Raw genomic sequence first — 57,182 nt, forward strand, 5'->3', positions numbered from 1 at the left:
GGCCGCCGGGATGAACAAGCATAACTTCAGGTATCCCGTTTTTGACCCGGTACAGCAGTATACCCGCACTTTTTTTCATAACAGGAAGATAACAATTTTGGTACCGGAAGCCGCCCGCAAAAAAAGGGAACAACATCAAATGATGTGTTCCCTTTACCGGCATTAAAATCAATTTAAGCTTAATTATGATCTGCCGCCCCGCGGAGCCCGGCTGTGTTGTACGCTCCTTTGCGGTGCGCTTGCCGGACGCGCGCTGCGGTTTATTTGTCCTCCCTGCGGCCTGCTGATGCTTGAACTGCGGTCGAACTGGCGCTGGGGCCTTTCTGAAGCTGCGCTCCGGTTGATCTCACGCCTTGGCGCGGGAGCCGTTGAGCGGTCGTACTGTCGCTGCGGAGAGCTGCCGCGGTCGAACTGGCGCGAGGGCGTAGTCCTGTCGGCATTCGTATTGCGGTCGAACTGCCTTGAAGGCGAAGTTCTGTCCACATTCGTATTACGGTCGTACTGGCGTGAAGGTGTAGTCCTGTCTACGTTCGTATTGCGGTCGAACTGGCGGGAAGGCGAAGTTCTGTCCACATTCGTATTGCGGTCGTACTGGCGTGAAGGCGAAGTTCGGTCCACGTTCGTATTACGGTCGTACTGGCGTGACGGTGTAGTCCTGTCCACGTTCGTATTGCGGTCAAACTGGCGCGGTGTGCTGCGGTTCATGCTCGTACGGTCGAACTGGCGGGGGCGGGTGCTGCGGTAGTTGGTGCGGTAGTTATTTACCACCACGCGGTTCCTGCTATATACACTCGCAGATGTTACCCGCATCGGGCGGTAGATGCGCGGCGCCCGCACTACGCGGTGCGTGTGCACAACTACATACCTCGGGCGGTAACGGTAGCAGATCGGCTCGTAAACGTGCCATGCAAGCGGCCTCCAGGGATCCCACCACACGGGATAATGATACCACCTCCAGGGAGATACCCAAACGGTGTAATACGGTGCAAACACAAAACGCACCGATGGCCAGAACCACACATTCACCACCAATCCTGAAGGTGCAAAAGCGGCATTAGGCCCGTGCGCATTGCCGGCGAAGGCTACGTCATCAAAAGTTTCGCCATTAAAAGCGGTTTCATCTTCGAGCGAAGGCTCCACGATCTTCGATACGCCGTAAATGTCCTCATCCCCCACGATCTGTATCACCGCGCGGTTATCTCCGGTCTTCTCCAGTTCTATCACGGCAACGTCCTGGCTTTCTGAAGCCGATACCAAGGCCTGCAATACAAAAAGCTGCACATCTCCGTCTTTTTTATTGATAACGCGGATATAATCGATATCCCCGTCGTTGTTCAAATCCAGGTTATTTACGCCATTCTCTTTTGTATTCAGCATTTTCTCGAATTCTCCGGGATTATCGGCCTTTTTGAACATCTCCAGCGCGCCTTCAAGGCTGAAGTTGTCCCCGGGCAATCCCGTCCCGTCCTGTGCCTGTACGCCCGTTGTCAGCGCCAGGCTGAACAGAACGGCTGGCAATGAATGTAATATTCTCATACAATAGGCTGTTGTTACCTATATAAGACGACTAAAGGAGGGAAAAGTTTACACGGTAGTTTATTGTAGGAATGTTAAAGTTTTCACCAATATTTATTTTTCATTCATGTACTATGCACATTATCAACAGATAGATGTAAAAACAGCGGCCAGCTCAATAATTCGTTTGAGCCGGCCGCTGCGGGATTCATTGCTGCGGGGTTATTTCCAGGCGTTCTCGTATGCCGCGGTGATCAGATCCTCCGGGGCGCCGTCTAAATTATTCTCAATGGAATTGGTATTCCATGCCACCTGTACATTGTTGGGAAAGTGCATGATCACCGTATGAGTGCCGCGGTAAAGCGCATCACGCGATGTGCCGCCCTTCCAGTAGTAGTTGCCGTGCCGTCCTTTGATGCCGGCGTCAAATCCCATAAGCTTATTTTTCATGCGTTGCAGCATGGCCGGGGATACAATTTTATAAGCCTCCGCTGCCATCAATGTGCTGGCTATCTCCGTGGGGTTGACGTACCAGTTTCCCGTTCCGGCCCATTTATAGCCATTATAGAACGTTACACCCAGCAAAGAAGGGTCGGAAAAATTATAATACAATGTCGCGTTACGGTCAGGAGGGTTTTCTTTATACGTAACCGGCCCGTTCTGATTCCAGTCGCCCGGTTCAATTTTACTCCAATCCGGTACGCCGGCGGCTTTGAAGATATGCTGACGCACATAGCTGCGGTAGAATTGCGCCAGTTCGTCTTCAATCACTTCATCCGGTTTTCCTTCATACACACCCTTCCCGTTTACGATAGCGGAAAGCAATATCCGGCAAAGCAGGTAATTGGCAGCGTTGTGGTCGTAATAAACATCACTATCTCCAAAACCCGTTGTATGCGTCTGCATACACGAGCGCAAAGACAAAAATCCCGAGCCTACATATTTAAGCCCTGATTTGTGCATCAGCAGGTGCGCAAAGGTGATCTTCCTGTTTGCATAAGGAATGTTCCATGATCCGGGTAAAAATTCCCAGATATAGGCGTTCTCATTCAGCCCTTTGTTTTCCAGCGCTTTTAATATGGCAAGCGCGGTGAGGGTTTGGGTGCCGGTGGATGTTTCCTGGCGGGTAGTTTGCAGGTAGGGCAGCTCCGCATCCTTGCCCCTGCGCGCCAGACCGCCATGGCCTTCCTCTGCGATCTTGCCGTCTTTGGCAATGGCAAAAGCATAGCCTACGGTTTTTCCTTCAAAGCTTTTCTTCAGGTTCTGGGAAAATAGCGCCACGTCAAATCCCGCGTCAGGGATGTCGTTGTCTGGTTTTTCACAGCCTGCCAGCAGAATGCCGGCCAGCCCCAGGATAACTCCCGTGTTGTTAAGTAAAGTTTTCATTTCGGTAATATTGAGGTTTTATGCCCCAAAGATGCAGCGGGCGGGAAGATGGCAGGGGCTTGTTTTAACGGATACAGGCATCGGGTTAACGAAAGAGGGGAATTGACGGTATCCGGATTGCAATGGTTAATCTCTTCCCAATAAGATATCCACCATTTTTTTGTGGTTATTGATGAAATGCTAAGATGTTTTATAGTTCTCCGTATAGCTGGTGCACTTTATGCCTGCGGCTTCCGGCCCGTCACCGCCCTTCTCCCAGCCAGCTTTCCAGGATGGCGGCCTGCAATGCATCTGGATTTTGTATGCGGATTATTTTATGGTCGGAGCCCATTGCAAGACCTGCATAGGCAAGATATTTCTGATAGTTGATCTCTTTGGTGGTGTAGATATAATCAAACAGCTGGTCCATCCTGCTGCCTGCTGTGCTTTCAATGACGGCCCGCAGTTCCTGTTCGGTGAACCCTCTTTGTTTTTGCTGGTAAAATTCCCGGTACAACCTTCGCATAACATCATCCAGGGATCTTTGGTTCTTCGTGGCATGGCGTATCGCGAAATCGAACAACATTCCTACCACAGGGCCTTTGTCGTAGTAAGAGATCGTTTTGACCACGGTGTCGGCGGTCCGGCCAAAAGGGCCGTCGCGCCAGGTTTCATAACTGGCTTCCGCCAGCGACTGGTACAGCTTGCCTGTTTTGGTTTCAAAAGCGGTGATATTCGACCGGATGTTGTTGAAAAGGTCTTCTTCTGTTGAAAGGCCTGCACGCCTAAGGATAAGGTATTCGTAGTAGACGGTCAGCCCCTCCGAAACCCACAGCATTTTCGTTCTGCTGCCATTATCGTAATCAAAGGGTCCCAGCTCAATGGGGCGTATGCGTTTCACATTATAATGATGAAAATATTCATGCGCGATAAAATTCAATAAACGCAGGCGTTCTTTCGGGGAACTTAAACCGGCGCCGTTGAAACTGATGGTCGTGGAATTGGCATGCTCAATGCCGCCTGCGCCGGGGCCAATGGCAATGAATACATATTGCCTGTAGGGAATATGCCCGATGATGGCGGACGCGGTTTCGACGATCTTTTTCAGATCGCTCATGAATTGTACTTTATCGAAATCGCCGGGCCTGTACCCGATGAACCGGTGTGGAATACCGGATACGGTAAAAGCGGGAAGCTCTTCCAGGTTGCCGATCAGCAGGGGACTGTCGTAGAGCGCATCATAGTCGGGCGCTGTGTATGTATAGGGTTCGCCCGCAACGGTATCCAGCCCGGTGGCCACGTCTTTCCATGCTGTAAAGGGTTTGACCACCACCTGCACCGGCTGCTGCAATTTGCCTGCGGGATGCAGGAAAACGCCCGCCGGTGAAATGTAGCCGCGGGTGTCGTCCAGGTAAGGCGTGGCAACGAAGGCTCTTTTTGTTCTGATGATGTAGGAAATGGTCAACGTGGCGGCATTATTGCTTTGAACCCGCCAGGTGTTGCCGCTGGTTTTTTCCCAGGCAAGCGGCCGGGCGTTTCCGTCGGTCACCGAAAAGCTGTCGAGGTTATTGGCAAAATCAAGCCGTTGGTAATAACCCGGCGTCCATACCGGCATTTTGAAATCCTGATTCTTTCCTTTCAGGCCATGGCATTGCATGACTACCCGGAAATAATGCGCGGCCGGGTTGTCCATGGAAACGGTGAAGGCGATGGGCTGCGCCGCAGCAGCGAGGGATAACAGGAGGCAGAGCGTTGCCAGGTATATTGTTTTTGTCATAAGATGTGAATACTGCGATTGAGATTTTGGACAAGGAGGGCAGCTTACGTCGCTGCAAATTCATTTTAGCATTGAACTATACTAAAATACGAAAATTACCGTGTACATATCCGTCAACGCAGGGCCTGCGCAAAAAGGAACTCCCGGTTCTGCCCGGAAGTTCCTTTTTATCCTGGAGTTGAAATGCAGCAGTAGGGGCTATTGCAGCGGACTGGCAGGCTGATCCCCGATCTCGGTAACGGAAAATGGTTCCTGAGCCCTGCTCAGGGTGCCGGTGGCCGTGTTCCGGATGATCACCACCCTGATCCTGTGGTGCCAGGATTGGGTGGAGGGAGCACCGTCCTGGTCTTTCCGGAGCAGGATGCCGCCCACCTTGACCTCCGCGGTTACCCGTATATTCCTCTCCGTGTAATACGGCACAATTCCCCAGCCGCCGCCAAAGTCGGAGGTGGTAACGTATATGAGAATAGTGCTGTTGGCCAGCACGTCGGTTGTGAGCACATTGGGCGCTGCAATATTGAGGTAGAGGTAAGTGCCGGCTGCGGTCCAGGTCAGGGTGGAAATATCTTTTTCATACACCCGCACATTGGCATTGCCCTGCGTGCCTTGCGGGCCCTGTGGTCCCTGGGGGCCTTGCGGTCCTTGTGTTCCTTCGGGGCCGGCGGGGCCTTCTTTGCTGCAGCCGGCAAACAATAGCGGGAAGACCAGGAGTAACAGCATTACATGTTTCATAACATCAGTTTTTAAAAAGATGAGGCGGAGCACCTCACCGGGGTTAGAAAAAAGTATCGTAAGATGTGCTCAAAATTAGACCGGCCGCGGGGAGGCGGCAAGCGTATTAATACGGTTTCCGGGCAGGGATTAATACTTGCTCCGTAAGAATTGAAAAATCGTTCATGTAAAATGCCCGGGCAATTGTGCCGCATTTTATTATCTTGGAGTGCGCCCTTATTTCATTACAATTGGCTAACATTTAAAATAATTCCACGAAACATGCGCCTGAGAAACATTTCCCTATTCGTCATTCTTTTATTGCTGCTGGTACCGTCGCTTACCCGTGCCCAGGATATACAGGTCATCAAAAAACGGGTAGTGGCCGATTTGATGGAGCCCCCCATCAATAAGAACTCCATTACTCAACTGGTACGGTCCATTCAGCCCGGCGGAACCTGGCCTGGTATTAACTATCAGGATATTTCCCGCACCGGCTTCCAGCACAAAGACCATTTGGAGAACATGCTGACGCTGGCCAGGGCGTACAAAAAGCCAGGTTCTCCCTTCTTCGGCGACCCTTCAGTAAAAAAGGCCTTCTCTGCTGCGCTGGATTTCTGGCTGGCTAATGATTTCAGGTGTGATAACTGGTGGTGGAATGAAATGGGCACGCCCAACCTGATGATCAATACTTTGCTGGTGATGGACAGCAGTCTTACGGAAAAGCAGCGGGTGGAAGGGCTGCGGATCGCCCGGAGGGCAAACCTCGAAACCTTTGGCGCACGCCCCGGCGGCGACCTTATGCCCATTGCGGGTATGCTGGGAAAACAGGCGCTGTTCACCAACAACCCGGATACCCTGCAGCGGGTTATCCGTGTAATGGCTTCGGAGATCAAGATCAGCACCGGCCGGGGGCTGAAGCCGGATATGAGCTTTCACCACCGCACGGATAATGTGATCTCCACGCTTACCTATGGCAGTAACTTTGCAGCTTCCTTCGCCTACTGGGCGTCCAGGATACGCGGCACGCAGTTCTCTTTCCCCGAAGCATCCATCACGCTGCTGGTCGATTATTTCCTGGATGGCATCTGCCAGTCGCTCGTATACGCCACCTACCCAGACCCCGGCGCCATGAACCGCGATATCAGCCGGAGGAACGCATTGGAGAAAGAAGACGTGGCCCTGCCGCAAAACCTGCTGGCTGCTACGGATTACCGGGCACCAGAGCTGGAAACCGTTATCCGCGCCCGAAAAGGGGAAATAAAATATAACCGCACATGCGACCGCTATTTCCGGTATTCGCATTATTATACCCATCAGCGCCCCGGGTATTATGCATCTGCACGCATGCATTCCGCACGGGCCAACAATATGGAAGAGCCGCACAACGAAGAAGGCATTCTGAACCATCACTATGGCGATGGTTCGTTTTTTATCTCCCGTACCGGCCATGAGTATTTTAATATTTTCCCCGTATGGGACTGGCAGAAGATACCGGGTGCCACCATCCTGCAGAAAGCGGAGATGCCCCACTGGCGGCGGCTGGCGAGAAAAGGACGGGCTGATTTTTCAGGCGCTGTAAGCGATGGCGTATACGGTGTGGCGGGATTTGATTTTGCCAGTGTGCACGATCCGCTCAAAGCGCATAAAGCATGGTTCTTTTTTGATAAGGAAATAGTATGCCTTGGCGCGGGTATTCATGCAGACACAGCTTTGCCGGTGCTGACCACGCTGAACCAATGTCTGCTGAACAAGCAGGTGACCGTAGGATCGGATAACAAGGCCATCACGCTGAAAACAGGCATGCATGTGCTGCCGGCCGTGTCCTGGGTGTACCACGACAGCGTGGCTTACATCTTACCGCAGCCCACCGGTATAAATCTCAGCAATGGGGAAGCCACCGGCAACTGGCGGCGGATCAACCACCAGGCATGGGCAACTGAAGAAACGGTAAAGGAGAATGTATTTTCCCTTTGGCTGGATCATGGGGTACAACCTGGGAATGCAGGTTATGCCTGGATCGTAGTGCCGGGAACAGATGCTGCCTCAGCCGCAGCCTATAGCAAAAAAGCCCCGGTGAAAATTCTTTCAAATACCGCGGAGCTGCAGGCTGTGCAACATACCGGCCTGCATAGAACGGGCATTGTTTTTTACAAAGCAGGATCCGTCAGGATCAATGATAAGCTGACACTCGCTTCCACAGCGCCCTGCATAGTGATGGTAAAAGCGGAAGGGTCAACCGTTGATACGATAGCGGTGGCAGACCCCACGCAAAAATTGAGTTCACTGCAATTAAAGGTGAATGAACGCACGATAGACGTGACGTTGCCTGCGGGAACTGAAGCCGGGAGTACCGTCGTTGTACGGTAAGATTGCTCCGGGTTACGGCAGCAACGTATGCGCTTCAGGGTTATGTTTCAGCACTTTGTCCATTAGCCGGTAGGCTTCAAGCCGCTGGGCCGGCGGAAAGTCATGCGCCGCATCGGGGTAGCTTGCCTGTAAATGTTGCGGCATGCCAAACAGGGAATATACCGGGGCTACATCTGCCATCCCTTCTTTTACGCCTTTTACGTCAAAATTGCCGTCGTTCACAGGCGAGTTGGAGAAAAAAGGCCGCGGTGCGAGGGTGGCGATCACTTCATCAAAATCGAACGGCATGCGTTGCTGGTCCAGCCCGTATTTTTCACGCAACAATGGCATGTAGCGGGTTTGCGCCCATGGGCCCAGCCGCCCGCCGTAACGTTTTGAGGCCTCTTCCCCGATATTGTAATAGCTGAACTTCGTCCAGCCGCAACTGGCCACGATCACTTTAATGCGCCTGTCGAAGGCGGCTGCGAACATCGCGTTATGGCCGCCGAGGGAATGACCGATCACCCCGATGCGCGCGGAGTCCACATTTTCCATGGACTGCAGCAGGTCGATGCAGCGCAGGTGGTTGAAGATGGCTTTCATGGTGCCGGAAGCGTAGCGGTCCTGCTCAAAATTATAATCCTTCATATCTCCAAAGCTGGGGTAATCGGGCGCGATCACGACATATCCCCTGTCTGCCAGCTCTTCCGCATAGGCCCTGTTTGCCTTGCCGCCGTTTTCGTTCGTGATGGACTTTTTCCCGAGCGGGCTGGTTCCATGCAATGCCAGCACGGCGGCGTGTTTTCCCTTTCGCAGGGGAACGAACAGGAAAGCGGGCACCGGTTCGTTTTCCGCGGCCATAAAAGTGATCTCATAACGGATATGATTGCGTTGTTGCAGGCTGTCTTTGATATTCACCTGTAAAGGCCCTGCCGGGTCGCGGCCGGGCAGAGGCCCCATGGCCAGCTGCATGCGGTCCAGGATCTGTTGCCGTTTTATTTCCCAGTGGGTGATTGTTTGCACCTTTTTTATGCGCCCGTCAGCATCGCTGTATGTCAGGAGCCGGGAGCCGGTTGTTTGTGCATGCAGTGCAATACCGGAGAGCAGGAGGGCGGCGAAGAGGATCGGGGAACGCCGGCGGATATTACTACTTATCATATTAACAAGATAATAAATCAGGAAGGGAAAGCTGTAGCTTTTACAAATAATTTTATTACCTTATTTGACAAATCAGGTCCCGTATGATAAAGAAGAACAGTATTCTATTGATGGCATCGGTGTTGCTGTCGGTTACCCTTTGCTCGCTTTCGCTGCCGCAGCAGCATGAAAAGGCAAAGAATTTAAAAGTGCTCCCCAAAAACATCAGCCATGAAGAGCTCGATAATGTGATGAAAGGATTCAAGGAAGCGCTGGGGGTGAAATGTAGTTTTTGCCACGATCCCCGCAAAGATGATCCCAAGAAACTGGACTTTGCCAGCGACGACAACGATCACAAAAAGATAGCCCGCGATATGATGCGCATGACCCAACGGATCAACAAAAAATATTTCAAAGGCCAGACGGCGGAAGCTGTGACCTGCTACACCTGCCACCGTGGCCACGACGAGCCGCTGACCAGCCCGCAGGCAGCGAAATAATTTGCAGGTAAAAAAACGGCTTTAAGATTTTGCTTAAAGCCGTTTTCTTTTCAGTTATTCAGAACAGCGTTCCTTCTTCACGGACCTGCCAGCTGCCTTCAGCGATCTCTTCATCCAGTTCGCGATCGTCCCAGCCGCAGTAGCCGATAAATATTTTGATGTCTTTTTTATCGAGAATGCCGGTATTGATATATTTCAGGGCTTCGCGGAAGTCGCCTCCCAGGTGAATGCCATCCGCCACCGGCGTGCCTCCCGGTATCAGATCGGCACGGCGGTGCACAAAGTAAAGATGCTCCTGGTCCACCGGCCCCCCATGATACAAGGGGAAAGGAATTCCCTTCTTAAATTCTTCCAGCTCATTTAATCTTCTTGGAAACCTTTTGTTGATCACAAAGCCCATGGCCCCTTTGTCATTGTACTCAGTAATGAATATCACTGATTTTTCAAAAAAGGTATCGTCCAGGAGAGAAGTGCTTGTCAGAAAGATGCCCGGTTTCATATGCCAAAGGTAATTAAGTTATCGATCCGGCTTTCGCGCCTCCCTGATCTTTTCCACCAGTATTACAAACCCGGTGCCGAGCGTATAGGCTATGATATCCGCCCAGGTAAAGTAATTGCCCAGTACAATATTCGCTAACCGGGAATGCCCGAGCCCGAGATGCTTCACCATGTTCAGGTATTGAAGGCCTTCCACCAGGCAGGAGAATGCCAGCACGGCCAGCGCTACAGGCACAACCGGCGCCTGGAGAAAGCTGCGCACAAAACAATAGATGAGTATCACCACCAGGAAGTCGCCCGCATAAGGCCGTATGAAATCATCGTGGAGGTAGGCGGCGATCAATACTTCAGTAACGAACAGCAGGATCGTAAGGGTGAAGTACCACCGGTTAAAACGCAGTTTCATGGCGGGAAGATAAGCAAAGTTTTATCACACGGCAGGATGCCGCAGGTTGCATTCCTCTGCCGGAATACCTATTTTTATCCATACGCGTCTTACAGGAAGGCGATAAAATTATGATGCAATCAGCCGCAGAGAAAAACGGGAAACTTGCCGGCCTGGACCACCTGAGGGCCCTGGCCATCATCACGGTGCTGTTATACCACTACCGCATGTTCCAGCATCCCCGTTGGCTGGATGATGTGATGGGCTTCGGCTGGAGTGGTGTGGACCTTTTTTTCGTGCTGAGCGGATACCTCATTTCTTCCCAGTTGTTTGCAGCAATGGCGGCGCGGAAGCAGGTGTCGCTGCCGGAATTCTTCATCAAACGTTTTTTCAGGATCATACCGGCATACCTGGTGGTGCTGGCTATTTATTTCCTGGTCCCGGCCTTCCATGAAAAGGAGGCGCTGCCGCCGCTTTGGAAGTTCCTGACCTTTACGCAGAACATTGGGTTCGACATTAAGAATTTAGGCACGTTTTCACATGTCTGGTCGTTATGCGTGGAAGAACATTTTTACCTGCTGTTCCCGCTAGTGCTGATAACCATGATATATTTCCGTGCTGAAAAACGTGGAGCCATGTTGCTGCTGGCCGTTTTCATCTTGGGTGTGGTGGCGCGGCTGCTGAGCTGGTACCTCCTGATTGCTCCTGACGCGGGCAATTCCGGCTTTGGCATCACCTGGTACCGGCACATGTATTACCCCACCTGGAACCGGCTGGATGGCCTGCTGGCAGGCGTTTCCATCGCAGCGTTGTTCGTTTTCCGGCCGGTGATAAAAGAGAAGATCACCCGGCACGGCAACAAAATAGCAGTATCGGGCCTGGCGGTTTTAACAGGCGCCTGGTTCCTGTGTGAAGACCAGAGAAGTTTTTATGCTTCCATCGCGGGTTTCCCGCTGGTATCCGCCGGGTATGGTTTGCTGGTAGTGGCGGCTGTGAGCCCGGGCAGCGTACTTTACAAATACAGCAGCCGTTTCACCGCGCTGATCGCGAAATTGTCATTCGGACTATACCTTGTACATAAAGGCGTTATTCACATTGCGCAGCCGCTGCTGATAAAAACAGGCATCGAACCGAAAGGCAGCCTGATGCTCCTGTTATGTTTTACTGTAGCGGTATTGGCGGCGCTTGTGCTGAATAAGATCGTGGAAGAACCTTTCCTGAGGCTGCGGCAGCGGGTATTGGAGCGGCGGAGGAAGAAACATGCCGTACTGAAGAAAGGAGTGTCCGGGCAGGAAAAACAAATTGCATAATAGCGGAAACAGCAGATCTCTATTCCGCCGGACGTATTCAGGTCTTCCTTTTTTTAACAAGATGCGTAATACCTTCCCCTATCATTTTTTCCAACAGGTCGTATCCGCCATTGGCTTTGCTGTGAGCACTTTCCCTTTCCTGAAGGGTAACAGGAACAGCCCAGTATAAATTGACGTGGTCGCCTTCCATGTCCGGCAACGGGATCTCAGGGCCGTTGTAGAGCGCCGAGGACAGAATAAAGCTGTCATATCCCTCCGGAAGGCCGGAAGAGCTGATGGTATGGCCTTCTCCCATCCAGCTGAGATTCCGCCAGGGGCTGTCTGCCATACCGGAAAGCGCCTGCGCCATGCTCATGATCTCCGGGTCGGTAAAATCCTTTTTGCTGACGGCGAGGCCCAGCTCCATCCTTCTGAAGCCTGGAGCCTGGTCATTGTACAGGAATTCCACCCAGGGCATCGGCCGTATGCTTACGCCCAGGCTGAGAAAATAGACCACGTCTTCTTTCTCGAACCTTGCCAGCGCCATCGGGGGCCATTGTTGCTGATCTATGGCGTAGTATTGCTGTACACGGCCAAATTGTGCTTCATATGATTGCAGGAGCTGCTGCTGCATGGCAGACCAGGGATTGTTGTTTTCATCGCTCCATTTATCCCAGAACCGGGATGTTTTTTGAAGACGTTCGTAAAGTGCACCGGCATCTTTTAGCGGGAAAAGGATGTTGTCGACAGGAGCGGTACAATCAAGTGCGTAACATACAAGTTGCTCAGCTGAAAGACTCCAGCCGGGAATAACGCCGATAGCCTCGTTTTGGTAAAAGACCGCCCCGCCATCGTCTTCTTCGCTCCACATCATGCTCAAGTGCTCTGCCTGTAAAGGTTCACGGCCCAGGGGATGGTTGCAGTAAGGGGTTTCCAGCATGGGGGCCATTCCTTTTTCCATGGCAGCGTAATCGCGTTCGCCCGGGGCGGGTTGCAGGTTTCGGAGCCAGCATGCCCGCATGCCATAACGATCGGAGAATTGTTCTGCCGGGTAAATATAAAAATAGGCAGTGCGTTCATCCTGTTCCACTACGGCAATTAAGGTGCCCCGGTTATTCGGCTGCTCCAGTAATATTTCTGTTTTGTTCATCTGGCGGTATGATTGTTCTTTGATGAAGCTATTATTTTAAGCTGGAATTCCTTAATATTTTCACCGTTACATGCAACTGCCCGATATGCCGCATGGTATGCTCCGCCGCATGCACCAGCAGCCCGATCACCGTGGTGGGGATCTGTTTCCTGCCTACGCCGCGGAAACCGGTGAGCGTGGATTCATCCGTTTGGGAGAGTTGTTGCAGCGCGCGGTCCGTTTGTTCCCGGAAACGGGCGAGCAATTGTGTAATGGTAAGGTCCGGGCGGGGAGTGACGTTTTCAAGCCGCAATAATTCCAGTTGCTCCGCCGTGAGAGCCTCGCCGCGGGCGTAGGTGAACAGGCGGTCTATTACGCCGGAAAGATGTTGCAGGTGAAATCCGGGGGAGGCGGCACCGGCGGGTTTTTCCCACAGCAGCGCTTCATCAAGGTCCTGCATCATGGATTCGAGTTCTTCCCTGGCCTGCAGTAAGGCATGGGCTACGGGCTGCAAAAGAGGAGGGATGCCGTCTACCGGGCCGCGCTGCCACACTTCGGGCGCTGAAGATGCTGCCATTTTTTTGCTGTTAATTTAACGACTATTCTTCACCTGCTCAAAATAATACACGCCCTTCTTGTTGGACGTGATCACGTCTTTCAGCCCATCCCCGTTCAGGTCCGTTACCACGAAGCGGTTGCCCACGCCGGAATTGTTGTCGATCTGATGCGGTATCCAGGAAGGCGTTTTGCCGGGTTTGTACTCAAACCAATACAATACGGCCGGTTCAAACGCGCCGGGGTCCTTGCCGTTGTGCGCGAAATAACGTTTGCCGGTGATAAGGTCGGGGTGGCCGTCATTGTTGATATCTTCAAAGGCCATGGCATGGGTTTGGGAGAACTGTTTGCTGATCTCATGCGTCGTGAAGCCCTGGGCCTGCTGCTCGTGCCACCAGATGCCGTAGTTATGCGCGGAAGAGCTTACCACATCCATATCCCCGTCGCCGTCCGCATCCAGTACGAACATGTTGGCGCATTCTTTCCCGAGCTCGGCCGGGTGAAAGGTCCATTCAGGCTGTGTTACATCGGCAGGCGATTCCCACCAGCCGGTGTGGATGATGACGTCGTTCCGGCCATCTTTGTTCATATCGCCCCAGCCCAGGCCATGAGTGTACTTATGCGTCCCTCTCTCACTGTGACTGCTGATGATGGTCTTGGTCCACTGGGATTCGCCTTTCCCCGAAGGCGGTTTCAGCCAGATCACCTGCTTCGCTTCGGAATCGTTGCAGATGATATCTTCTTCGCCATCAAGATCCACGTCCACCAGTATGGGCGTTTCGTTTCCTGCATTTTCCAGGATGGTGTGCGATTGCCAGGGCTGGTCCTTCCCCTGTGGGTTTTCGTACCATGCGCAAACGGCGCCCGGCTGGTCGAAACGGATAAGGTCCTGCCAGCCATCGCTGTTCACATCCATGCAAAAATTCAGGAAAGTGGTGCTGTAGCCGGGCACGGGGTTCAGCGTGTCCGCATGAATACGGTGCGGCTTCCAGGAAGGCGCTTCAAACCAGTAAACGCCGGCCAGGATGTCCGTTTTACCATCCCTGTTCACGTCGGCGGTTGCAGCACCTTCTGAAATGAAAACGGGGTGAACGGTATGTTTCTTAAAGCTGACCTGGGCTTTCACAGCCACGGCCGGTATCAACAGGCTGGCGAAGATGGTTGCGCATGTCTTCATAAATGGAATTTTAACCTTCAATTAAAATAGGCAATAAAGCCCGGCTTTAATACAAAAAGCGGAAAAATTCCCGCTCCCGCAACCCGCTCCATCCTGCCGCAGGGATATTAACGGCAACCCTGGAATGAAAAAAGGACTGTTCAACGAACAGTCCTTTTATTTTTTAGTAATCCGATTTGATAATGACGATCTTGACGTCCAGCGGCGCGGTTACCCGCACAGGCGCAGTGCCGGAGGCGTTCTGCGCGTCAAGGTAAAGTTTGCCGGGACTGTAGGAATACAAATAAGAAACGCCCTGGAATACCTGCGGCAGCGGTTCCCAGATATTGGAACCAAATGAAATGTACACCTCAATGGCGTCCAGTTCCACCGTCTGCGCATCCAGCTCCGGGATGTCCAGCGTAGCCTGGTAGGAATTGTTACCGGTGTTCAGCGTCCACATATTCGTTGCAACGTTCCCGATGATCGTCTGGTTCGGAATAACCACTTCGTTTGTTTCCTTCGTGCAGGAGCTGAACAGTACAGCGCCTAAAAAAAGGAATGGCAGCATAAATGTTTTCATGTTGATCGGGTTGAATACAACTGTAAATACCAAAGGCTATGCCAATCAGCATAGCCTTCGATGTGAAAAAGGATGAGCGGCGGGCATGCCCGGTTTAATAATGACGATTTTAACTGTCATTACAGCGCCGGCTTTACCGCCTTATATCATCTATGGTTCCTTTGTCGAACAGTTCTTTCAGTTGGCTTTTAGCGAGCACTTCCGGTTCCGGGTCATATTCTTTGTTCAGCAGCCCGGAAAGGCCGCTGCGTTTATTGCTTTCGTACATGTTGTGCAGGATGTGCACGCTGTCGCCTTCCACGCGGGATACTTTATAAAGCGTGAAGCTGGACGGGCCCTGCTTTACTTCGTAAACATCACCCGGCTGCGGGGTTAATATCATTTTGGCGTTCGCCGCGGCAGACTGCCGGGCGGCAAATATGCCCCAGCTAACCAGCAGCAGGAATATGGCCAGCCCGGAGAAGGTCCAGATGGGCGTTTTGGAGCGGGTGCGCAGGTTGTCGTAAGAAAGCTTCAGGTCCTGCGGCATTTCTTTTGGCTTCAGCGTTTGTTTGCAATGCGAGCAGTTGGAACCGCCGGTTTTACCGATGGGAAAGGCGGGTATCCAGAAAACGTGTGCATATTTTTGATAGACAAATACCTGGACGGAAAGCATCGTTCCGCAATGGGAACATTTGGAGCCAAGGTCTTCATTACCGATGGGAGTTGTTCTCCAGCCGTAGATGATCATAGAATATGGGATTTTAAGGGTTTAATGGTAGAACGAAGATAAAAATTAATTATGATCCTTCCACCGGCTTTAAAATTCCCTTAAAATATTGGCAATCAGTGTTATGACATTAATTCCTGTATCCTGTGCTGCCCCGTAACAACGTCCGCCTTCAGGTCGCTGAGCAGGGAATAGAGGCCGAAATAGGTACGGTTGATGTACAGGCTGTGCCTGCTGCCCCTGGCTACTTTCGATTCGCGCACTTCTTTCAGGTTATAAACGTAGTCCATATAAGCGTATATCTCGTTGAAGTAAGCCTCGTTACCAAAATCGAAACGTTCTACCGTAAAGGGGTAGGTGGTAAGACCGATCATTTTCTGGAAGAGACCGGAGAAGAACACGATCTCTTTTTCGGTATCGCTCGGGTGGATCATTTCCAGGTTGGTATAGATCTCCCTGCGGCGTGCATCGTCCTGCAGCACTTCTTTATCGGTGAGCAGGAAATAATTCACGTAAAAATCTTCAGGAATTTCTTTCACGCAGCCGAAATCGAATATGCCCACGGTACCGTCCTCACGCAGCAGGAAGTTGCCGGGATGCGGGTCCGCATGGACTTTACGCAGCTTATGCACCTGGAACTGGTAGAAGTCCCACAGCGCCTGCCCGATACGGTTCCGTACCTCCTGGCTGGGATTGGTTTCCAGGAATTCCTTCAGGTGTTTGCCCTGCAGCCAGTCCATGGTAATGATCCGGTCCGACGACATGTCCGGGTAATAAGCAGGGAATACCAGGTTGGGGATGTGCGCGCATTGCTGTGACAGTTCCTGCGACCTGTTCAGTTCCAGCTTGTAATCCGTTTCTTCCAGCAGCTTGGTTTCGATCTCGTCAAAGTATTTGTCCATATCCACCTCGTTCATGCCTACGATGCGCACGGCGAAGGGTTTTACGATCCTCAGGTCCGACTTCACGCTGCTGGCCACGCCGGGGTACTGGATCTTCACGGCCAGCTGCCTGCCGTCTTTTTCCGCCCTGTGCACCTGCCCGATGGATGCGGCGTTGCAGGCTTTCAGGTCGAATTTGTCGTACAGCTGCGCGGGGGATTTGCCGAGCGTTTTCACGAAGGTGTTCACCACCAGCGGGCCTGATAAGGGGGGAGCGCTGTATTGGCTCATGGCGAAACGTTCGGTGTATGCCTTGGGAAGCATGCCCCTGTCCATACTCAGCATCTGCGCTACTTTCAGGGCGCTTCCTTTCAGGTTGCTCAGTGTTTCGTAGATATCGTCCGCGTTTTCCTGGTGCAGGGCTTCCTTGGTAATGGAAGGGTCCATCAGTTTACGCGTGTAGTGTTTGATGTAATTGGTGCCCACCTTAAGCCCTGTCGTCACAAAACGCCCTGCTCTTTCCACTTTGCCGGTGGGAATATTGGTCTGTTCTTTCATTTGTTCATTTTGTCTTTTCAAAGGCCAAATGGAACCTTCGGTTTCATTCGCTGTTGGGTTACTTCCTGGTCAATATAAACTTCCCGAAATCCAGCAGGCTGTCCAGCGTATTGGAATGCATCAGCTGGAAGCTGAGGTTCACGGCCTTTTCGATGGCGGCGTCCGTCATTTCGAAGTTTATGCTGCTGTCTTCAATCCAGTATTTCAGCACGAACAGCGCCTGCACCCAGAAACCGTGCACGTATTTATCGGAAATGTATTTGCGTTCCTTGATCTCCGTGGTGGTATATCCTTCCCTGATCAGGCCCGCCGCGTAGTCGTAGAAAGCTTTTTTGAAAGTATTCAGCTGGCCCAGCTGGCTGAGCGGCAGGCGCGAACGGTCTGCCTGCTGCAGGATATAACTCCGGTCTTCCTTCAGCTTCTGCACCCACAGGAAATAAAAAGCGAGGAGCTTTTCCTGCGCATTGTATTGCTGGTAGGTTTCGTCCGTTTTCAGCTGGTTCAGCGTGCGCTGGAACACATCCAGCCAGATGTCTTCCTCCACAGCCTCGAATGTGCTGTAATGTTCATAAAAGGAAGATTCGGGGAGGTCGAGTATTTTACAAAGCGCATATACGGATACGGGCTTTTTGCCGTTCTCCAGCCAGTAGCGCTTGTAAGCTTCGCGGATAGTCTGTTTTTCCATATGAAAAATCGTTTTAACGATGAATGTTCGGAGCGGGTCAGGGATACTTTTACAAATTTACGGACGCAATGAACACGGGCCGTAAAACGGCTGAAAATACTTTTTGACGGTAAGTTGAAATGCTGTTCAGTAGAGGGTTACAGCTGATATGTTAAATATTTCCCAACGGAATTATTGCGTATATTCGGCATGACAAAAATCATGTTTATGCCGCAATATTTTAAAGGGCTGAGAACAGCCATTTACCGCGTTACCGATATTCAAAAAGGGAAGGAGTGGTATGCAAAGGCTTTTGGCACCGAACCGTATTTTGACGAGCCTTTTTATGTGGGGTTCGAAATAGGCGGGTATGAGCTTGGCGTGCAGCCGGTAGAAGGCAGTGACGGGCATCCCGGCCAGGGCGGGGTGGAAACGTTGTGGGGAGTGGATGATATCGATGAAGTGTACAACCACCTGCTGTCTCTCGGCGCAACGCCGCATCAGCCGCCGATGGAAGTGGGCGGCCCGTTGAAAGTAGCCGTGGTGAAAGATCTCTGGGGAAACCTGCTGGGATTGATATATAACCCCTTATTCAACCCGAAAGCCTAAAAAAGGAAAGGAGCTGACCCCGCAAAAGATCAGCTCCTTTTCCCGGAATTCCTTTAGTGCGCCGCCGCCACGTTCTCAGGCGGCGTAACGGCCGCGCTGGTTTTCTCGGCGGATATCTGCCTGTTCAGCAAAGTGATCATGATCGTGGTGATGATCAGCGCGCCCACGATCACAAAACCCAGCGTATCGTAATGTTCCAGGTAACCGGTGCCGGTTTTGTGAATGATCTGCCCGGCCAGCACGGAAGCAAGCCCGCCCGCCAGCTGCTGGATGGACGCGTTGATGCTCATGAAAGCGCCACGGTCCTGCATGGAAGGCATGGAGGTCATGATAGCGTTCACCGGTATCATCCTGCCAAATACCCCGATCATCATAATGGAATTGATAATGATAGCCAGCCACAGCGGCGTGATGCCCCTGTGCGTCAGGATCACCACCATCACGAGCGTGAGCAGGCTGGCGGCATAGAACACGTTCACCCTGCCAAGCTTGTCCGTAAACCGGCCGATGAAAGGCGCTGAAACCAGGTTGGCCAGGCCTACAGCCATAAACAGGAAGGTGATCTGCTCCGGATGGATGCCCATGTTGTGAATGGAAAATGCATTCCCGAAGGGCATCAGCATGTAGCCGCCCGTAGCCATCAGCACCATGGTGCCGAAAGCGAGGAAGTACCGGCGGTTACGGAGCGTATCCCAGAGGTGTTTGAAAGCGTTTTTCTCTGTTCTTTTCGTGAGGTGTTCGGTAATTGGCCTCATGTACACCGCAATCAGGATGCCCATCAGTGTGCCCAGCACGCCGATCATCCAGAAGGGCGCATGCCATTCGAAGCGGATGGCCAGTTCCCAGCCCACGGGGATGCCCACGATCTGGCTGAGGGCGAACGCCATCTGGATAAAGCCCATCACGCGGCCCCGTGTTTCAGGCATGAAAAGGTCCGCCACGATGGCCATGCCGATGGCGCTGATCACGCCGCCGAACAGGCCGGTCACAATGCGGGCGGCCAGCAGCATCTGGTAATTGGGCGCGAGGGCGCAGAGGTAAGTGCCGAGAATGAAGCCGGTGTAGAACAGGAGCAACATCTTTTTACGGTCGAACTTGTCCGCAAAGCCCGCGGCCAGCACGCCGGAAATGCCCGCGCTGAAAGCGTAGCCGGACACGACCAGGCCGAACTGGGCGGCGGAGATGTCCCACTTCCGCATGAGTATTTCGCTCAGCGGGTTGAGCACCATGAAGTCGAGTATAACGGTGAATTGCAGTAATGCCAGGATGGCTATGACAAAGACCTGGTACCGGGTGAAGATCCTTTCTTTAGGAGCGTTGATGGTGTCCATAAAATGTTTTCGTAGTGTGTGTTGAACCGTGATGAGGTCAGCCGGGAAGCTCTTCGCAGAAGAAACCTTCGCGGCTGATGAGTTGAATGATCGTTTCAGGCGCCACCTGCATGGATTCGATGCGGAGCACCTTGTCGGTATCTTCGCGGTCTACATTCCATTTCAGTACGCCGGGCTCTTTTTCCAGCACCGGGCCAATCTGCCGCAGGTCTTTCTTGAAGCGGATATTGGTGCGGAATACCAGTACTTCGCGGCCTGTCGCGGTTAAATACGCTGTGTTCATGATCATAAGCATTTAGCCAGGTTAAATAATGCGGTGTTTTACGGTTTGAGCGCTTTTAATACAAGCTGAAACGCCTGCTCCATGTTTTCTTCGGTAAAAGTGTATTTCTTGTGGCCGAAGGTCGTTTCCTGCGTATGAAATTTGATGAGCTGGTACAATGGCGCAAAAGCCACAGCCCAGTACACTTCAAAAGGCAGCGGTATCAGCTCTTTCCTTTCTACTGCACCGTGATAAAATTTACCCATCACCTCCTTGAAAGTCAGGTACATACGCCCGGCCACTTTATCGTAAAGATGGGAATAGCGCATTTTTTCAATGAACTCCACGTCCAGCGGGTTGTTCAGGAAATACCTGGCCCTGTTCTGCCATTGTTTCCGCAAGCCTTCCTCGAAGCTCATGTCGGGACTGAACCCGTCCAGGCTTTCTTTGAGCAATTTGTCGGATACGCGGAGCGTGACCTGTACGATCAGGTCTTCCCGGTCCTTGAAATAAATGTAAATGGTAGCGGGAGACACGCCGGCCGCTTTGGCCAGCTTGTTCACCCCGAACCCGTCCAGCCCTTCCTTTACGATCATTTCCACGGCCTTGTGGTGAAGCAGGCAGATCTTGTTTTCGTCTCTTGCACGCATTGTCCTGCAAATATAAGTGAGCGTTCGCTTACTTAAAAAAATTATTTTCCGCTGGATAAAAAAACGGGGCAGTTCCCTCAGAAACTGCCCCGGTGCTTTGCGCCAATCTGTAAGTTTTCCCCGGAAGGGGCGTTCATGGCAGGGCGGGCCTTACCCTGTGCGGCCGCGGGAACGGTACTTCCGGGGAGGTGAACAACACTGTAAGGCTGTATCCAGGCTGCCCGGCATGCGCGCCAGCCAAAGCTTCCGCCGGCGAAAGCCTTCGCCAGCGCGGCAGGGGCCGGGAACAGCCTGTTCTCATCATGATACCAGCGGCGGCTTCCGCCGGCCACCGGGAATGGTACGGTAACCCTGCGCATATGCAAAGCCGTTCATTCCCCGCGGCAGCCGCGTACGGGAACATGATGATATCTCACCCGCGGCAGGTTAAAAAATGATGCCGGTGATGTCTTGGAAACTGGTACGGACGCACGTTTTTTCCAACCGTCAGGTGAAAAGATGACAATAAAAATGATGATTAAATAAAAAGAAGGGAAGCCTTACAGGGAGGATGGAATATTGCGCTCACCCCGGTGTACCGGTATTGGCTGGGAAGCATGCCGGGAACAGGATGGGAGGGAAGCAGCGTGGGCTTGAGCAGTACTTCTGTAGTGACAGGAACATAATCCTGCATCTTCAGTTCCTGCGGTTTCGCCTGCATATGCCGGTTCCCCGAATGATCGTCGCCAAACGATGCAGCCAGATGACGGATACATTCGCAATCCACCGCGAGATCGCCGCGGTTCACAACGTAAGCCGTAACCATACATTGCACGTACCCGCTGAGGCGGGCGGCAAACTGCATGCTGAGAGCTGCAAAAAGACATATGGCAATTAAAGGGCGCAAAGCATAGTAAATATAGTAAAAATATCGAAAGTGTGTACCCGTTTTTCCCGATTGCGTATAATTTTTTCCCGATCCGAGTTGCGGGGCCGCTCCCTCTTTCGGACTTTTGCAGGGTAAGTTTAAACGGCCAATGAAGAAAATCGTAGGGAAAGTGCATCTGTGGCTCGGACTGACGTCCGGGCTGGTGGTATTTATCATCAGCGTAACCGGCTGCCTGCTGGCTTTTGAGTGGGAAATACGGAGCCTCTTCAGCCGTGACTACTTCCATATTACCCCACAAGCCAATGTACAGCCCCTGCCGCCTACTGTGCTCAAAGAGATCGCCGAAAAACAATTCCCCGGCATTGCCGCCAACGGCATCAACTATGGCGGGAAGGACTACAGCACCGTGGTGCAGTTCTACGGTGGCGACCCCGAATATTATTACCAGGTATTCCTGAACCCCTACACCGGCGAAGTACTGAAGGTCTGGGATTCGAAGGAAGACTTTTTCCGCATCATACTCGAAGGCCACTTTTACCTCTGGCTGCCGCATCATATCGGTCAGCCTGTTGTAGCATACGCCACCCTCATTTTCTTTGTCATGCTCGTAACCGGAATGGTGCTCTGGTGGCCGAAGAACAAGGCCGCACGCAAGCAGCGTTTTTCCATCAAATGGGATGCGAAGTGGCGCCGCCTCAATTACGACCTGCATAATGTGCTGGGTTTCTATGCCATGATAGTGGCGCTGGTGCTGGTGATAACAGGGCTGGTATGGGGCTTTGAATGGTGGAGCAATTCCCTTTATTATGTGACCACCGGCGGTAAGTCGCTCAGCGACGCGGTATACCCCGTGTCTGACACTACCGCGCAGCAACGGCCGTATACATTGCAGCAGGCTACAGACCTGGCCTGGCAGAAAGTGCGCCAAAAGGCCCCTGCGGGCACGGGCATGTCCGTTTATTTCGGCGAAGGCACACAGGGTACCATCAGTGTTTCCATCAACCACCGGCCCGGTACTTATTATAAAACAGATAATTACCAGTTTGACCAATACACGCTTCAACCCCTGGAAGCTAAGGGCGTATACGCCGGCAAATACGAAGACAAAGGCGCCGGCGATAAGTTCCGCCGCATGAACTACGACGTGCATACCGGCGCCGTATGGGGCCTGGCGGGAAAGATCCTGATGTTCTGCGCCAGCCTGATATGCGCCAGCCTGCCCGTTACCGGCGTATATATCTGGTGGGGGCGCAGGAAAAAGAAACCCGTGGCCCAGAAGAAAAAGCTGCAGCAGAAGGTGGCCGTGGCTTCCTGATCTTCTCTTTTTCCCGCTAAAAGAATTCCCGAAAAAACGCAGTATGTTTATTGCATGAAAACTACAGCGGCTTACTGGCGGGATACATTGCAACTGACCAAACATGTTGAAGGAGGTTCTTTCCGGGAAACCTACCGCGCGGCGGCAATAATGGAGCCTGCCGGCTTTTCAGGCCCCAGGAACGCTTCCACGGGCATTTATTTCCTGCTGGAAGACGGTGATTTTTCCGCTTTTCACCGCATTTCTTCCGATGAAATGTGGCATTTTTACGATGGCATTACCCTGCATATTTACGAGATCACCGCGGAAGGATTGCTGAAGGTGCACCGGCTTGGCCGCAATTACAGCCAGGGCGAGCAATTGCAGCTGGTGATCCCGGCGGGCAGCTGGTTTGCTTCCTGCGTGGAGGAAACGGGCGGCTTTGCGCTGGTGGGATGCACGGTGGCGCCGGGTTTCGATTTTGCAGACTTTGAACTGGCAGGAAGAGCGGAACTGTCTGAATTGTACCCGCAGCACGCCGGGCTGATCGCGTTGCTGACAAGATCGTGATGAGCGATTTCATTAATTTGTTCTACATTTATACAAAACACCGAACCCAATGGCAAAATCTGATCTAATGAAGGATCTGGGCCCTATCTCGCAGCGCACTATGGCCGATGTAGTGGAAAAAGAACTGCGGGAATACCTCAAAAAGAAATTGTTTAAACCCGGAGATGCCCTTCCATCCGAACTGGAGCTGGCCGACGCGCTGGGCGTGAGCCGCAACGTTGTCCGCGAAGCCCTCAGCCGCCTGCGTATGCTGGGAATGATAGAAACGAAGAAGCGCCGCGGCATGATACTTTCCACTCCTGATATACTCGGATCTTTCGAACGTGTGCTGGACCCGCTGATCATAGACGACAGCACGCTCCAGGATATATTCGAGCTGCGCCTCACCCTCGAAATGGGGCTGGCGGATATACTCTACCTGCGCAAAAAGAAAAAGGACATCGCCGAGCTGGAAGCCATTGCCAAAAGCCAGGACCCTGGCGGAAAAGGACTGACCTTCCGCATTAACAACGAGATCGCTTTCCATGGCAAAATATACCAGATGACGGGCAACGAGACCCTCATGCGTTTCCAGAACATGCTGCTGCCCATATTCGGGTATGTGATCAGTCTTGAAAAGGTGCCGCAGATCGGCAAAGTGTCGCACGTGGACCTGGTGAATATCCTCAAAGACGGCAGCAAAGAGGAATTCAGGCAGGGAATGCACGAGCACCTGAAGCCGCATTTCAACAAGCTGAAATAGTGCAGGGGAGGGCTTTCTGGCGGGTATAGCCCCGCCAGGAGCATGCTTTCTTTTACGCCGTTTATCGCTTCCTGTTCTTTTGTTCCGTTTCAATAATCCCATCTTTCTTTCGTTACTTCCGCTGAAACACGCTCCTTAACCTATTGTTACATTTTTATCCCTGAAAGCTTCCCCGGAGTATCAGTCTTTTTTTCCCCATAAACCAACGTTGCCCTGCAAAGCCGTCATTGCGAGGAGCAGCGGGGGATTTTGTGCAGGAGGCGCGACGAAGCAATCTCCCAATATTGTATTGGTCATCCTCATTCAATGCAGGAGATTGCTTCGTCGCCCCACCCGCTTTAGCCCTGCTGCTCCTCGCAATGACGGCTTCGCCCCTTTGCTCCCCGCAACGACGGCCTTTTTTCCGTAGCGGTTTAAACAAGCGGATAATCGTCTATTATTAAATCTTCCGCCCCACAAAAAAATTCTTTGAAGATTGGAATATTTTCCCCTATTTTTGATTTATGTAGGACATATATACAAGTCAACTTAGCAATCAATTTTAGTAGCAATTAAATTCCATTACTGTCTAAACAGTGATTAGTTATGAACCTGATCCAATCTATCTCTAAGCTATGGAGGCTGACTATCATCGTCTCCATCATCCTGCTTCCGCACTTCGCAGGCGCGCAAACCGCCACTGTTAAAGGTAAAGTGACGGACTCCACCGGCCGGGCCATCGAATTTGCCAGCGTCCAGGTAAAAGGCACCACCAAGGGCGCCTTTACGGCCGCAGACGGCAGCTTCAGCATTGCCGCGCCGGCCGACGCCGTGCTGCTCGTATCCAGCATGGGATTTGTTTCCAAAGAAATCGCCCTCAACGGGCAGACTTCCGTGAATGTGCAGCTCAGCTCTGCCAACCGCACCCTCGAAGACGTGGTGGTGGTAGGGTATATGCAGCAGTCGCGCACTAAAACCTCCGCTTCCATCTCGAAACTAAACGCGGCGGAATTGAAGAACACTTCCAATCCCAACCCGGTGCAGGCTATGCAGGGTAAGATCGCCGGGGTGTCTCTCCCCATTTCTTCCGGCCAGCCGGGCGCAGGGGCCGCCAACATTATCATCCGCGGGGGTACCAAGCTGAACGTATATGGCACCAGCCAGGGCAATTCCGGCGGCACTGTATCGACTGTAGACAGGGGGAGTAACGTATTGTTCGTCATAGATGGCGTATTCCGCAATTCTATGAACGACGTGAACCCGGACAACATTGAGTCCATCCAGGTGATGAAAGATGCGGCTTCTACCGCCATCTATGGCGCCCGTGGCGCTAACGGCGTAGTGGTGATCAAAACAAAAACAGGAAAATTAGGTTCGAAAATGAACCTGTCCATCAACCACCGCGTTACCTGGGAAACCAAATCCCGCGATTATAAATATCTGAACGCCACCGATTACCTCCGGCTTGCCCGCACTACAGTACAGAATACGGATGACCTTCTTCCGAAGGATAATATGCTGAACAACGGCGGTTTTTCCGCGGGAACCCGTGTATATACTGCCCCCGGCCAGTACGGTAAAAACGTGAACCTCACAGCTCTGTACGACAATATCGTGGCCGTGGAAGGCCAGGCGTATGTAGACAATCTCCTCGCCAAAGGATGGATGGTGATGGAAGATCCTATCAATCCCGGTACCAAGCTGCTTTATGCGGATAATGACTATGAAAACCTGATCTGGAACACCGGTCTTACCAACAACACGAATGTTGCCGTGAATGGCGGCACCGAAAAGGCAAACTATAATGTATCCCTGGGATATACGGATCAGGCGGGCATCTTCGTGGGCACGAAATATAAACGTTACGATGTGCTGGGCAACTTTGGTTTCCAGGCTACAGATAACTTCAAGATAGATGCATCTGTCAATTACCAGAACGTGCTGCCCAATTACGTGGAAAGTTTCACCAACGAGCTTACCCGTGGCACACGCCTCACGCCGCTGATCCGTATTATGAAGGACGACGGCAATCCTGCTTTGGGCGAGCTGTGGTCTGCCCGTAACCGCCTGCATACCATAAAATACGACGATGTGCGCTCCAACACGGAACGCCTCGTGTCCCGCCTCGCAGGCGACTGGACCATTATCAAGGGTCTTCACTACAGGCCTTCCATCTCCTACCTGTTGCAGGACTACCGTTATATGTTCATGCGTAAGAAAACACCGGCAGACGAGATTCAGCCTTCCACGCAGCGCCAGAAGAATGAAAATACCGACAGCTACCGGCAGCTGATGATAGACCAGGTGCTGCAATATGATTTCTCTCTTCAGAACCGTCATAATTTCACGATCCTGGGAGGCTTCAATTACACCAGGGAAACCAACAGCAAGGTGAGCATCGGATCGCAGCGCGCCGCCAACGATTACATTTATACGATCGACGAACCGCCGATGACCTCTATAGACGGAATACCCGTCACCAACGTAACGGCCTTCGGCACAGAGCTGCTGGAAGACCGCTCCGCCAGCTTTTTCGGGCAGGTGAACTACGATTATGATTCTAAGTATATCGTAGGTGCTACCCTGCGTTACGATGGTTTCTCCAACTTTGCGCCGGGTAATAAATATGCATACTTCCCTTCCGTGTCCGCAGCATGGAATATTCACCACGAAAAATTCTGGCATGTAAAGCCGGTAAGCTCTCTCAAGCTGCGCGCCAGCTGGGGCGTGGCGGGAGACAACAGTCTGCTTCTCACGGACACTTACGGCGGATATTCAGGGGTGAATTACGGACTGGGCTCCGGCATCGTGCGCAGCAACCTGAGCAACCCGAACCTGAAATGGGAAAGCACAAGGTCCCTGGACGTTGCCATAGAAGCGGGCTTTTTTGAGAACCGCATCAACCTTACGGTGGACTGGTATAATAAGCTCACCAGGGACAGGCTGGCAAGCATGCCGCTGCCTTCGGAAGCGCCTTTCCCGACCATCGTATACAACAACGGCACATTGCAGAACAGTGGCTGGGAAGTGGAGATCGGGGGAACGGTGCTCAGGAAGGGCGATTTCACCTGGACCACCAATTTCTCCTTCGCTTATAATAAACAGATGATCAAGTCGCTGCCTGACAATGGCCGCGAGAAGAACCGCCAGAACGGAGCGCCCGTGTGGGACCCCGTACAGGGCAAGGAAGTGGAAGTAGGCGGTTACGCCGAGGGCGAAAGACCGTTCGGGCTTTGGGCCTACAAAGTGGAAGGCGTGTTCTCCACGAACGAAGAAGCGGATAAATGGAACCAGACGCATAAAGACATGATGTCTTCTCCCGAAGGCCAGAAAGTAGGCAAACGCGCGGGCGATTTCATCTTCTCGGATCTGAACGAAGATGGCCTGATAGACACCAGGGACCTGGTATTTATGGGCTACCGCACGCCGGACAAGATCGGCGGCTGGCAGAACAGCTTCAGCTACAAAGGCATTTCGCTCAGGGTGTCGCTGGACTACGCCATGGGCCATATGATCAGCAACGGCGCGCTTGCGCGTTCGCTGGGCCAGGGCCGCGCTTTCAACGAGGGCGCTCCCGAGCAGGCGCTGGGGCCGGACATCTGGCAGAAGTCAGGCGACGTAGGCAAAAAATATGCGCGCTTCTCCTTTGCGGACTATGATTTCGGGCAGCGTAACTACCTCCGCAACACTCCCTTAGGCGTAAACAACAGCTATTCTTCCGACGTATCCGCCATGATCGAGAAAGGCGATTTCCTGGCCGTGCGGGAGATCACCCTCAGCTACGACCTGCCTGCCGTATGGATGCGCAGGATCGGGTCCAGCGGCATGAACGTATTTGCCAGCGTATTCAACGTGGGATATCTCACGAAATACTCCGGCATAAATCCTGAGAACTACACCGGCTTCGATGCGATCGGCTACCCGAGGCCCAGGCAGTTCTCACTCGGCGCAACACTCCGGTTCTGATCGAAAAAATTATTGTTATGAAACCGAGCATGTTATTGCGAGGTTCCGTCCGACAAAAAACATCAAAATATTAACGGATGAAAAAGATATTCCCATATATACTCGGCATATTGATCCTCACCAGCTGCGATTCGCTGCTGGAAGTGAAACCGCAGTCCTCCATCACGGAAGCGGTCTATTGGCAGGATGAAGGCGATTTTGAGCCTTATCTTACCGGCATCTACCCTTTCATGCGCCATTTTGCCAACAACGTAACATATGGTACGGAAAGGAGCGAGGAGCTGGTTTCCGCGCTGAACTCCCGCTTTACCGCGGCATGGTCACATAACATCTCGCCCAGCTCCGGCGCACTGGATTACGCGAACTGGTACAGGGCCATCGGGCATTGCAACCTGCTGCTGGAAAAGATCCAGGGTTTTGAATTCGCTTCCAATCCTGACCTGAAAAAAAGAATACTGGCTGAAACCTATAGCCTGCGGGCATATTTTTATTTCCACCTCACCCGCGTCATTGGCGATGCGCCGCTGATGCTGGAAGCCGTGACCGATACTGAAGTACCGCTATTAGCCCGCTCTCCCGCGCCCGAGGTGATCCGACAGATCACTGCGGACCTGGATGCAGCCATCGCGCAGTTCAAAGCCATCAGCGGCTTTACGCCCGCTATGATCCCGTCTAAATACCGTTTCTCCTACGCTTCCGCGCAGGCGCTGAAAGCGGACGTGAAACTCTGGAGCGCCAAGGTGCTCGGAGGCGGCAATGCGGACCTGAACGCCGCCATCGAAGCCATCGGTGAAGTGGAAAAATCCGGCGCAACGCTGACGCCGGACTTTAAGAACGCGGCCAATTCACGCGCGGCTAACAATCCTGAAGTATTGCTGGCGGCATTTTTCCTGAGAGACGAATCCACCGCCGCGGTAGGCGGCGTGCCGGCTACTACGCATATGTGCGTGAATGCATTCCCTAATGCCCAGGCCATTCAAGGCGCGGATAACATAGACAGCCTGCCCTATGCCCAAACTTCCGCCAACGGCCAGGGTGCTTTCCAGATCAGCCCGAAGTCCCGCGCCCTCTTTACAGACCCGGCTGACAAACGCAAGCCTTTTACCTGGGTAACGGAAAGAGACGGCAACACACTAAAGATCTCCTGGATCACCAAGTTCACCGGCTCTATCTACGCAGATGGCCGTGTGGCAGACAACGATATACCCATGTACCGCCTGGCAGACATATTCCTGATGAAAGCCGAAGCGTACGCAGCGCTCAACCAAACTACGAATGCAATTGAGTATCTTGAAAAGGTAAGACTGCGTGCCGGCACCGGCGACTACACCGGGGCTACGGACAAACCCAGCGTTGAAAAAGAAATACTCGACGAACGCGGGCGCGAGCTGTTTTTCGAGAACAAACGCTGGTACGATCTCGTACGGTTCCATAAAGGCGGCACCATTGACGTGTACACTTACGTACCCAACCTGGCGGGAAAAACCACGCCTTTGTTCTGGCCGCTGAACACGACCGTACTGGCCAACAACAGTCTTATTAAACAAACCGATGGATATAAATAATATGGAAAAAGTAACAGGACTTATTGCCGCAGCTTTCACCCCTTTTCATGAAGACGGCACTATCAATCATTCACTCATTCCCGCACTGACAGACAAGCTGGTGGAAGACGGCCTGCGGGGCATTTTCGTTTGCGGTTCCAACGGCGAAGGGCCGAACATGACCACTGCGGAAAGAATGGAAGTGGCAGAAGCATTTGTAAAAGCCGCGGGCAAAAGGCTCCTGGTGTTCGTACACGTGGGCCACAGCAGCATTGCCGAAGCGCGCGCACTCGCTGCGCATGCGCAATCCATTGGCGCAGACGCTATATCTGCCGTGGCTGCATTCTACTTCAAACCCACTTCCGTGCAGAACCTGGCGGACAGCATGGCGCAGATAGCCGCCGCCGCACCGGAGCTGCCTTTTTATTACTACCACATTCCGCACCTCACCGGCGTGGGCATGGATATGATCGAGTTCCTGCGCATTGCAGCGCCCGCCATTCCTAACCTTGCCGGCATCAAGTACACGGCCACTTCCCTGCAGGAATACCAGTCCTGCCTGGAATACGAGAACGGCAAGTTCGATATCCTCTACGGCCTGGACGAAATGCTGCTGCCCGCTATGGCGGTGGGTGCAAAAGGCGCTATCGGCAGCACTTACACTTTCGCCGCGCCTTTGTATCTTAAGACCATGGAACATTTCAGGAACGGCCGCATGGACGAAGCCCGCGCTTCGCACGCCTATATGGTGGAAGTGATCCGTTACCTGGTGAAATACCCGCCCATCCCCGGTCAGAAAGCCATCATGCAGATGCTTGGCTGGAACCTGGGCCCCTGCAGGCTTCCGCTGACCAGCTTCAGCCAGGAAGCATATGCAAAATTCCACGGCGAGCTGGACCGTTTGTCTTTCTTCGACAAGGCCCCCGCACGGAAAGTAGTTCAAACACCTTAATACTCCGGCATGCGAATATTGAACAGATGGTTAGTGATCGTTGCCTGTTTACTGACTTTGAATGCATACTCCCAACAAACGCCCGAAGCTTTCTTTTCGTGGAAAGAAGGGGCGCAGTTGCCTGATAAGGACGGTCTTGCCGGCAGCTATGCCGGCGTAAGCAACGGCGCGCTCATTATTGCCGGCGGCGCGAATTTCCCCGGTAACACGCGCCCCTGGTCAGGCGGCGTTAAAACCTGGCACGATTCCATATGGGTGCTGGAACAGCCCGGCGGCGAATGGAAAGCCGCGGGAACACTGCCGCGCCCTATGGGTTACGGCGTTTCCCTCACCGCAAACAATGCGCTGATCTGCCTCGGCGGCGGCGACGCGCAGGCTCACTACAAAGATGCGTTCATGCTGCGATATGCAGACGGGAAAGTGACCCGCGAAGCATTGCCCGACCTGCCCGCGCCCGTGATCAACGCATGCGGCGCCGTATTGGACGGAGTGGTCTATCTCGCAGGAGGCGTGAACACGGTCAATGGTTCAACCGGGCAACAGTTCTGGAGCCTGCCATTAGATGCCACAACGGGCGGCCGGCAATGGAAGGCGCTTCCCCCGCTGCCCGGCGCATCGCGTATGCTGGCCATGGCAGGTGCTTTGAACGGAAAAATATACATCTTCGGCGGCGTGCATCAGCCCGCGGGCCAGGCCCGGCAGTACCTCAAAGACTGCTGGGAATACACGCCCTCCGCCGGCTGGAAAAAGATAGCTGAGCTGCCGCACCCGCTGGCAGCCGCGCCTACCCCGGCTTTCGCCGCAGGGCAAAGCCACCTTCTCCTTTTCGGGGGCGACGATGGCGCGAATGCAGCCAAAGTGAACGACCTCCTGGACGGCCATCCCGGTTTCAGCCAGGATGTGCTGGCCTACAACACGATCACAGACACATGGTCCGTAACCGGCGCCATGCCCGTGATTAAAAAAGCGGACGCTTCGGAAAATCCGCATGCCAGTGTATACGCTCCCGTTACCACCCCGCTGGTGGTATGGAACGGCAACATTGTGCTGCCGGGCGGCGAAGCAAGGCCGGCCGTGCGCAGCCGTCACGTGCTGATAGCCACGCCGCAGCAGCCGGGCGGCCGTTTCGGCGGGCTGGACTGGATGGTGATAGCCCTGTATTTCGCAGTGGTGATCGGCATCAGCGTGTATGTGTCCAGGAAAATGGGAGATACCACGGGAGACTTCTTCCTTGGCGGGCAGAAAATTCCCTGGTGGGCAGCCGGTCTGAGCATTTTCGGCTCCAAGCTGAGCGCGCTCACTTTCATCGCCATTCCCGCCAAGGCATATGCCACCAACTGGGTGTACATCCTCAACAACCTGATGATCATCGCCGTGGTGCCCATCGTTACCGGCTTTTACCTGCCTTATTTCCGCAAGCTGAAGCTAACCAGCGTATACGAATATTTACAGGTAAGGTTCGACGCGAAAGTGAAGCTGCTCGGCAGCCTGACCTTCGTGATATTCCAGCTGAGCCGCCTGGGCGTGGTGATCTACCTGCCCGCGCTGGTGCTGAGCACGGTAACGGGCACGAATATATTTGCATGCATTGTGCTCACCACCCTGGTGACCACGCTCTACAGCGTGTTTGGCGGCATTGAGGCCGTGGTATGGACGGAAGTGATGCAGGTATTCGTATTGCTGGGCGGCGCCCTCGTGAGTTTCTTTTTTATGGCAGCCAATACAGACGGCGGCCTTGGCGCACTGTTCAGCGAAGCGTCGCAGGCAGGGAAGTTCAAGATCGCGGACCTCGGCTGGAGCATGTCTCAGCCCGTGCTGTGGGTGATAGTCATCGGCGCTTTCCTCACTAACCTGGTCACCTATACGTCGGACCAGGTGGTGGTGCAGCGTTACCTCACCACGGCCACTGAAGGAGAGGCCCGCCGCTCCATCTGGACGAATGCACTGATGGTGATACCCGCCACTTTCATATTTTTTGGCGTAGGCACCGCGTTGTGGTTCTTCTACCGGCATCATGCGTCGGAACTGAACCCGCATGGCAGGGTAGACGACGTGTTCCCCTGGTTCATTTCACAGCAGCTGCCCGCAGGCCTTTCCGGGCTGGTGATTGCGGGGCTTTTCGCCGCCACGATGTCTACCATCAGCTCCAGCATGAACGCCATCGCCACCGTGCTCACCACCGATTTTTATAAAGGATTCAAAAAAGACGCGACGGACAAACAAAGCCTGCGTTTCGCCAAGCTGGTGACCATGCTGCTGGGCGCTACCGGCTGCGGTATTGCCATGTACCTCGTGTACCTGCAGAACGTGTCTATCTGGGACCAGTATCTCAAGATCATCGGGCTGTTCGGCGGTTGCCTGGCCGGGATGTTCGCCGCAGGTATCTTCTTCCCGAAGATCAACAGCAGGGGCATCTTCATTGGTTTCATCCTCAGCAGCATCGGCCTTTATTTTGTGCAAAGCACAGAGTCCATCAGCTTTTTCCTGTACCCCGTGTTCGCCGTGATCGGCTGCGTGGTAATGGGATACATTTTCAGTCTTATTTTCCCGGAAACAAAAGATAAAACGCAAGTCGTATCATGAAAAAGATCTTCAGCACAGTCATTGTCTTCATCGCCTGCCTGCCGGTATGGGCGCAGGTAACGGTATACCAGTCAGGAACAGAAGGATACAGGTCATTCCGCATCCCCGGCATTGTAAAGCTGCCGGACGGTACGCTGCTGGCCTTTGCGGAAGGAAGGGTGGGCGATGCCAACGACTTCGGGGATATAGACATTGTGCTGAAGAAAAGTACCGATAAAGGAAAAACCTGGAGCGCCCTGCAGGTGGTAGCGGACAATAAAGACATGCAGGCCGGCAATCCCGCGCCCGTGGTGGATTTTACCGATCCCGCCTACCCGCAGGGCCGCGTTTTCCTTTTTTATAACACCGGCAACAACCACGAAAGTGAAGTAAGAAAAGGGAAAGGCCTCCGTGAAGCATGGTATGTAGCCTCGGCTGATGGCGGCAAAACCTGGGACGCGCCCGTGAACATCACCGCCATGGTGCACCGCCCCAAGCAGGCGCCGTATAATTTCCAGGAAGACTGGCGGTGTTTCTTCAACACCCCCGGCCATGCCATGCAGTTCACCACCGGTAAATACAAAGGCCGCATCTATGTGGCCACCAACCATTCCGCCGGCGACCCGCAGCCCCGTTTCATGGAATACAGGGCGGGCGGTTATTATTCAGACGATCATGGCAAAACCTTCCAGATCAGCGAAGACGTGAGCTTTCCCGGCGGCAACGAAGCCATAGCGGCGGAGCTGGGCAACGACAGGCTGATGCTCAACATCCGCAACCAGCAGAAGAATGTAAAAGCCCGGATCGTCGCCATCAGCAGCGACGGCCGCAGCTGGGACACCGCGTATTACGACCACCAGCTGCCGGACCCCGTGTGCCAGGGCAGCCTGATCACGCTCGGTTTCAAAAAAGGTAAAGCCATCCTCGCCTTCTCCAACGCCGCCGATACCCTCAACCGCGATAACCTCACCCTGCGCATCAGCAACGACGAAGGCAGGACCTGGACGCAGCGCTACCAGATAGACAGCATCGGCGCAAAGAACAACTCCGCTTATTCAGACATTATTGCCATCGGTAAACGCGAGATCGGTATCCTTTACGAGAAAGAAAACTACAACCGCATTATTTTTACCACCCGCAAATACAGGAAGTAAGAAAAATTCCGGAATTTATTGCCTGATAACCTCCTGATTTCCTATTTTTCAGGATTAATCAAGCAATATGAGCAGAAGAAACTTCCTCCGGCAGTCCGCTGTACTGTCGTCCGCCATCCTGCTGCGCCCCGCATTGAGCTGGGCCGGCACGCAGGACTTCCCGGTAGTGCGCATCCCCGCGGCGCAAAGAAAGTTCCGCAGCGAAGCCGTCGAAAAGGCCATCGCCGCTGTAAAAAGCAAAAGCCGGAACCATGAACTGTCCTGGCTTTTCGAGAACTGCTTTCCCAATACGCTGGACACCACGGTTGAATTCACCACCGCGAACGGCCGGCCTGACACCTACGTGATCACCGGCGATATAGACGCCATGTGGCTCAGGGACAGCACCGCCCAGGTGTCTCCCTACCTGCCGCTGGTAAAAGAAGACAAGGAATTGCAACAGCTCATTGCCGGGGTGGTGAACCACCAGGTGAAATGCATCCTGAAAGACCCTTACGCCAACGCGTTCTATAAAGACGAGAACAAACAGGGCGAATGGAAAACGGACCTTACCGACATGAAACCCGGCATCCACGAGCGCAAGTGGGAGATCGACTCGCTGTGTTACCCCATCCGCCTCGGGTACATGTACTGGAAAAATACCGGCGACAGCTCACCTTTCGACGATACCTGGAAAAGCTCCATCGCGCTGACCCTGAAAACATTTAAGGAGCAGCAGCGGAAAGACGGCCCCGGTCCTTACCATTTCCAGCGCAATACCGCCTGGGCCACCGACGGCGTGCCTTTAGGTGGCTACGGTTACCCCGTGAAACCCGTGGGCCTTATCTGTTCCATCTTCAGGCCCAGCGACGACGCCACCATCTTTCCCTTCCTTATACCCTCCAACTTCTTCGCGGTAGTAAGTCTCCGCCAGGCCGCAGAGATGGTGCAGGCCTTCCATAAAGACGCTGCGCTGGCGGCCGAATGCCGCGCGCTGGCAACTGAAGTGGAAAAAGCCATCCAGAAATACGCGATCGTAACGCACCCGCAGTTCGGCAAGGTGTATGCCTTTGAAGTGAACGGCTTCGGCAGCTTCAACCTGATGGACGATGCGAACGTGCCCAGCCTGCTGGCCCTGCCGTACCTCGGCGCGGTGAAGGCGAACGATCCCGTGTATGCCAACACCCGCCGCCTGATACTGTCAAAAGAGAACCCTTTCTTTTTCGAAGGAAAAGCAGGCAAAGGCATCGGCAGCCCGCACACCGGCATGCAGCGCATCTGGCCTATCAGCGTGGTAATGCAGGGGCTTACGAGCAACAACGAAGCGGAAATAAAACAATGCCTGGCCATTTTGCAGAAATGCCATGCCGGCAAAGGCTTCATGCACGAGTCTTTCCAAAAGGACGATCCGGCGCAGTTCACCCGCGCATGGTTCGCCTGGGCCAACACGATCTTCGGGGAGTTCATCTGGAAAATATACCGTGAAAGGCCGCACCTGCTGGCATAAGCGATTATTGCTTACTTTTAACTGTCTTATAACGTACCCGATCCCTTATGGAGAATAAGCAAAACGCCTATTTCATCACCAGGTGGCAATCCCAGATCAAAAAAGGACTGTTTGAATACATTATTATGCTCCTGCTGCAAAAGAAGGAACGGTACGGTTATGAGCTTATCAGCGAGATCAAAAAGCTGGCGGACATGGACATTGCCGAAGGCACCATTTACCCCCTGCTGAGCCGGCTGAAAAAAGAGAAGCTGGTAGAGAGCCGCTGGGTGGAGATGGACGAAGGCGTGCCCCGCAAATATTATAAACTCACGGACCAGGGCAACGAATACCTTGAAACCATGTACCAGTATCTCGGAGAGCTGATGCAGGCTATTACCGACCTGAAGGATGTTTAAATAACAGGAAATGAACGGCGACAAGAAATATATACTTTCCCTTGATCTGGGTTCCAGCGCGGCGGGCGCAGTGCTGTTCAGCCGGCAGGGCCAGGTGGTGAAGCAGCTGCAGAAAGAATACGAAAAACATTACCCCGAGCCGGGGTGGATAGAAGTGGACCCGAACGAGATCTGGTATACCATGCTGTCTGTCATCGAAGAGCTGGTGGCCACCACGGGCATACATGCTTCGGAGATCGCCGGCATCGGCATTGCCAGCCAGCGCGAAACCACCGTGATATGGGACCGCAGCACCGGCGAACCCGTGTATAATGCCATTCCCTGGCAGGACAGGCGGACGAGCAAGCTGGTGGACGAATTCCGCTACCAGGGCTTCTCCGGCCTGGTGCAGCGCAAAACCGGCCTCATCCTCGACGCTTATTTTTCCGCCAGCAAAATATCCTGGATACTCGATCATGTGCACGATGCGCGCATCCGCGCGGAGCAGGGCCAGCTGGCCTTCGGCACCATCGACGCATGGCTGATCTGGAAGCTCACCGCGGGTAAAACCCACACGAGCGACGTTACCAATGCCAGCCGCACCATGCTGTTCAATATCCACACGCTGGAATGGGACGAAGAGCTGCTGCGGCTCTTCAACATCCCGCACCAGCTGCTGCCGGCCATTTGCAGCAACAGCGAGATCATTGCGCATACCGCTCCCGGCATCCTGGAAGCCAGCATTCCCATTGCGGGCGTGGCGGGCGACCAGCAGGCAGCCCTTTTCGGGCAGATGTGCCTGGAGCCGGGAATGGTGAAGAATACTTATGGAAGCGGCTGCTTCGCTTTGATGAACACCGGTTCCAAACCGGTCGTGTCAGACAATCACCTGCTCACCACCATTGCCTGGCGGATCGGCGGGGAAGTGACCTATGCGCTGGAAGGCAGCGTATTCGGCGGCAGCTCCGTGTTCCGCTGGATCAGGGACGGGCTGGGGCTGATCGAGTCCACCGCCGAAATAGAGGCCCTGGCGCAAACCGAGCCTGACAATGGCGGCGTGCTCTTCGTGCCTTCGCTTTCCGGCCTGGGCACCCCGCACTGGGACCCGTACGCCCGTGGTATGATCATCGGCATTACGAGAGGCACTTCCAGCGGCCACATTGCACGCGCTGCGCTGGAAGGCGTGGCCCTCGGCATTGCGGATGCGCTGGAGGCCATGGAAAAAGACAGCGGCAGGGCTATTACCGAACTGCGGGTGGACGGCACTTCGGCCACTTACGACTTTTTTATGCAGATGCAGACAGACCTGCTGCAGTACCCCGTGATGCGCCCGCAGGTGATGCCGGCCAGCGCCACCGGGGCTGCGTACCTCGCAGGGCTGGCCACCGGCTTCTGGACCTTGCAGGAAATTAAAGAACAATATACCATCGCCCGGGTGTTTACGCCCGGGGCGCCGGACGATAACCCGAAGCTGCGTGAAAAGTGGCGGAAAGCGGTGGCCCGGGTAAAGAACTGGGACTTTTAGGGAAAAAGGGTTATAAAACCTATGTGAAGGCGGAAGGGAATGAAATTCTCTTCCGCCTTTCGTTTTATTTCATTATACTTTCATTTTTTTACAAAAACTAACGAAAATGCTTTCAAATTCCATCGTAATGTCATAACTTCCAACCAAATATCCGCGTTAAATGTTATTATCAGGAGCCTTTAATCACCAGGGAATATGAGCTGTAACATAAATTTCTTCCCGAAACCTGCCGCAAATCGATTAAATTTGCCAGTATCGGAATGCGATGTATATTGTATAATAATGCCTTGAACATATAGAGAAAATGAACCGTACAGAACAACTGAAAAAGATCGGGAATAACGAGGAGTGGGATGTAGTCGTGATAGGAGGGGGCGCCACCGGCTTAGGCGCAGCGTTGGAAGCTACTACCCGGGGATATAAAACACTGCTGCTCGAACAATCTGATTTCGCGAAATCCACGTCCAGCAAAGCCACCAAGCTCCTGCACGGCGGCGTCCGTTACCTGGCGCAGGGCGATGTGGCCCTTGTAAGGGAAGCCAGTATAGAACGCGGCCTGCTCCTGAAGAACGCCAGGCACCTTGCTAAGAACCTCTCTTTTGTAATCCCCGCCTACAGCTGGTGGGAAGGCATTTTTTATACCGTTGGCCTGAAAGTATACGACTGGATGGCCGGGAGCCTCAGCCTGGGCAGTTCCGTTCACCTCTCCCGTAAAAAGACCATCGAAAAGCTCCCCGGCCTCAGGGAAGACCACCTCTCCGCCGGCATCCTTTACCACGACGGGCAGTTCGACGATGCCAGGCTGGCGGTGAACCTCATGCAGACCATTTACGACAAAGGCGGCATCGCCCTTAATTATATGAAAGTGACCGGGCTGAAGAAGAACGGCAACGGCCAGCTGGGCCTGGTAACCGTTGAAGACACGGAAACCGGCCGCAGCTACGTGATCCACACCAAGGGCATCATCAATGCCACCGGCGTGTTCGTGGACGATATCCTGGAAATGGACGACCCCACGATCAAACGCAAGATAGTGGCCAGCCAGGGCGTGCACCTGGTGCTGGACCGCAGCTTCCTGCCGGGCGAGAACGCGCTTATGATCCCCAAAACCAGCGACGGCCGCGTATTGTTCGCCGTGCCCTGGCATAACAAGATCGTGGTGGGCACTACAGACAACCCGGTGAATGAGATCAGCCTCGACCCCGTGGCTATGGAAAAAGAGATCAGGTTCATCCTCGAAACCGCCGGCCAGTACCTGGAAAAAACGCCCACCCGCGCAGATGTGAAAAGCGTTTGGGCCGGCCTGCGCCCTCTCGCCAAGCCGGAAAAGAGCGAGAAAACGAAAGAAATATCCCGCAACCATAAAATAATGGTATCGGCCACCGGGCTGGTCACCATCCTCGGCGGCAAATGGACCACCTACCGCAAAATGGGCGAAGATGTGGTGGACAGGCTGGAAAAGGTAAAACAATGGCGGCCTACCCAATCCGTTACGCGCAACCTGCCCGTGCATGGCTCGGCGCTGAAGCTGGATGAAAACGATCCCTTATATTATTACGGTTCCGACGCGGCTGAAGTGAAAAGTCTGCCCGGCGCAAAAGAAATACTAAGCGGTTCGCTGGGTATTGTGAAAGCGCAGGTGCTGTGGGCGGTGCGCACCGAAATGGCGCACACGGTAGAAGACGTGCTGGCCAGAAGGACCCGCGCGCTTTTCCTGGATGCCGAAGAGGCGCTGCGCGTGGCGCCGGAAGTAGCGGCCATCATGGCGGAAGAAACCGGGAAAGACAAACAGTGGGAAGAACAACAGGTACGTTCTTTCCATGAGCTGGCCAGAACGTACCAGTTGCAATAAAATCTTACATCCACTTCACTTTTTCTTCAAGAGGCTTTATGCGCCTGCCGGTGCGTGGAGCCTCGTCTGTATAACCAAGATACAGGAAGCCCAGCACTTTATCCTCGTCGCGGAGGCCAAGGTAGTCCTGCATGGCCGGGTGATAGGTCATGCCGCCGGAGCCCCAGTAAACGGCCAGCTGCCTTGCGGTAGCCGCCAGCCAGAAGTTTTCCACGGCGCAGGCCACTGCCGCGATCTCTTCGATCTCCGGTATTTTCGGGTTGCTGCCGCGTTTCATGCAAATGGCGATCACATGGCTGGCGAGGTCGCCCTGCGTTTTCAGCTTGTCGTAATTCCCGGGAATGTATTGCGCCTGCGGCGTGAAGGTTTTGTACAGCTCCGCATGGTCCGTGCAAAACTCCTGCACTTTTTCCCCGCCGAACACTACAAAATACCAGGGCTCGGTAAGGCCGTGGGTAGGCGCCCAGTCTGCCAGCTGCAATAATTCCTGTACCGTTGCGTCGTCCACCTTTTTGCCGTTCATGCTCGTCGGTTTTACCGTACGGCGGTGGGTAATGATCTGTGTGATATCGTTCATGCTGTTGTATTACTGAATTGTTGTTTAAAAGCTTCGGGCAGCCGCGCCACTTTGCGGGTTTTATAATCAAAACATATCATGCCGGTTTTGGCTTCGGCAATGGCCACGGGCTTGCCGTCGCGCGTGGTGCTGAGGCGGTAGAGCAGGTCGAAGCCCACATTGCTCAGCTCATCTGCCGTTATTTCCACGGTGAGCGTATCGCCGTAAAAGCCTTCGCCTTTGTAAACGATCGCCAGGTCGCCCATGATGAGCGCGGCGCCGAAAAATTCCAGTTCCGTGCAGCCCAGCGATTGCAGGAACTGCATCCTGGATTCGTGCAGGATGGACACGATCGCATCGTTGCCCAGGTGCCCGCCGTAATTTACATCCGTGATCCTCACCGGGATCGTGGTGCCGAAGCGGAATGCGGCCGGCATATCGATCTTAACTCTTGCCATGCTGTTGTTGTAAAAAGGCGGTCAGCTTTTTGAATGCCTTCGCCCGGTGACTGTATTGGTTCTTTTCAGAGAGTTCCATTTCCGCGAAGCTCTTTTCGGCGCCCAGCGGCTGGAAGATCGGGTCGTAGCCGAAACCTTCGCCGCCCTTGCGTTCCCGCAATATCAGGCCTTCGGCCACGCCTTCGAACTGGTGCTCGCGTCCGTTGATGATCAGTGAAATGACCGTGCGGAAGCGGGCGCTGCGTGTTTCTTTTCCTTCCATCAGCCGCAGCACTTTATCGATATTGTCCGATGCGCTTTTTTGCTCTCCGGCATAGCGGGCGGAAAGCACGCCGGGCTCGCCATTGAGCGCGTCGATCTCGAGGCCGGTGTCTTCAGAAAAGGAATCTTTGCCGGTCATGTTGAAAATAACGGTGGATTTCTCCCGCGCATTTTCTTCCAGCGTGTCGTGCGGTTCGGGGATGTCTATATCAATACCGGCCTCCTGGAGGGTGATAATGGAAAATGCATCGCCCAGCATGGAGCGGATCTCTTTTATTTTATTGTTGTTGTTGGTGGCGAATACGAACGTCATGGTTTGTTTTTGCGGAAGCGAAGATAAAGCCGTTTGAAAATTAAATGCCGAATAATTGTTTCAGCCCCATCCAGAGCTTTCCCTTCAGGTTCTTGTCTGTTGCAATCAGTTGCAATCCCTCTGAATAGAGGCAGGGGATCTGTTCATGCGTTTCCAGCTGGAAGGTTTGCATCGGCGGGAGCCCAATATTGGCGGGCGGTACCGCGAAAATGATGCATTGGCGGACGGGGATGGCATTTTTATAACCGGCGAGCGTCAAACCTGGATAAGTTGCCGCGTTCACCAATGCAACATCCTGCATTCCCAGTTTGCAGGCATTCAAAATATTCGTGAGGAGATTGAATAATTCCTCATTTAAATATGCTTCGCTTTCATTTTGTATCAGCAGCAGTATGTTTTTTTGATTTTCGCCTAAATATTTCACTTTGGGCAACGCTTTCTCCGCTGCGGGAGCCACCACGCGCGTCTCCGGGATGATAGGCTGGTCGTACATTTGCGCCAAAAGATAAGGGTCCAGCTGCAATTGCTCAAGGCTCATAAATATTCTGTTAAGATTTAATGTGACGATCCCTTCTCAGGGAAATAACGTTTATTTGCGGATCGTTCGGTGGAACGGTACCTGCTTAAGATTTGTAAAAATATTGAGATTAAACTGATAAACCATGATGGCAGTTGAGTATCCCACCGCTAAATCTACAGTGATGGAAGAGGCGAAAAGGAGAATTAAAGTCACCAAAACAACGAAGAGCCGCCTGGCTGAAGTGGATTTTAACAATCTGGTTTTTGGTAAAAAGTATGCCGACCATATGCTGGTGGCTGATTTTGACGGTAAGGAATGGAAGAACGCAGAGATACTGCCTTTCCAGAACCTGAGCGTAAGCCCTTCCAACGCCGCCTGGCATTACGGGCAGGCGATCTTTGAAGGCATTAAAGCGTATAACGACCAGGAAGGCAACCCGATGATCTTCCGCCCGTATGATAACTACGCGCGTTTCAACAAAAGCGCGGAGAGGATGGGGATGCCCGATGTGCCGGAATGGCTTTTCATCGGCGGTATGGCGATGCTCATAGACCTGGACCGCAGCTGGGTGCCTTCCAACGAAGGCTGTTCCCTGTACCTGCGTCCTTTTATGATCGCGGCGGACGAGTTCATTGGCGTGCGCCCCTCGGATACTTATAAGTTTGCGGTCATCAACAGTCCTTCAGGGCCGTATTTCAACAAACCTATCCACCTGCTGGTGCAGGATAAATATATCCGCGCATTTCCCGGCGGCGTGGGCTACGCCAAAGCGGCCGGCAACTACGGCGGCGCGATGTACCCCACTATGCAGGCCCGGAAAGACGGTTACGACCAGATACTCTGGGTAGACGGCCACGAATACAAATGGCTGCAGGAATGCGGCACGATGAACGTGTTCGTGATCATCGGCAACCGCGCCCTCACGCCGGACCTTACCAACGGCACCATCCTGGCGGGCGTTACCCGCGCCAGCGTGATGGACGTGCTGGCGGATATGGGCCTGGAAGTGGAGGAAAGGCCGGTTTCCATTGAAGAGGTGGTGGCTGCGTATGAGAACGGCACGCTGCGCGAGATCTTCGGAACGGGCACTGCCGCAAGCGTGGCTTATGTGGAGCAGCTGGATTATAAAGAGCACAAGATCAGCATGGATACTACCAAATACGAGGTCGGCGCCGAGGTGATCAACCGCCTGGATGCGATCCGTACCGGCAAGACGGAAGACAGCCGGGGCTGGAATTTTCATATCTGATCCCGGGAATATTATTTGTCGCAAAGGGCCCTCAAAAGGGGCCTTTTGCTTTTGAAAGGCGTTTTCCAGGCGGTTTGGCCCCATGCTAACAGTAGGGTTCCAGTATAGCTCTGGTATAGTTCTAGTAGTGATACCGTAGTAGAACCGTAGTAAACCCTTTTTCTCCTGACAGGGTGGCTGGTTTGTCCTGACAGGGCTTACAGGTTATTTTTACGCCCTGTTGCTGCCTTACAAGCGCTCGACGGTAGCATATTTAACATCGCTTCCCTGTTGCCCGGATGTTTCCCTTTTGTATCTTTGCGGCCTTATGACGACCGCCGCTTTCAAAACTTCGCTGGATCTGCAGATGCCGCCTGCCGGGCTTACCCCGGCGCTGCTGGCGCTTTGGTGGGACGGTAAGGGGGATTGGGGCCGGAGCCACGATATCGCCCAGGAAGACCATTCCCGGGCCGGTTCCTGGGTGCATGCCTACCTTCACCGGAAGGAGGGCGATGCCGGCAATGCGGCGTACTGGTACGCACGGGCGGGCAAAGCAGTGTACCGCGGTACCCTGGAAGCAGAGTGGGAGCAGATTGTGGGGGCTTTATTATTGGAAAATGCCGGTTAATCCTGCTTTTTTCGAATTTTCCTTTCCACAATTTTGGTTTATAAATAGAAAGTGATACCTTTGCCCTCCCAAATTCTCATAATGGGCTATTTGGATGTAATTGTAAACAAGCAGAAAAATATAAATTAGGTAAGAATGCCTACAATACAACAATTAGTAAGAAAAGGAAGAGAAATTATCCGGGCCAAGTCCAAATCCAGAGCACTGGATGCTTGTCCTCAGCGTCGTGGCGTATGTACCCGCGTGTACACTACCACCCCTAAGAAACCGAACTCCGCTTTGCGTAAGGTTGCGAAAGTGCGCCTGACCAACAAAATAGAGGTGATCGCTTACATCCCGGGTGAAGGCCACAACCTGCAGGAGCACTCCATCGTACTGATCCGCGGCGGCAGGGTAAAGGACCTTCCGGGTGTTCGTTACCACATCGTGCGTGGTTCACTGGATACTGCCGGTGTGAAAGACAGGAAGCAGAGCCGTTCCAAGTATGGTACCAAAAAGGAAAAGGCTAAAAAATAATCAATTATAAATAGTTACAATTTTTCTAATAAATGAGAAAGCAAGCTGCGAAAAAATTACCCCTGGCTCCGGATCCAAGATTCCAGGATAAACTGGTAACCCGCTTCGTGAATAACATCATGGAACAAGGGAAAAAAAGCATTGCCTACAGAATTTTCTATGATGCGGTAGACCGCGTTAGCCAGATGACTAACGAAAACGGATACGAGATCTGGAAAAAAGCATTATCCAACGTTACGCCTGCCGTAGAAGTGCGCAGCCGCCGTATCGGTGGCGCTACCTTCCAGATCCCTGCTGAAGTACGCGCAGACCGTAAAGTGTCCCTCAGCATCAAATGGCTGGTACGCTACGCCGGTGAAAGAAACGGTAAGAGCATGGCAGAGAAGCTGGCTAACGAGATCGTTGCCGCCAGCAAAGGTGAAGGCGCCGCTTTCAAAAAGAAAGAAGACACCCACCGTATGGCTGAAGCTAACAAAGCCTTCTCCCACTTCAAAGTTTAGTACATTCCCGCCCCATGGCGGTATGCATATAACTCAGCGAACATCCTCCGCAAACCGGGGGATGTTCGCTTTTTTTATGTGAATGATATCCGCGTAGTTGTGCCGCGCGAAAAGCCCGTCATTGCGAGGAGCAGCCGGGCCAAAGCGGGAGGGGGCGACGAAGCAATCTCCTTCCTTGAAGTGACGTACTGTAATCTTCGGAGATTGCTTCGTCGCGGCTCCTGCACAACCCCCGCTGCTCCCCGCAATGACGAACTTTGATGGTCGGTATAATTTAATCATTATCACATAAGAAAAAGGGCCGTTCCAAATGGAACAGCCCCCTCACAAAACCAGACATTACCTTGCTGTCAAAAGCCGGGTACTGGTTATTTTGCCGGGTTCAAACCGGCTTTTTCTTTATTTAACATTCACTAATACCTTGATCTTACCGGAGCCTGAAGGCAGTTCCTGCAGCGCTTTTCCGATCACCTGGCCGGGTTTGACCTTCTCAGGGTCGGCTTTCATAGCGTAGCCTTTTTTGCTGGAGGTCACCAGCAGGTCGCCACGTTTAATGGGGCCGCCTTCGTCGCATACTTTGGTGGGTATTACGCCTACCACGCCCATGGGGATCTGATCCGTGATATCTTCCACACCTTCCTGTTCGGTAAGGAGCACGCCCGGTTTGGTGGCGTATACGCCGGCTACCAGGGTGGAGTAGGGGGAGGAAGATTTTTCCATGGTACGGTCGGTGGTGGTGGAGATCACCATCACGTCGCCGGGTTCGTAGCCGGAAATGCCGCCGGTTACGTCGAATGCCTCGGCAATGTCCGCGCCGCTGTTCTGGGTACCGCCGTTAAAGAAGCCCCTGCCTGCTGCGTTGATGCGCGCAACGTTTACTGTGCCAGGGTTGCCGGATTTGAACAGGGCGATAGAGCCGTTGCTGTGTTGTTCCACGGTGAGCACAGGATTGGTGTTGCCCGTATTATAGTTCACCAAACGACCGGCCCTGCCATTGCCGAAGTTGGGCACCCAGGCGTAAATGGCGGCGCCGGTGCCGTCTGCCGTGGTTTCCACACCATCGCCGCCGTTGCTGGCGTTGGCGGTGATCCCGTTGCCGTTGCCGTCTGCAATAGCGATCAGCGCCGGACCGTTACCAGCAGGGTTGCTGGCATGGAAGAGGCCTGCATAGCCGCCGGTGCCGGAAGAAACGCCGTAAATACCGGCGGTTCCGAAGTTGGCGAACTGGGAGTTCACTTCACCACGCACTGCTGCAGAAGTGCCGGTTACCCTGTCTACCTTGAAATTGCCCGCAATACCGTTACCTACCGTGGTTACGGTGATGGCGTCGCTGGTGTTGTTTTCATTGAAAATATTGAAGCGGCCGGCCCTGCCTGTGGCAAAAGTGGGCACCCAGGCGTAAAGCGCATTGCCCGCGCCGTCGATGTTGGCTTCTATTGCATTGCCGTCTTTGCTGGCGTTGGCGGTGATGGCATTGCCGTTGCCATCCTGGATCGCTACAACGGCGGGGCCGTTGCCGCTGGCATTGGAGGAATGGAATAAACCCGCAAAACCACCGGTACCGGAGGATATGCCGAAGATGCCGGCAGCGCCGAAATTACCGAAGATGGTTTTCACTTCGCCGCGTACCGCTGCAGCCACGCTGTTGGTATTATTCACCAGGAAAGAAGCGGCATTGCCCTGTGTGTTATCGGGAATATTACCATTGCCGTTGGTTTCCACTTCGAGGGTATTGCCTGCGGTATTGGTCTGGTTAAAGTTCTCGAACCTGCCCGCGCGGCCTGTGCTGTTGTTCAGCCCTACCTGCCCGAGCACGCCTACTGCGGTGCCGGACGTATTGGTAGCGATGAACCCGCGTACGCCAGAACCGCCTCCGTCATTACGGCCTACCACCGCACCGGCAATATCGCTGGTAGTGCGGCCTACCACCGCTTCGCCACCCCCATTGTTATCGCCTATGACACCTGCGGAAGTTTGGGCGCTGGTAATGCCATGCACCGCGAAACCTGCGCCGGTTGAGCTGCGTACGCCCGCGCCGTTACCAGTGGTGGTGACGTTGACAACTGTACCGTTACCTACCGTGTTGGCGACCAGTACGTTATTGTTATTCGCATTGTTGAAGATGGATACGCTGGCAGGAATGCCATTGTTGCTGGTCGCCGTGAGACCAGTGCCGGTATTGCTGTTGGCATATACGCCGATGCCGTTCGCGGATGCATTGCCATAAACACCAAGCCCGTTAGGGGTAACGCCATATACGCCCCAGCCGGAGCCGGCCTGGGAACCATATACCCCAACACCCAGACCGCCGGTGCCATTGTTGATCCCTCTTACGCCGGCGGAAAAGCCGCCGGGAGCAGTACTGCTAATGATACCCCTTACGGCTGCAACATTGGAAGTAGCAGTGTTGTTCACGCCTTCAACTGAAGTGCCGTCGCCATCGTTGGTGATGGAGAACAAGGTGCCCGCGTTATTTTCGGTCACCACATAAGGAAGCGTAAAGCCGCCACCGCCGGGAATGGTAGCGGGGGCCCAGCTAACGCCGTTGAACTTTAAAACCTGGTCCAGAACAGGCACAGCATTCGAAACGCCCCTGCCCTGGATCTGGGCAACGACAGGATTCGGATAAGTACCACTGAGATCCCCGCCGGCAGGACCAGCGAGAGCACCCGGAGGGCCTGCAGGGCCGGCAGGACCAACAGGACCTCCGGGGCCAACCGGTCCAACGGGACCTGCAACACCAGCAGGACCAGCAGGGCCAACTGCACCAGCGGGACCAACCGGACCAACGGGGCCAGCAACACCAGCGGGGCCAACAGGACCAGCCGGGCCTTGCAGACCAGCGGGACCAGCAGGGCCAACGGGGCCGGGAACTCCCGCATCACCTTGCGGACCAACCGGGCCTTCAGCACCGGCGGGACCAACAGGGCCAATAGGACCAGCAGGACCAGCGGCGCCCACCGCGCCGGCAGGGCCAACAGGACCAATAGGACCGGCAGGACCCACAGGACCCGCGGGGCCGGCAGGGCCGGCAATGCCGTTCGCGGAAAATTGCGCGAAAGGAACGCTCATGAGCTGGCTGGCGCCCAGCGCTACGAAACCGCTGCCGGGGTTCACTTCCACCTGCAGGAACTGGTTTGCGTTTGCCCAGGGCACAGCGGCAAAAGTGCCGCTCACGGGCGTACCGCGGCCCACTTGTAGATTGAAAAGCCCGAGGCTGTTGGTATTTACATTATGTGTTTCCTGGTATTGCACGGGGCCGGCGGCAGATCCGCCGCGGATGGTGAACCGCACGGTCAGCGCCTGGTTGCCCAGTACAGTGCCGTTGTTGTTGCGGGCTACGGCCTGGTAGTTAAAGCCAGACATGCCGTTTTGTGAGAAACCCTCCTGCGATATCAGCAGCAGTGTGATTATGAATAGGAATAATATTTTTTTCATGGTGCTCAGTTTTTGGGTTTGGGGCTGTTGTCCGGACCCTGGTCAGGTTTAGGGGTGATGGTTTTTTTCAGGGCCTCACGCTGCGCGTCTGCTTCCTTTGGATCAGCAGGTTTGGAAGACGGCATGTTTGCGGGTGAAGTTTTTTGTGTGGAACGCGGAGCAGCGCCGCCAGCAGGCTTTTGGTAGTTGGTGAATATCCGTGCTCTTATGGCTTCACTGCTGGAAAGAGTGGCCTCTACGGGTTTTAACGCCAGGGAAGTGTTTGCTTTGAGCTTTGCCTGGTCGTTGGCGTAATCGGGGAACAGTATGTCCCTCGTTTTCTGCTGGGCACTGGCGGAATAAATGCCAGCCACCGCCAGGAAAGTAATTAACAGGAATATTGCTTTCATATTTGCAGTGTTTTGTGAGTTAGGATTATTTGTTGATGAAGGGCGAGTACATAAGCGTGAAGTTGAAGCTCCTCCTCCTGATCTGGCTGGTGCCGGTGGGCATGAGGTAAGCGATGTCTACCTGGAAGCCCTGGACGTTGGCTCCGATGCCGGCGGTAAAATGCTGCCGGTTGCCTTTGTGCGGATGCTCGTAGAAATAACCGGTGCGCACGAAGAACTTACGCTGGTAGTTGTACTCCATTCCCCCGGCTATCGAAAACTCGCGGAGCTCTTCCTTAAAGCCGCCCGGGGCATCGCCGAAGGAGGAGAAGACGGCTTCGGCCACGCCCCTGTTGGGGTCCTTGCCGCTATCGATCTCACCGGTGGGCTGCCCGTTGATATCCAGCTTGTAGACAGGCGGGGTAGGCACCAGCAGCTTGTTGACGTCTGCGGCGATGGTAAAGGAGTGGTCTTCGGTATGCACGAAGGTGTAGCCGCCGCCTATGCGCAGGTTCATGGGCAGGAAGGTTTTTTTGCTGTTATCGTCTGAGTACCTGAGCCTGGAACCAAGGTTGGTAAAGCTCACTCCCCAGCAATAGCGGTTGCCGCCCTCGATGTGGTTGGCAACTCCCTGGTAATATAAGCCCACATCGCCGGCTACGGCGTTGGCGGGCTGCAATTGCTGCCCGTTGTAGGTGCCGGAGCCCATCTCGCTGCGGATGTACCGCAGCGCCACGGCCAGGCTGAATTTCTGGCCGAGCTTACGGGCATAGGTAGCATCGATGGCATATTCCTTGGGGCGGTACTGCTGAAGCTCCATGCCATTGTCGTCACGGAAAGTGACGTCGCCATAATTGAAATATTTCACGGACAGGCCTATACTCTGCTGCTCGTCAAAAGTTTTGAAAGCGGAGACGTAGGCCATATGCGTTTTCTGATCGTTGAGGTCGAACATCCAGGGGGCGTAGGATGCACTAACGCCCCATGGCCCTGCGAACGGCAGCTTGGCGGCATTGCCGAACATGCTGTTGGCGTCGGGCTCCACGCCGGTCACGGCGTCGCCCATGCCGCTGGTGCGGGCGTCCGGGTTCACCAGGAGGAAGGATGCGCCGATATTGAGGGGCTGCTGCTGAGACTTCTGGGCCATCGAAGGATGGACCGCCAGCAAAACAGCAAGCAGGGGCAAGATGATCAAATGCTTCATGGTCAATCTGTTTTAGGCTACTGAACAATGAGTTTTTCGGTGAACACATGGCCGTTTACCTTGAAGATGACGGTGTAGATCCCGGAAGCCAGCTTGTCTACAGGCGTAGGGATGAGCACCTTTCCGGCGCCGTAGGTTTTGACGTCCTGGTAGATAACCTGTCCCGAGGTGTTCATGAGCATGAATACGACGGTGGCATCGGTCAGCAGGTCAAAGGAGATCTTGACGGTGGTGAGGGCCGGGTTGGGAAACAGCATAAAATCCATGACAGGATTGGCGCCCTGTGGTGGTTTCGGGATCACTTCGGGCTGGTGGAACCCCTGGGATAACATGAGGTTTGCCGCGGCGAGGGTCAATACTGCGGGTTCGCCGAGGGTATAGTCCAGCTGGATGTTTCCGGCTGTGCCGCCGCCACCGCTGCTGGCTACTACCTCCCTTACCAGCACGAGCTGGGATCGGGCGGGCATCCATGCCAGGGCCAGGAACACGGCCATGAGGAGGAGTTTGGTAGAACAATGTTTCATAAATGTGTGGTTATGTGATGGTTTTGGAAAATGCTGACAATAGAAGGCCCTGTACGCGTAATTTCCGCGCGCTGCACTGGTTCCAGTAGGTACCGGTCCTTATTTGGTTACTGCTTCCTGGTTCTTACAGGGATAAGCCATCTTACCGGCGATCTGGGGCGCCAGGGGCTTAAATAACAGATCAAGCGATTTAAAGTTTAATAATTCAGAATTAACAACGGGGGTTCATTCAGGCTTTTGACGGTACAAATGTAACAACTGCTCATTTCTGAGAAATGGCTATTTCATTTTTGGCGGCTTTGGAATGACCAACGGTTGAATATGGATGATAAGTAATGGATCGGATGAGTTATCCTGATATATATGCAGGATTCGCTATTGAACATAAAACGTAGGTCTAATTGTCTTACAATCAACGATATGTGATTGAGTTATTACCGTTCCTCCACGGCTTTGCCGCCGGGCAAGAGAAAGGTTTATCTTTACGGGCTTCCGGTTTTTGGGCGGATAAATGGCGGCGCCGGGAAACCGTGGCGGTGGAGCGAAGGGATTTAACAATTATGCAAAGAGTTCAGCTTTATTTATTGATAATAAATGATTACCTTTGCCCCCCAAATTGCATTACTTATAGTCATTTTACTTTTATGGCAGACTTAAGATTTCAAAGAAACTTTGGTATTGCGGCGCACATCGATGCCGGTAAAACCACTACCACAGAGCGTATCCTGTATTATACAGGGAAGACCCACAAAATCGGTGAGGTTCACGAAGGGGCAGCTACCATGGACTGGATGGCCCAGGAGCAGGAGAGAGGTATTACCATCACATCTGCTGCTACCACCTGTTTCTGGAACTTCCCTACACAGCAGGGTCAACCGCTGCCGGAAACCAAACAGTATAAATTCAATATCATCGATACTCCGGGCCACGTGGACTTTACCGTAGAAGTAGAGCGCTCCCTGCGTGTACTGGACGGACTGGTTGCACTGTTCTGCGCTGTATCCGGTGTTGAACCCCAGTCTGAAACCGTTTGGCGCCAGGCGAACAAATACCGTGTTCCCCGCGTAGGTTTCGTAAACAAAATGGACCGTTCCGGTGCAGACTTCCTGAACGTGGTAAAACAGGTGAAGGAGATGCTCGGTGCGAACCCCGTTCCCCTGATGCTCCCCATCGGCGCTGAAGACAACTTCAAAGGCGTTGTGGACCTGATCACCATGAAAGGTATCATCTGGGACGAAGCCGGTAAAGGCGCAACTTTTGAAGAGATCGCTATCCCCGCAGACATGCAGGAAGAAGCTGAAGAATGGCGCGCGAAACTCGTTGAGGCAGTTGCCGAATACGACGACAAGCTGATGGAAAAATTCTTTGAAGATCCCAATACGATCTCCGAAGACGAAATCCACGAAGCGATCCGCAAAGCCACTATCGACATGGCTATCATTCCCATGATGTGCGGTTCTTCCTTCAAAAACAAAGGCGTTCAGAAAATGCTGGACGGCGTTTGCCGCTACCTGCCTTCCCCGATGGACGTTGAAGCTGTAAAAGGCACCAACCCGGACAACGGTGAGGAAATTGAGCGCCACCCCAATGCAAAAGAACCTTTTGCAGCGCTGGCATTCAAGATCGCTACCGATCCGTTCGTAGGCCGCCTCGCGTTCTTCAGGGTTTACTCTGGCCGCCTGGATGGTGGTTCTTATGTTCTGAACACCCGTACCGGTAAAAACGAGCGTATCAGCCGTATCATGCAGATGCACGCTAACAAGCAGAACCCGATCGACTTCATCGAAGCTGGTGATATCGGCGCTGCTGTTGGTTTTAAAGATATCAAAACCGGCGACACATTGTGCGCGGAAGATCATCCGATCGTCCTGGAATCAATGTCCTTCCCCGAGCCCGTTATCCACATCGCCATCGAGCCTAAGACTCAGGCGGACGTTGACAAAATGGGTATGGCTATCGCCAAACTGGTAGAAGAAGATCCTACCCTGAAAGCGAAAACCGACGAAGAAACCGGACAGACCGTATTGAGCGGTATGGGTGAGCTCCACCTGGAGATCATCGTAGACCGTATGCGCCGCGAATTCAAAGTGGAAGTAAACCAGGGCGCTCCCCAGGTTGCTTACAAAGAAGCGCTCACCAAGAACGTTGAACACCGCGAGGTATTCAAGAAACAAACCGGTGGCCGTGGTAAATTTGCGGACATCCAGATCGAGATCGGCCCTGCTGATGCAGAATGGCTGAAAGAAAACGAAGGCAAATCCTTCCAGTTCGTGAACGACATCTTCGGTGGTTCTATCCCCAAAGAGTTCATCCCTGCGGTACAGAAAGGCTTCGAACAATCCATGAACAATGGTGTTCTCGCCAACTTCCCGCTCACGAGCCTGAAAGTACGCCTGTTCGACGGTTCCTTCCACGCGGTGGACTCCGACGCAATGTCCTTCGAGCTTTGCGCCAAATCCGCCTTCCGTGAAGCCGGCCGTAAAGCTAAACCGGTTCTGCTGGAGCCTATCATGAAAGTGGAAGTAACCACCCCCGACCAGTACATGGGCGACGTAACAGGTGACCTGAACCGCCGCCGTGGTATGCTGGAAGGTATGGAAAGCCGCAACGGCGCACAGGTGATCAAAGCCAAAGTGCCCCTGAGCGAAATGTTCGGTTACGTAACGCAGCTGCGTTCACTGTCTTCCGGCCGCGCTACTTCCATCATGGAGTTCTCTCACTACAACCCTGCACCGAACAACATCGCTGAAGAAGTGGTGGCTAAGGTAAAAGGTAAAGTGAATGCCTAATTAGCACAAGTTGATAGATAGAAATAAGAAAAAGGCCCCGGCGTTTGCCGGGGCTTTTTTATGCCGTCAGCTCAGTTCCCGGTTTCTTCACTTCAGCCCCCCACACCGCCCTTTCAGCAGTTTTTTGTAACAATACCCCGCCGTTTTGCGCTTAACGGCAAACCTCAAACTCCGATACCATGCCTAACTTCAAACCCTTGCCGGCTTTGGCCGCAGCGCTGATCGTAATCGCCGCATGCCGTAAAACCGTGAAAGAACCGCAACCGGATTACCGCCACCGCTCCCTCGGCAACACGGAAGTGCGTTACCTGCAGCCGTTTTCATTGGATGTGGATGAGGACAGCGCCGGCGACCTGTACTTCACCGTTGCGCTCGTAAACGACGCGGAAGGCACGCACGGGAAATTTACCGTTGTCAGCATGCTGTCCGCCAAACTATTGTCCATACCCGATTCCGTGGTCCGGCTCGGCAAACACGACAGGATCCCGCTGGTGCCCGATCACCCCCGCGAGTGGAATGGTTTCGATACCTACCTCTGCGAGCTGCTGCTCCCCAAAAACAACCCGCAGGACTCGACCTGGAGGGGCGCATGGGTGGGGGCTCACCGCCAGTACCTCGGCATGCAGTTCAGGAGCGGCGAAACGGCCTACCTGGGATGGGTAAGCCTGTCCGTAGACACTGCGCGGGACTGTATGATACTCCACGAATGCGGCTGGAGGGCCGCTTCCGCCGGGGATGTGAAGGCAGGCGCCGTGGCCAACTGAAATAATAAAGGGCCGTCCACGCACTAGCCGGGACGGCCCTTTCGGGTATAATGATGGATCTGGTTCAGGATTCCGGATCGCCGATCTCGATGATCTTGCCCGGGGAAGTATCTGTACAGATGTACACCCGGCCGTTGGGCGACACGCAAACGTCGCGGAGGCGGCCGAACCGGTTCGCGAAATAATTTTTGGAACTGCTCACCGTTTGCCCGTCTGCCGAGAGTTTCAGCTGGTAAAGCGTGGCGTTTTTAAGGCTTACGAGTATCAGTGAATGTTTCCACTGCGGGATGCGGTCGTGGTTATAATAATCGAGCCCGCACAAAGCGTAAGTGCCTCCGCCGGTGCTCCAGATGGGCGGTTTCACGTTGTTTGCATTGCAGAAGGTTACCTCGCCGCCGTTGCAGGGGCCTTCCACGTTGGGCCAGCCATAGTTGCGGTTCTTTTCGATAATGTTCACCTCATCTTCCACTCCCGCGCCATGCTCGGAAGCATAGAGGATATTGTTCACATACACCAGCCCCTGCGGATTGCGGTGCCCGAGGCTCCATAAGGGATTATTCGCGACAGGATTATCCGCAGGGATGCTGCCATCCAGGTTCAGGCGCAGCACCTTGCCGCTGAGGGAGGCGGTGGACTGGGCGTTGGCGCTTTGATTAGCGTCTCCCGTAGTGTAATACAATTTCCTGTCGGGCCCGATCACCAGGCGGGAGCCGTTGTGGATGCCGGCTGCGGGCACATTGTCTATAAGGGTGGCGGGTTGCGTGAGGGAACCGTTCTGGTAGACGTAACGCACTACTTTTTCCCGGTAAGGGTTGCCGTAATTATATGCGATGAACACATGCGGCGTTTGCGCGAAGTCCGGGTGCAGCACCATGCCCAGCAGGCCGCCTTCGCCGCTGGCCACAATATCCGGCAGGGTGAGCAGCGGCTTCAGTTCGCCCGTTTTGGGATCTACCCGGCTGATCCTGCCGCCGCGTTCGGTCATCCAGATGTGATTGTCGGGGCCCCAGAGGATCTCCCAGGGGCGGGAAATATCCTTGTCCAGTACCACTCTCACCTTATCCGTGGGCCAGTCGGGGTCTTCATCCGGCGGTTTGGGGTTACTGGGATTCTTTTTACAGGCTAAAGTAGCGCCGAGAAGGCACAGGAAGAGGGTTGATATGGCCAATGGTTTCATAGTCGCAGATTTATGTAAAGAACAGAACTAACAGCAACAAATTGTCTGCCAGCTTAAAAAAATGCGCTGCGTGGTCAACTTTTTTCAAACCCTGCTGTTAAAAGTAAAGCTATTGTATTCATAATCAACTATATCCTGTTATCCCCCTGCCTGGAATGATCATTGCATGCAACATCATCAAAAACAAATACTATGAAGAAAATTGGTTACTTAACCCTCATCCTGGCTGGCATTTTATTTACAACAAACATCAAGGCGCAAACGCAGAAAGGGAATGTGCTGGTAGGCGCGCAGCTGGCGAATATCGGCGGTACATTCCAGGACGGCGGAAGCACCTTTAGCCTCAACCTTTCACCACAGGCGGGATGGTTCATCAAAGACGACCTGGCCATCGGCCCCATGGTGAACCTGGGCCTTACCACCGGCAACGGGTCTACGACGTTTACCTACGGTGTTGGCGCGTTCGGGCGGTACTACATCAAGGATAAGAGCATTGAAGTGCTGGACAAGACCCGCTGGTTCCTGGAAGCCAATGTGGGCGTGAATGGTGTGAATGTGGACGTGGACGGCGGCAGCAGCACCAACACCAATGGCCTTGGCGTAGGTTTCGGCCCGGGCCTGGCGTATTTCATTACGCCTAACATTGCACTGGAAGGCCTGCTGAAATATGACCTGACGGTAGGTTTCGGCAGCTCCACCACTGCGCACAGGGTTGGGCTGAACCTTGGTTTCCAGATCTACCTGCCCGGCCGGAAAATGCAGCGGCAGATAGAAGCTGACATGAAGAAATAACAACCGGAAAAGTAAATACACCCTTGAACGGGCTGGTACGCGCTGGGAAAGCGGGTATCAGTCCGTTTTCTCTTTTTGGGCGGAAGCCGTTTTGGGCAGTTCGAAGCGGATAACGACCTTATGTTTGGCCGTAACGGCCTTGCCATCCAGCCTGGCGGGTATCCAGCGGGGCATTTTTTCCACGATGCGTACGGCTTCCTCTTCCAGCCCGTATCCTATCACTTCGCCGAGGGTGCCGGCGTTGCCTACCGTGCCGTTGGACATGACGAGGAACTCGACCGTAACGGCGCCGCCGATGCCTGCTTTACGCGCTTCCGGCGGGTATTGCAGGTTTTTGCGGATGAACCAGGCGAGGGCCTGGCCGCCGCCGCGGTACTGGGGGAGGTTGCTCAGCTCGGGCACGGGCACGTCGTAAGGTTTGCGTTTGGTATTGCCGAGGTTGATGGAAACGGGGAGGGAGAGCCTGAGGCTGACGGGTTTACGGTCCAGGTAACCAGGCTGCCAGGGCGGCATCTGGTTGAATACGTTGAGCACTTCCTTGTCCAGCTGGCGGAAGCCCGGGGTGCGGACGCGGGTGTTGGTGATCTCGCCGGTGTGTTCGACGGTAAAATCGACCGTAACGATAACGGTAGTGTCGTTTTCGAGGCGGAGGTAGGGGATCACGAGGTGGCTGAGGATGTAGTTGCGGAGGCGGTTGTTGCCGCCGGGGAATACGGGGAGCTGGTCTGCCTGGAGGTCTTCGTAATAACCGGGATCCGGTTCCCTGAAGGTGGAATCCCGTTGCTGGGCGAGGATGGGCAGGGAAAAAAGGATAAATATAATCGTCAGGCGGATTCGCATGGTAAAAGTGCCGTATTATAGCTGTAAACGACTGGAAATAAAAAAGTTAAATAAAATGGGTACCTTGCGGTGGTTAGCCCGGATGTGTATAAAACTATGGAAACAGCGGCAAAAAGTCAATATTCTCCGGAAATATCCTCCAAAATTATTTGTCGCAATTAAAATAAAGATTACCTTTGCCCTCCCAAATTGAGGGGTAATAAAGAAGAAGTTCATTGCATATGTCTCAGAGAATTAGAATCAAGCTGAAGTCCTACGATCACAATCTGGTGGATAAGTCTGCCGAGAAGATCGTTAAAACCGTGCGTAACACGGGTGCCGTGGTAACAGGTCCTATTCCTTTACCTACAGAGAAGAAAATCTTTACGGTACTGCGTTCTCCGCACGTTAACAAAAAGGCGCGTGAGCAATTCCAACTGTGTACGCATAAGCGTTTGTTGGACATTTACACATCTTCTTCCAGAACGGTGGACGCGCTGAGCAAGCTCGACCTGCCTTCCGGGGTTGAAGTGGAGATCAAGGCGTAGGAGAAAGGACCTCAGCAGGGTGGGCAATCAAGCAGAAGTTTCATTGATCCGTTGAAAGGACGGGTAACTGCGAGATAGAAAGCCCGCCCGGGGTTGTTTTATGACGACAGCAACAACAATAGGCTACGCCTTCCGGGTAGCCGCCCAATAGCATTTAAACCGCTCATCCTGAGGATAGCTAGAGATCCCTCAGGCGCTGGGCTAAATTATATAACACAATGAAAGGTATTATTGGTAAAAAGATTGGCATGACCAGCATCTTCGAGGCCAACGGCAAACAAACTGCTGTTACCAT

The 57,182-nt window shown here is 53.6% G+C and carries 55 protein-coding genes (2 of these 55 cut by a window edge); 25 read left to right on the top strand and 30 right to left on the bottom strand.

The window, feature by feature from the left end; translation table 11 throughout:
- The 5 genes from ACTJIK_RS10735 to ACTJIK_RS10755 form a co-directional block, all read right to left on the bottom strand.
- A protein-coding gene (locus ACTJIK_RS10735) for an NUDIX domain-containing protein (RefSeq protein ID WP_440646370.1) crosses the window boundary here: on the bottom strand, positions 1–136 show its 5' portion. The gene continues 383 nt to the left of window position 1, outside the view; only the first 136 of its 519 coding nucleotides appear in the window; it begins with the start codon at positions 134–136; its stop codon lies off the left edge, out of view.
- Positions 137–183: 47 nt separating this feature from the next.
- Complete coding sequence (locus ACTJIK_RS10740) at positions 184–1,536, bottom strand: hypothetical protein (protein WP_440646371.1); 1,353 nt, start codon at positions 1,534–1,536, stop codon at positions 184–186.
- Positions 1,537–1,737: 201 nt separating this feature from the next.
- The gene (locus tag ACTJIK_RS10745; protein ID WP_440646372.1) at positions 1,738–2,901 is read right to left on the bottom strand and encodes a serine hydrolase; all 1,164 of its coding nucleotides are present in this window, start codon (positions 2,899–2,901) and stop codon (positions 1,738–1,740) included.
- Between the two features lie 241 nt (positions 2,902–3,142).
- Positions 3,143–4,657: a M61 family metallopeptidase gene (locus tag ACTJIK_RS10750; RefSeq protein WP_440646373.1), complete on the bottom strand. Its 1,515-nt coding sequence runs from the start codon at positions 4,655–4,657 to the stop codon at positions 3,143–3,145.
- A 198-nt stretch (positions 4,658–4,855) separates the two neighbouring features.
- Positions 4,856–5,389: a hypothetical protein gene (locus ACTJIK_RS10755; RefSeq protein WP_440646374.1), complete on the bottom strand. Its 534-nt coding sequence runs from the start codon at positions 5,387–5,389 to the stop codon at positions 4,856–4,858.
- A gap of 261 nt (positions 5,390–5,650) precedes the next feature.
- Between ACTJIK_RS10755 and ACTJIK_RS10760 the strand changes: the two genes are divergently transcribed.
- Positions 5,651–7,738, top strand: coding sequence for a polysaccharide lyase family 8 super-sandwich domain-containing protein (locus ACTJIK_RS10760; protein ID WP_440646375.1), 2,088 nt, complete (start codon positions 5,651–5,653; stop codon positions 7,736–7,738).
- Positions 7,739–7,750: 12 nt separating this feature from the next.
- Here ACTJIK_RS10760 and ACTJIK_RS10765 read toward each other — a convergent pair whose 3' ends face one another.
- Complete coding sequence (locus tag ACTJIK_RS10765; RefSeq protein WP_440646376.1) at positions 7,751–8,875, bottom strand: alpha/beta hydrolase; 1,125 nt, start codon at positions 8,873–8,875, stop codon at positions 7,751–7,753.
- Positions 8,876–8,958: 83 nt separating this feature from the next.
- Between ACTJIK_RS10765 and ACTJIK_RS10770 the strand changes: the two genes are divergently transcribed.
- A complete protein-coding gene (locus tag ACTJIK_RS10770) occupies positions 8,959–9,354 on the top strand; it encodes a c-type cytochrome (protein WP_440646377.1) in 396 nt (131 codons plus the stop codon).
- 58 nt (positions 9,355–9,412) lie between these two features.
- Here the strand turns inward: ACTJIK_RS10770 and ACTJIK_RS10775 are convergent, their stop codons facing one another.
- Both ACTJIK_RS10775 and ACTJIK_RS10780 read right to left on the bottom strand, forming a co-directional pair.
- On the bottom strand, positions 9,413–9,853 hold the full coding sequence (locus ACTJIK_RS10775) for a YqgE/AlgH family protein (protein ID WP_440646378.1): 441 nt from the start codon (positions 9,851–9,853) through the stop codon (positions 9,413–9,415).
- 18 nt (positions 9,854–9,871) lie between these two features.
- Complete coding sequence (locus ACTJIK_RS10780; RefSeq protein ID WP_440646379.1) at positions 9,872–10,258, bottom strand: DUF2809 domain-containing protein; 387 nt, start codon at positions 10,256–10,258, stop codon at positions 9,872–9,874.
- 110 nt (positions 10,259–10,368) lie between these two features.
- Between ACTJIK_RS10780 and ACTJIK_RS10785 the strand changes: the two genes are divergently transcribed.
- A complete protein-coding gene (locus tag ACTJIK_RS10785; protein ID WP_440646380.1) occupies positions 10,369–11,547 on the top strand; it encodes an acyltransferase family protein in 1,179 nt (392 codons plus the stop codon).
- Positions 11,548–11,584: 37 nt separating this feature from the next.
- On the opposite strand, the gene ACTJIK_RS10790 is transcribed toward ACTJIK_RS10785, so the two are convergent.
- The 7 genes from ACTJIK_RS10790 to ACTJIK_RS10820 form a co-directional block, all read right to left on the bottom strand.
- A complete protein-coding gene (locus tag ACTJIK_RS10790; protein ID WP_440646381.1) occupies positions 11,585–12,676 on the bottom strand; it encodes a suppressor of fused domain protein in 1,092 nt (363 codons plus the stop codon).
- Positions 12,677–12,707: 31 nt separating this feature from the next.
- Positions 12,708–13,232 carry a DinB family protein gene (locus ACTJIK_RS10795; protein WP_440646382.1) on the bottom strand — a complete coding sequence of 175 codons (525 nt, stop codon included), beginning with the start codon at positions 13,230–13,232 and terminating at the stop codon, positions 12,708–12,710.
- A 15-nt stretch (positions 13,233–13,247) separates the two neighbouring features.
- On the bottom strand, positions 13,248–14,387 hold the full coding sequence (locus tag ACTJIK_RS10800) for an FG-GAP repeat domain-containing protein (RefSeq protein WP_440646383.1): 1,140 nt from the start codon (positions 14,385–14,387) through the stop codon (positions 13,248–13,250).
- A gap of 163 nt (positions 14,388–14,550) precedes the next feature.
- Complete coding sequence (locus ACTJIK_RS10805) at positions 14,551–14,949, bottom strand: hypothetical protein (protein WP_440646384.1); 399 nt, start codon at positions 14,947–14,949, stop codon at positions 14,551–14,553.
- A gap of 133 nt (positions 14,950–15,082) precedes the next feature.
- Positions 15,083–15,679 (bottom strand): zinc-ribbon domain-containing protein, encoded by a 597-nt coding sequence (locus tag ACTJIK_RS10810; protein ID WP_440646385.1) that lies wholly within the window; start codon positions 15,677–15,679, stop codon positions 15,083–15,085.
- Positions 15,680–15,780: 101 nt separating this feature from the next.
- A complete protein-coding gene (locus ACTJIK_RS10815; RefSeq protein WP_440646386.1) occupies positions 15,781–17,097 on the bottom strand; it encodes an ABC1 kinase family protein in 1,317 nt (438 codons plus the stop codon).
- Positions 17,098–17,155: 58 nt separating this feature from the next.
- Positions 17,156–17,782, bottom strand: a complete 627-nt coding sequence (locus tag ACTJIK_RS10820; RefSeq protein ID WP_440646387.1) for a TetR/AcrR family transcriptional regulator — start codon at positions 17,780–17,782, stop codon at positions 17,156–17,158.
- 207 nt (positions 17,783–17,989) lie between these two features.
- Between ACTJIK_RS10820 and ACTJIK_RS10825 the strand changes: the two genes are divergently transcribed.
- Complete coding sequence (locus tag ACTJIK_RS10825; protein WP_440646388.1) at positions 17,990–18,370, top strand: VOC family protein; 381 nt, start codon at positions 17,990–17,992, stop codon at positions 18,368–18,370.
- A gap of 53 nt (positions 18,371–18,423) precedes the next feature.
- On the opposite strand, the gene ACTJIK_RS10830 is transcribed toward ACTJIK_RS10825, so the two are convergent.
- The 5 genes from ACTJIK_RS10830 to ACTJIK_RS10850 form a co-directional block, all read right to left on the bottom strand.
- Entirely contained in the window at positions 18,424–19,701 is a 1,278-nt protein-coding gene (locus ACTJIK_RS10830; protein ID WP_440646389.1) for an MFS transporter, read from the bottom strand.
- A gap of 37 nt (positions 19,702–19,738) precedes the next feature.
- On the bottom strand, positions 19,739–19,984 hold the full coding sequence (locus ACTJIK_RS10835) for a hypothetical protein (protein WP_440646390.1): 246 nt from the start codon (positions 19,982–19,984) through the stop codon (positions 19,739–19,741).
- 38 nt (positions 19,985–20,022) lie between these two features.
- Positions 20,023–20,613 carry a TetR/AcrR family transcriptional regulator gene (locus tag ACTJIK_RS10840; RefSeq protein ID WP_440646391.1) on the bottom strand — a complete coding sequence of 197 codons (591 nt, stop codon included), beginning with the start codon at positions 20,611–20,613 and terminating at the stop codon, positions 20,023–20,025.
- Positions 20,614–20,690: 77 nt separating this feature from the next.
- The gene (locus tag ACTJIK_RS10845; protein ID WP_440646392.1) at positions 20,691–20,972 is read right to left on the bottom strand and encodes a hypothetical protein; all 282 of its coding nucleotides are present in this window, start codon (positions 20,970–20,972) and stop codon (positions 20,691–20,693) included.
- 158 nt (positions 20,973–21,130) lie between these two features.
- Positions 21,131–21,499, bottom strand: coding sequence for a hypothetical protein (locus ACTJIK_RS10850; RefSeq protein WP_440646394.1), 369 nt, complete (start codon positions 21,497–21,499; stop codon positions 21,131–21,133).
- Positions 21,500–21,629: 130 nt separating this feature from the next.
- Between ACTJIK_RS10850 and ACTJIK_RS10855 the strand changes: the two genes are divergently transcribed.
- The 12 genes from ACTJIK_RS10855 to ACTJIK_RS10910 all read left to right on the top strand — a co-directional run bounded on the left by ACTJIK_RS10855 (position 21,630) and on the right by ACTJIK_RS10910 (position 39,484).
- Positions 21,630–22,796 carry a PepSY-associated TM helix domain-containing protein gene (locus tag ACTJIK_RS10855; protein WP_440646395.1) on the top strand — a complete coding sequence of 389 codons (1,167 nt, stop codon included), beginning with the start codon at positions 21,630–21,632 and terminating at the stop codon, positions 22,794–22,796.
- Positions 22,797–22,850: 54 nt separating this feature from the next.
- Positions 22,851–23,345 carry a cupin domain-containing protein gene (locus ACTJIK_RS10860; RefSeq protein ID WP_440646396.1) on the top strand — a complete coding sequence of 165 codons (495 nt, stop codon included), beginning with the start codon at positions 22,851–22,853 and terminating at the stop codon, positions 23,343–23,345.
- Positions 23,346–23,412: 67 nt separating this feature from the next.
- Positions 23,413–24,087 carry a FadR/GntR family transcriptional regulator gene (locus ACTJIK_RS10865; protein WP_440646397.1) on the top strand — a complete coding sequence of 225 codons (675 nt, stop codon included), beginning with the start codon at positions 23,413–23,415 and terminating at the stop codon, positions 24,085–24,087.
- A 585-nt stretch (positions 24,088–24,672) separates the two neighbouring features.
- Positions 24,673–28,032: a SusC/RagA family TonB-linked outer membrane protein gene (locus ACTJIK_RS10870; protein ID WP_440646398.1), complete on the top strand. Its 3,360-nt coding sequence runs from the start codon at positions 24,673–24,675 to the stop codon at positions 28,030–28,032.
- Positions 28,033–28,109: 77 nt separating this feature from the next.
- Positions 28,110–29,597 (top strand): RagB/SusD family nutrient uptake outer membrane protein, encoded by a 1,488-nt coding sequence (locus tag ACTJIK_RS10875; protein WP_440646399.1) that lies wholly within the window; start codon positions 28,110–28,112, stop codon positions 29,595–29,597.
- A gap of 1 nt (position 29,598) precedes the next feature.
- A complete protein-coding gene (locus ACTJIK_RS10880; RefSeq protein ID WP_440646400.1) occupies positions 29,599–30,528 on the top strand; it encodes a dihydrodipicolinate synthase family protein in 930 nt (309 codons plus the stop codon).
- Between the two features lie 9 nt (positions 30,529–30,537).
- Entirely contained in the window at positions 30,538–33,111 is a 2,574-nt protein-coding gene (locus ACTJIK_RS10885) for a sodium:solute symporter family transporter (protein WP_440646401.1), read from the top strand.
- Positions 33,108–34,244 carry a sialidase family protein gene (locus ACTJIK_RS10890; protein ID WP_440646402.1) on the top strand — a complete coding sequence of 379 codons (1,137 nt, stop codon included), beginning with the start codon at positions 33,108–33,110 and terminating at the stop codon, positions 34,242–34,244. Before ACTJIK_RS10885 ends, ACTJIK_RS10890 begins: the two co-directional genes overlap by 4 nt.
- 67 nt (positions 34,245–34,311) lie before the next feature.
- Positions 34,312–35,730 carry a glycoside hydrolase family 125 protein gene (locus ACTJIK_RS10895; protein ID WP_440646403.1) on the top strand — a complete coding sequence of 473 codons (1,419 nt, stop codon included), beginning with the start codon at positions 34,312–34,314 and terminating at the stop codon, positions 35,728–35,730.
- Between the two features lie 47 nt (positions 35,731–35,777).
- A complete protein-coding gene (locus tag ACTJIK_RS10900) occupies positions 35,778–36,128 on the top strand; it encodes a PadR family transcriptional regulator (protein ID WP_120516942.1) in 351 nt (116 codons plus the stop codon).
- Between the two features lie 10 nt (positions 36,129–36,138).
- Complete coding sequence (gene glpK / locus ACTJIK_RS10905; RefSeq protein ID WP_440646404.1) at positions 36,139–37,632, top strand: glycerol kinase GlpK; 1,494 nt, start codon at positions 36,139–36,141, stop codon at positions 37,630–37,632.
- Positions 37,633–37,936: 304 nt separating this feature from the next.
- Positions 37,937–39,484 (top strand): glycerol-3-phosphate dehydrogenase/oxidase, encoded by a 1,548-nt coding sequence (locus tag ACTJIK_RS10910; protein ID WP_440646405.1) that lies wholly within the window; start codon positions 37,937–37,939, stop codon positions 39,482–39,484.
- A 4-nt stretch (positions 39,485–39,488) separates the two neighbouring features.
- On the opposite strand, the gene ACTJIK_RS10915 is transcribed toward ACTJIK_RS10910, so the two are convergent.
- The 4 genes from ACTJIK_RS10915 to ACTJIK_RS10930 are packed head-to-tail and all read right to left on the bottom strand — an operon-like array spanning position 39,489 to position 41,610.
- The gene (locus ACTJIK_RS10915; RefSeq protein ID WP_440646406.1) at positions 39,489–40,061 is read right to left on the bottom strand and encodes a nitroreductase family protein; all 573 of its coding nucleotides are present in this window, start codon (positions 40,059–40,061) and stop codon (positions 39,489–39,491) included.
- Entirely contained in the window at positions 40,058–40,498 is a 441-nt protein-coding gene (locus tag ACTJIK_RS10920; RefSeq protein WP_440646407.1) for an acyl-CoA thioesterase, read from the bottom strand. The genes ACTJIK_RS10915 and ACTJIK_RS10920 overlap by 4 nt, the downstream gene beginning before the upstream one ends.
- Positions 40,485–41,072 carry an RdgB/HAM1 family non-canonical purine NTP pyrophosphatase gene (gene rdgB / locus ACTJIK_RS10925; protein ID WP_440646408.1) on the bottom strand — a complete coding sequence of 196 codons (588 nt, stop codon included), beginning with the start codon at positions 41,070–41,072 and terminating at the stop codon, positions 40,485–40,487. Before rdgB ends, ACTJIK_RS10920 begins: the two co-directional genes overlap by 14 nt.
- A 40-nt stretch (positions 41,073–41,112) precedes the next feature.
- The gene (locus tag ACTJIK_RS10930) at positions 41,113–41,610 is read right to left on the bottom strand and encodes a hypothetical protein (RefSeq protein WP_440646409.1); all 498 of its coding nucleotides are present in this window, start codon (positions 41,608–41,610) and stop codon (positions 41,113–41,115) included.
- Between the two features lie 124 nt (positions 41,611–41,734).
- On the opposite strand from ACTJIK_RS10930, the gene ACTJIK_RS10935 reads away from it, so the two are divergent.
- From ACTJIK_RS10935 to rpsG, 4 genes are all read left to right on the top strand, one after another.
- Complete coding sequence (locus ACTJIK_RS10935; RefSeq protein ID WP_440646410.1) at positions 41,735–42,841, top strand: branched-chain amino acid aminotransferase; 1,107 nt, start codon at positions 41,735–41,737, stop codon at positions 42,839–42,841.
- A gap of 307 nt (positions 42,842–43,148) precedes the next feature.
- A complete protein-coding gene (locus ACTJIK_RS10940; protein WP_440646411.1) occupies positions 43,149–43,448 on the top strand; it encodes a hypothetical protein in 300 nt (99 codons plus the stop codon).
- Positions 43,449–43,583: 135 nt separating this feature from the next.
- Entirely contained in the window at positions 43,584–43,964 is a 381-nt protein-coding gene (gene rpsL, locus ACTJIK_RS10945; RefSeq protein WP_027318727.1) for a 30S ribosomal protein S12, read from the top strand.
- A 32-nt stretch (positions 43,965–43,996) separates the two neighbouring features.
- Positions 43,997–44,464 (top strand): 30S ribosomal protein S7, encoded by a 468-nt coding sequence (gene rpsG / locus ACTJIK_RS10950; RefSeq protein WP_346318873.1) that lies wholly within the window; start codon positions 43,997–43,999, stop codon positions 44,462–44,464.
- 399 nt (positions 44,465–44,863) lie between these two features.
- Here the strand turns inward: rpsG and ACTJIK_RS10955 are convergent, their stop codons facing one another.
- From ACTJIK_RS10955 to ACTJIK_RS10970, 4 genes are read right to left on the bottom strand one after another with little or no spacing between them, the layout of a single operon-like run.
- On the bottom strand, positions 44,864–47,902 hold the full coding sequence (locus ACTJIK_RS10955; protein WP_440646412.1) for a hypothetical protein: 3,039 nt from the start codon (positions 47,900–47,902) through the stop codon (positions 44,864–44,866).
- A 5-nt stretch (positions 47,903–47,907) separates the two neighbouring features.
- Entirely contained in the window at positions 47,908–48,291 is a 384-nt protein-coding gene (locus ACTJIK_RS10960; protein WP_440646413.1) for a hypothetical protein, read from the bottom strand.
- Positions 48,292–48,316: 25 nt separating this feature from the next.
- Positions 48,317–49,474, bottom strand: a complete 1,158-nt coding sequence (gene porV, locus ACTJIK_RS10965) for a type IX secretion system outer membrane channel protein PorV (RefSeq protein WP_440646414.1) — start codon at positions 49,472–49,474, stop codon at positions 48,317–48,319.
- Between the two features lie 17 nt (positions 49,475–49,491).
- Entirely contained in the window at positions 49,492–49,998 is a 507-nt protein-coding gene (locus tag ACTJIK_RS10970; RefSeq protein WP_440646415.1) for a T9SS type A sorting domain-containing protein, read from the bottom strand.
- Between the two features lie 644 nt (positions 49,999–50,642).
- Here ACTJIK_RS10970 and fusA point away from each other — a divergent pair.
- Positions 50,643–52,787: an elongation factor G gene (fusA, locus tag ACTJIK_RS10975; RefSeq protein WP_440646416.1), complete on the top strand. Its 2,145-nt coding sequence runs from the start codon at positions 50,643–50,645 to the stop codon at positions 52,785–52,787.
- Between the two features lie 179 nt (positions 52,788–52,966).
- Positions 52,967–53,551, top strand: a complete 585-nt coding sequence (locus tag ACTJIK_RS10980; RefSeq protein WP_440646417.1) for a hypothetical protein — start codon at positions 52,967–52,969, stop codon at positions 53,549–53,551.
- Positions 53,552–53,615: 64 nt separating this feature from the next.
- Here the strand turns inward: ACTJIK_RS10980 and ACTJIK_RS10985 are convergent, their stop codons facing one another.
- Complete coding sequence (locus tag ACTJIK_RS10985; protein WP_440646418.1) at positions 53,616–54,728, bottom strand: PQQ-dependent sugar dehydrogenase; 1,113 nt, start codon at positions 54,726–54,728, stop codon at positions 53,616–53,618.
- A gap of 192 nt (positions 54,729–54,920) precedes the next feature.
- Here ACTJIK_RS10985 and ACTJIK_RS10990 point away from each other — a divergent pair, with 192 nt between their 5' ends.
- Positions 54,921–55,520, top strand: coding sequence for a hypothetical protein (locus ACTJIK_RS10990; protein ID WP_440646419.1), 600 nt, complete (start codon positions 54,921–54,923; stop codon positions 55,518–55,520).
- 57 nt (positions 55,521–55,577) lie between these two features.
- On the opposite strand, the gene ACTJIK_RS10995 is transcribed toward ACTJIK_RS10990, so the two are convergent.
- Positions 55,578–56,360: an energy transducer TonB gene (locus ACTJIK_RS10995; protein ID WP_440646420.1), complete on the bottom strand. Its 783-nt coding sequence runs from the start codon at positions 56,358–56,360 to the stop codon at positions 55,578–55,580.
- A gap of 221 nt (positions 56,361–56,581) precedes the next feature.
- Between ACTJIK_RS10995 and rpsJ the strand changes: the two genes are divergently transcribed.
- Positions 56,582–56,887, top strand: coding sequence for a 30S ribosomal protein S10 (gene rpsJ / locus ACTJIK_RS11000; protein ID WP_012789286.1), 306 nt, complete (start codon positions 56,582–56,584; stop codon positions 56,885–56,887).
- A 218-nt stretch (positions 56,888–57,105) separates the two neighbouring features.
- Positions 57,106–57,182, top strand: partial view of a 50S ribosomal protein L3 gene (gene rplC / locus ACTJIK_RS11005; RefSeq protein WP_440646421.1) — the beginning only. The gene runs 547 nt beyond the window's last position; the window shows 77 of its 624 coding nt (coding positions 1–77); its start codon is at positions 57,106–57,108; its stop codon lies beyond the right edge, outside the window.

It is taken from the genome of Chitinophaga sp. 22620, from assembly GCF_052044405.1.
Classification (GTDB): Bacteria; Bacteroidota; Bacteroidia; order Chitinophagales; family Chitinophagaceae; genus Chitinophaga.

Coding starts and splice junctions, on each gene's coding strand:
- ACTJIK_RS10940 (WP_440646411.1), top strand. CDS start 43,149: ATGACGACCGCCGCTTTCAAAACTTCGCTGGATCTGCAGATGCCGCCT.
- ACTJIK_RS10985 (WP_440646418.1), bottom strand. CDS start 54,728: ATGAAACCATTGGCCATATCAACCCTCTTCCTGTGCCTTCTCGGCGCT.
- ACTJIK_RS10995 (WP_440646420.1), bottom strand. CDS start 56,360: ATGCGAATCCGCCTGACGATTATATTTATCCTTTTTTCCCTGCCCATC.
- ACTJIK_RS10785 (WP_440646380.1), top strand. CDS start 10,369: ATGATGCAATCAGCCGCAGAGAAAAACGGGAAACTTGCCGGCCTGGAC.
- ACTJIK_RS10840 (WP_440646391.1), bottom strand. CDS start 20,613: ATGCGTGCAAGAGACGAAAACAAGATCTGCCTGCTTCACCACAAGGCC.
- ACTJIK_RS10760 (WP_440646375.1), top strand. CDS start 5,651: ATGCGCCTGAGAAACATTTCCCTATTCGTCATTCTTTTATTGCTGCTG.
- ACTJIK_RS10745 (WP_440646372.1), bottom strand. CDS start 2,901: ATGAAAACTTTACTTAACAACACGGGAGTTATCCTGGGGCTGGCCGGC.
- rpsJ (WP_012789286.1), top strand. CDS start 56,582: ATGTCTCAGAGAATTAGAATCAAGCTGAAGTCCTACGATCACAATCTG.
- porV (WP_440646414.1), bottom strand. CDS start 49,474: ATGAAGCATTTGATCATCTTGCCCCTGCTTGCTGTTTTGCTGGCGGTC.
- ACTJIK_RS10805 (WP_440646384.1), bottom strand. CDS start 14,949: ATGAAAACATTTATGCTGCCATTCCTTTTTTTAGGCGCTGTACTGTTC.
- ACTJIK_RS10970 (WP_440646415.1), bottom strand. CDS start 49,998: ATGAAACATTGTTCTACCAAACTCCTCCTCATGGCCGTGTTCCTGGCC.
- ACTJIK_RS10835 (WP_440646390.1), bottom strand. CDS start 19,984: ATGAACACAGCGTATTTAACCGCGACAGGCCGCGAAGTACTGGTATTC.
- rpsG (WP_346318873.1), top strand. CDS start 43,997: ATGAGAAAGCAAGCTGCGAAAAAATTACCCCTGGCTCCGGATCCAAGA.
- ACTJIK_RS10815 (WP_440646386.1), bottom strand. CDS start 17,097: ATGAAAGAACAGACCAATATTCCCACCGGCAAAGTGGAAAGAGCAGGG.
- ACTJIK_RS10740 (WP_440646371.1), bottom strand. CDS start 1,536: ATGAGAATATTACATTCATTGCCAGCCGTTCTGTTCAGCCTGGCGCTG.
- ACTJIK_RS10755 (WP_440646374.1), bottom strand. CDS start 5,389: ATGAAACATGTAATGCTGTTACTCCTGGTCTTCCCGCTATTGTTTGCC.
- ACTJIK_RS10990 (WP_440646419.1), top strand. CDS start 54,921: ATGAAGAAAATTGGTTACTTAACCCTCATCCTGGCTGGCATTTTATTT.
- ACTJIK_RS10955 (WP_440646412.1), bottom strand. CDS start 47,902: ATGAAAAAAATATTATTCCTATTCATAATCACACTGCTGCTGATATCG.
- ACTJIK_RS10895 (WP_440646403.1), top strand. CDS start 34,312: ATGAGCAGAAGAAACTTCCTCCGGCAGTCCGCTGTACTGTCGTCCGCC.
- rpsL (WP_027318727.1), top strand. CDS start 43,584: ATGCCTACAATACAACAATTAGTAAGAAAAGGAAGAGAAATTATCCGG.
- ACTJIK_RS10830 (WP_440646389.1), bottom strand. CDS start 19,701: ATGGACACCATCAACGCTCCTAAAGAAAGGATCTTCACCCGGTACCAG.
- ACTJIK_RS10910 (WP_440646405.1), top strand. CDS start 37,937: ATGAACCGTACAGAACAACTGAAAAAGATCGGGAATAACGAGGAGTGG.
- ACTJIK_RS10915 (WP_440646406.1), bottom strand. CDS start 40,061: ATGAACGATATCACACAGATCATTACCCACCGCCGTACGGTAAAACCG.
- ACTJIK_RS10865 (WP_440646397.1), top strand. CDS start 23,413: ATGAAGGATCTGGGCCCTATCTCGCAGCGCACTATGGCCGATGTAGTG.
- ACTJIK_RS10790 (WP_440646381.1), bottom strand. CDS start 12,676: ATGAACAAAACAGAAATATTACTGGAGCAGCCGAATAACCGGGGCACC.
- ACTJIK_RS10900 (WP_120516942.1), top strand. CDS start 35,778: ATGGAGAATAAGCAAAACGCCTATTTCATCACCAGGTGGCAATCCCAG.
- ACTJIK_RS10845 (WP_440646392.1), bottom strand. CDS start 20,972: ATGCGCAGGGTTACCGTACCATTCCCGGTGGCCGGCGGAAGCCGCCGC.
- ACTJIK_RS10980 (WP_440646417.1), top strand. CDS start 52,967: ATGCCTAACTTCAAACCCTTGCCGGCTTTGGCCGCAGCGCTGATCGTA.
- ACTJIK_RS10920 (WP_440646407.1), bottom strand. CDS start 40,498: ATGGCAAGAGTTAAGATCGATATGCCGGCCGCATTCCGCTTCGGCACC.
- ACTJIK_RS10795 (WP_440646382.1), bottom strand. CDS start 13,232: ATGGCAGCATCTTCAGCGCCCGAAGTGTGGCAGCGCGGCCCGGTAGAC.
- ACTJIK_RS10890 (WP_440646402.1), top strand. CDS start 33,108: ATGAAAAAGATCTTCAGCACAGTCATTGTCTTCATCGCCTGCCTGCCG.
- ACTJIK_RS10775 (WP_440646378.1), bottom strand. CDS start 9,853: ATGAAACCGGGCATCTTTCTGACAAGCACTTCTCTCCTGGACGATACC.
- ACTJIK_RS10875 (WP_440646399.1), top strand. CDS start 28,110: ATGAAAAAGATATTCCCATATATACTCGGCATATTGATCCTCACCAGC.
- ACTJIK_RS10935 (WP_440646410.1), top strand. CDS start 41,735: ATGATGGCAGTTGAGTATCCCACCGCTAAATCTACAGTGATGGAAGAG.
- ACTJIK_RS10780 (WP_440646379.1), bottom strand. CDS start 10,258: ATGAAACTGCGTTTTAACCGGTGGTACTTCACCCTTACGATCCTGCTG.
- ACTJIK_RS10825 (WP_440646388.1), top strand. CDS start 17,990: ATGCCGCAATATTTTAAAGGGCTGAGAACAGCCATTTACCGCGTTACC.
- ACTJIK_RS10750 (WP_440646373.1), bottom strand. CDS start 4,657: ATGACAAAAACAATATACCTGGCAACGCTCTGCCTCCTGTTATCCCTC.
- ACTJIK_RS10765 (WP_440646376.1), bottom strand. CDS start 8,875: ATGATAAGTAGTAATATCCGCCGGCGTTCCCCGATCCTCTTCGCCGCC.
- ACTJIK_RS10880 (WP_440646400.1), top strand. CDS start 29,599: ATGGAAAAAGTAACAGGACTTATTGCCGCAGCTTTCACCCCTTTTCAT.
- fusA (WP_440646416.1), top strand. CDS start 50,643: ATGGCAGACTTAAGATTTCAAAGAAACTTTGGTATTGCGGCGCACATC.
- ACTJIK_RS10800 (WP_440646383.1), bottom strand. CDS start 14,387: ATGAAGACATGCGCAACCATCTTCGCCAGCCTGTTGATACCGGCCGTG.
- ACTJIK_RS10885 (WP_440646401.1), top strand. CDS start 30,538: ATGCGAATATTGAACAGATGGTTAGTGATCGTTGCCTGTTTACTGACT.
- ACTJIK_RS10870 (WP_440646398.1), top strand. CDS start 24,673: ATGAACCTGATCCAATCTATCTCTAAGCTATGGAGGCTGACTATCATC.
- ACTJIK_RS10960 (WP_440646413.1), bottom strand. CDS start 48,291: ATGAAAGCAATATTCCTGTTAATTACTTTCCTGGCGGTGGCTGGCATT.
- ACTJIK_RS10860 (WP_440646396.1), top strand. CDS start 22,851: ATGAAAACTACAGCGGCTTACTGGCGGGATACATTGCAACTGACCAAA.
- glpK (WP_440646404.1), top strand. CDS start 36,139: ATGAACGGCGACAAGAAATATATACTTTCCCTTGATCTGGGTTCCAGC.
- ACTJIK_RS10930 (WP_440646409.1), bottom strand. CDS start 41,610: ATGAGCCTTGAGCAATTGCAGCTGGACCCTTATCTTTTGGCGCAAATG.
- ACTJIK_RS10820 (WP_440646387.1), bottom strand. CDS start 17,782: ATGGAAAAACAGACTATCCGCGAAGCTTACAAGCGCTACTGGCTGGAG.
- ACTJIK_RS10855 (WP_440646395.1), top strand. CDS start 21,630: ATGAAGAAAATCGTAGGGAAAGTGCATCTGTGGCTCGGACTGACGTCC.
- ACTJIK_RS10770 (WP_440646377.1), top strand. CDS start 8,959: ATGATAAAGAAGAACAGTATTCTATTGATGGCATCGGTGTTGCTGTCG.
- rdgB (WP_440646408.1), bottom strand. CDS start 41,072: ATGACGTTCGTATTCGCCACCAACAACAACAATAAAATAAAAGAGATC.
- ACTJIK_RS10810 (WP_440646385.1), bottom strand. CDS start 15,679: ATGATCATCTACGGCTGGAGAACAACTCCCATCGGTAATGAAGACCTT.